This is a genomic window from Pseudomonas sp. ICMP 460 (assembly GCF_002723595.1).
Classification (GTDB): domain Bacteria; phylum Pseudomonadota; class Gammaproteobacteria; order Pseudomonadales; family Pseudomonadaceae; genus Aquipseudomonas; species Aquipseudomonas kitaguniensis.
Window position 1 is genome coordinate 115,344 of the sequence record NZ_LKBR01000088.1, and the last position, 57,671, is coordinate 173,014.

Below are 57,671 nucleotides of genomic sequence, written 5' to 3' on the forward strand. Positions count from 1 at the left end.
TCCCTCTTTTATTGCTCTTGGAGATGGATCTCCAGTCGCCATCGGCCATCGGCCTTCGCCCCGTCCCATTCCCCGCGCAACGGCCGAGCCGCCACCAGGTTCAGCAGCAAGCCGCCATCGGTCTTGCGGATGCGCCAGTTCACCCACTTGTCATTGACCTTGAGCTGCCCGGTGGCGGCGTTGCCCTGCGCGTCGAACAACAACGCCACGGTGCCGTCGATGTGCTCGCCGTGCAGTTTGGGCTCGCTGTTGAACCACACCACCAGGCTGTCCGTTGCGGTCTCTACCTGCTGCAACTCGACCGGGTCCGCGGTGGTCAGGCGCCCGATCATCAAGCCGACCATCAGGCCTACAATCGCCAACGAGCCCAACACCCTCGGCAATAGCTTCGGCCTTGGGTCCTCTTCGGGGGTAGAATGCAGCGCATCTTTGCCTTCGGAGCCGTGCATGTTTCACGTCATCCTTTTTCAACCAGAAATTCCGCCGAATACCGGCAACGTTATCAGGCTGTGCGCCAACAGTGGCTGCCACCTGCATTTGATCGAGCCTTTGGGCTTCGACATGGACGACAAGCGCCTGCGCCGCGCCGGGCTCGACTACCACGAGTACGCCACGCTCCAGCGCCATGCCGACTTGGCCAGTTGCCTGGAAAGCCTCGGCCAGCCACGGCTGTTCGCGTTCACCACCAAGGGCTCGCGGCCGTTTCATGATGCAAGCTTTGCCGATGGCGACGCCTTCCTGTTCGGCCCGGAAAGCCGGGGCCTGCCTGCCGAGGTGCTGGATGCACTGCCTGATGGCCATCGCCTGCGATTGCCGATGCGCGAGGGCTGCCGCAGCCTGAACTTATCCAACACCGTAGCCGTTGCCGTCTACGAAGGCTGGCGCCAACTCGGCTTCAAGTAGCGCATAAACAAAATGTGGGAGTTGCCAGGTGTGGGAGCTGCATACCTGCTCCCACACCTGGCAACTCCCACATTTTTTACCGCGCAGGCTTACTGAACGGTCGACGAACCTTCTGTTTGCATGCGCTGCAGCTCTTGAGCGTACAGGGCATCAAAGTTCACCGGCGCCAGCATCAAGGCCGGGAACGAGCCACGGGTGACCAGGCTGTCCAGGGTCTCACGGGCATACGGGAACAGAATGTTCGGGCAGAACGCGCCCAGGGTGTGGCTCATGGACTGCTCGTCCAGGCCCTGGATCAAGAAGATACCGGCCTGTTGCACTTCAGCGATGAAGGCCACTTCTTCGCCGTTTTTAACAGTAACCGACAAGGTCAGCACTACTTCGTGGAAGTCACCTTCCAGCGCTTTTTGACGAGTGTTCAGGTCCAGCGCAACGCTTGGGGTCCACTCCTGGCGGAAGATCGCCGGGCTTTTCGGCGCTTCAAACGACAGGTCACGCACGTAGATACGCTGCAGCGAGAATTGTGGGCCTTGCGCTTCTGCTGCTTCGGTGTTCTGTTGGTCAGTCATCGCAGATCCTTCTTGATCTTGGGGTCTTTTAGGGTTTAGGCGAGCAGCGCATCGAGTTTACCGGCACGCTCCAGGGCGAACAGGTCATCGCAGCCACCGATATGCTTGGCGCCGATCCAGATTTGCGGCACAGACGTGCGCCCGGCTTTCTGGGCCATTTCGGCGCGCACCTGGGGTTTGCCGTCGACCTTGATTTCTTCGAAGGCAACGCCCTTTTTCTCAAGCAAGGCCTTGGCCCGCATGCAGTAAGGGCACCAATCGCTGGAATACACGACAACCTGGCTCATATCACTTCACCAGCGGCAGATTATCGGCCTTCCAGCTGCCGATACCGCCGGACAGTTTGGCGGCGGTGAAACCGCTCTTGAGCATCTCGCGGGCGTGGGTGCCAGCGTGCTGGCCTTGGGCGTCGACCAGAATAATGGTCTTGTCTTTGTATTTTTCAAGCTCGGCCAAGCGCGCGATCAGCTTGTCCTGAGGAATGTTCAGGGCGCCGACGATATGGCCAGCGGCAAAATCCTTAACCGGGCGAATATCTACTACAACGGCCTCATCCTTGTTGACCAGTGCGGTCAGCTCCGACGTGCTCAGGCTGCGGCCACCGCGGCTCATTTCATGAGCGATCAGCAGCGCCAGCAGGATGACAAAGGCACCCGCGAGCAGGTAGTGGGCAGTGGCAAATGCAATCAGGTGATCAACCATCAAGGAGGTTCCAGGGCGTTAAAATGGCGGTAAGTATACACAGCCGTCAGGGGCGGCCAACCCCCGTAAAGCGGTGACGTCGTCGGAACTTCGCTTTAAACTGCTACTCACTTTTAAATTGCCTTCCTTTATTACCGCCGCGAGAGGATCTATGACTACCACGCCTAAACCTTTGGTCCTGATAATTCTCGATGGCTTCGGACACAGTGAAAGCCACCACGACAACGCCGTGTACTCGGCCAGCAAGCCTGTACTCGACCGCCTGGCCGCCACCGTACCCAACGGTTTGATCTCGGGCTCGGGCATGGACGTAGGCTTGCCGGACGGCCAGATGGGCAACTCGGAAGTCGGCCACATGAACCTGGGCGCCGGACGAGTGGTCTATCAAGACTTCACCCGAGTGACCAAATCGATCCGCGATGGCGAGTTCTTCGAGAACCCGACCCTCTGCGCAGCGGTAGATAAAGCAGCAGCGGCCGGCAAGGCCGTGCACATCATGGGCCTGTTGTCGGATGGCGGCGTACACAGCCACCAGGACCACTTGGTGGCCATGGCCGAACTGGCCTACAAACGCGGCGCCGAGAAAATTTACCTGCACGCCTTCCTCGACGGTCGCGACACACCGCCGAAAAGCGCGCAATCGTCCATCGAACTGCTCGACACCACTTTTGCGGCCTTGGGCAAGGGCCGCATCGCCAGCCTGGTCGGCCGCTATTTCGCGATGGACCGTGACAACCGTTGGGACCGTGTGGCCCAGGCCTACAACCTGATCGTCGACGGCCAGGCCGAATTCAACGCCGCCACCGCCCAGGAAGGCCTGCAAGCCGCCTACGCGCGCGGCGAGAGCGATGAATTCGTCAAAGCCACCAGCATCGGCGAACCGGTCAAAGTCGAAGACGGCGACGCCGTGGTGTTCATGAACTTTCGCGCCGACCGCGCCCGCGAACTCAGCCATGTGTTCGTGGACGCCGGCTTCAAGGACTTCGAGCGCGCCCGCCAGCCAAAGGTCGAGTTCGTGATGCTGACCCAATACGCCGCCAACATCCCGGCCCCGTCTGCCTTTGCGCCGGGCAGCCTGGAAAACGTGCTGGGCGATTACCTGGCAAAAAACGGCAAGACCCAACTGCGTATCGCCGAAACCGAGAAATACGCCCACGTGACCTTCTTCTTCTCCGGCGGGCGTGAAGAACCGTTCCCAGGCGAAGAACGCATCCTGATCCCGTCGCCAAAAGTTGCCACCTACGACCTGCAGCCGGAAATGAGCGCGCCTGAGGTGACCGACAAGATCGTTGACGCCATCGAGCACCAGCGTTTCGACGTGATCGTGGTCAACTACGCCAACGGCGACATGGTCGGCCACAGTGGCAACCTCGACGCGGCGGTCAAAGCCGTGGAATGCCTGGACCTGTGCGTCGGCCGCATCGTCAACGCACTGGAAAAAGTCGGCGGCGAAGCACTGATCACCGCCGACCACGGCAACTGCGAGCAGATGTCCGACGAATCCACCGGCCAGGCCCACACCGCCCACACCACCGAGCCGGTGCCGTTCATCTACGTCGGCAAGCGCGACCTGAAAGTGCGTGAAGGCGGCGTACTGGCAGACGTGGCGCCGACCATGCTGAAACTGTTGGGGCTGGAAAAACCAGCCGAGATGACCGGCACTTCGATTTTGGTCTGATCCAAAACACGCCGCAAACCCTGTGGGAGGGGGCTTGCTCCCGATGGCGGAATGTCAGTCGACACCTGTTTAACTGACTCATCGCCATCGGGAGCAAGCCCCCTACCACATTTGATCTCCAGCGTTTGGCAGATATTTCTGCCCTCTCCCCGCCACTCGGCACCTATCTTGCCCACAAGCCCGAATTTGGCGTTTTTTTTGCGGCGCTTGGCGGGCATACTAGGCCGTCCCTTTCTTTAGTGTCGCCCGCCTCTATGCTTCGCGCCTTGATTACCCTAGCTTTAGTCTGCCTGCTCCAACCGGCGTTTGCCGATGAGCGCGCACAAACCCAACAACAGTTGGACGCTACGCGTCAGGACATTACCGAGCTGAAAAAACTGCTCGGCAAGCTCCAGGAAGAAAAATCCGGCGTGCAGAAAGACCTGCGCGGCACGGAAACCGAAATGGGCAAGCTGGAGAAGCAGGTCCAGGAGCTGCAAAAAGAATTAAAGAAGAGCGAGTCGGAACTGGAGCGACTCGACGCTGAGAAAAAAAAACTCCAGAGCGCACGCGTTGAACAGCAACGCCTGATTGCGATTCAGGCCCGCGCCGCATACCAGAGCGGCCGCCAGGAATACCTCAAGCTGTTGCTCAACCAGCAGAACCCGGAAAAATTTGCGCGCACCCTCACTTACTACGACTACCTGAGCAAAGCGCGCCTGGCGCAACTAAAAGGGTTCAACGAAACCTTGCGCCAGTTGGCGAATGTCGAGCAGGAAATTGCCGACCAGCAGTCGCAATTGATGGACCAGAAAACCGCCCTCGACACCCAGCGCGACCAGTTGGACAAAGTGCGCAAAGAGCGCCAATTGGCACTGGCTAAGCTTAATGACGACGTGAAAGCGCGCGACGCCAAGCTGCAAGCCCGAGAGCAGGACCAGGCAGACTTGGGCAAAGTACTTAAAACCATCGAAGAAACCCTGGCCCGCCAGGCGCGTGAGGCCGAAGAAGCGCGGCAAAAAGCGCTGATCGCCCAGCAGGAAGCCGAAAAAAAGCGCCAGCGTGAGGCCGAAATGGCAGCCACGACGGACGCCCCCGCGCCGCGTAAACCGGCGCACACGGCTGCAGGCCCGCTGGTTTCCAGCGCTGGCGAGTCGTTCGGTGGGCCTTTTGCTTCAGCGCGCGGAAAACTTCCATGGCCCGTTGATGGTCGACTGCTGGCACGCTTTGGTGAAACCCGTGGCGATGACACGCGTGCCAAGTGGGACGGCGTGATGATCAGCGCGTCCGCCGGCAGCCAGGTGCACGCCGTTCACGGTGGGCGTGTGGTGTTCGCCGATTGGCTGCGCGGCGCCGGTTTATTGGTGATTCTTGACCACGGTAATGGCTATTTGAGCCTTTACGGCCACAATCAGACTTTACTCAAGTCGGCAGGTGATGTTGTAAAAGCGGGTGAATCCATCTCCACTGTCGGTAACAGTGGCGGCCAGGACACCCCGGCGCTGTACTTCGCTATTCGTCAGCAGGGTCGCCCGAGCGATCCCGCACAATGGTGCCGTTCCCAAGGATAGGGTCGCATCTACATTAGGAGTTCGTTCGACATGCTGCATTTGTCCCGCCTCACTTCGCTGGCCCTGACGATCGCCCTGGTGATCGGCGCGCCGCTGGCTTTCGCCGACCAGGCCGCACCGGCTGCACCTGCCGCCACGGCTGCGACCACCAAGGCGCCGCTGCCGCTGGACGAGTTGCGCACCTTCGCCGAGGTCATGGACCGGATCAAGGCGGCTTATGTCGAACCTGTAGACGACAAGACGCTGCTGGAGAATGCCATCAAGGGCATGCTCAGTAACCTAGACCCGCACTCTGCTTACCTTGGCCCGGAAGATTTTGCCGAGCTGCAAGAAAGCACCAGCGGTGAATTCGGCGGCCTGGGCATCGAAGTCGGCTCCGAAGACGGCCAGATCAAAGTGGTCTCGCCAATCGACGACACGCCAGCCTCCAAGGCCGGCATTCAGGCCGGCGACTTGATCGTAAAGATCAACGGCCAGCCAACCCGCGGCCAGAGCATGACCGAAGCTGTCGACAAGATGCGCGGCAAACTCGGCCAGAAAATCACCCTGACCCTGGTGCGCGACGGCGGCAACCCGTTTGATGTGACCCTGGCCCGCGCGACCATCACGGTCAAGAGCGTGAAGAGCCAACTGCTGGAGTCGGGCTACGGGTACATCCGTATCACCCAGTTCCAGGTCAAAACCGGTGACGAGGTGGCCAAGGCCCTGGCCAAGCTGCGCAAGGACAACGGCAAGAAGCTCAACGGTATCGTGCTCGACCTGCGTAACAACCCGGGCGGCGTGTTGCAGGCTGCAGTCGAGGTGGTCGACCACTTCATCAGCAAAGGCCTGATCGTCTACACCAAGGGCCGTATCGCCAACTCCGAGTTGCGCTTCTCGGCCACCGGCAATGACCTCAGCGAAAACGTACCGCTGGCGGTGTTGATCAACGGCGGCAGCGCCTCGGCGTCAGAAATCGTCGCCGGTGCCCTGCAAGACCAAAAACGCGGCGTATTGATGGGCACCACCAGCTTCGGCAAGGGTTCGGTGCAAACCGTGTTGCCGCTGAACAACGAGCGCGCGCTGAAGATCACCACGGCGCTGTACTACACGCCGAACGGTCGCTCGATCCAGGCTCAGGGCATCGTCCCTGACATTGAAGTACGCAAAGCCAAGATCACCAACGAAATCGACAGCGAGTACTACAAGGAAGCCGACCTGCAAGGTCACTTGGGCAATGGCAACGGCGGCGCCGACCAGCCAACCGGCAGTGGCACCAAAGCCAAGCCGATGCCGCAGGATGATGACTACCAACTGGCCCAGGCGCTCAGCCTGCTTAAAGGCCTGAGCATCACGCGAAGCCGTTGATATGCGGGTTGCCCTGATCCTCGCTGTGCTGTGCAGCTTCGTCGGAGTCGCCCACGCGACCCCGGCGAGCGAGCCGCACAAAGCCTACCTGACACTGATCATCGATGACCTGGGGCAAAACCTGCCCCGGGATCGTCGCGTGCTGGCTTTGCCTGGCCCGGTCACCACGGCGATCATGCCCGACACGCCCCACGCCGCCGAATTCGCCCGCGAGGCGCATAAGGCCGGCAAGATCGTGATCTTGCACATGCCCATGGACCCCGCCACCGGCCCGTTCGCCTGGCACCCAGACCTGCCTATCGAAGAACTCGGCAAACGCCTGGACGCCGCGTTTAACGCCGTGCCCTACGCCGCCGGCATCAACAACCACATGGGCAGCCGCATGACCGCGCAACCAGCGGCCATGGCCTGGTTGATGGGCGAGTTGCAACGGCGTAACAAATTCTTCGTCGACAGCCGTACCAGCGCACAAACCGTAGCCGCCGCCGAGGCGCAGAAGCTTGGCTTGGCGCATGTCTCGCGGGATGTATTCCTTGATGACGAGCGCACCGAAGCGGCGATTACCACGCAGCTGCAAACGGCGATCAAGCTGGCGCACAAACAGGGCTCGGCGGTAATGATCGGCCACCCTTACCCACAAACCCTGGCGGTGCTGGAGCGCGAGTTACCCAAGCTCAAGGCTCAAGGCATTGACTGGATTGATATCAAGTTGATGATCAGCGTGCGCAGCAACCAAGCCATGGCCGCGCATGGCAAAAACGGTATTTACCGCTAAATCAACACAACGAAGACCAATCACCTCATCGCAAACCTGTGGGAGCGGGCTTGCTCGCGATAGCATCAACCCGGTACGCCTGATGGTCCGAGCCGCCTGCATCGCGAGCAAGCCCGCACTGTGGGAGCGGGCTTGCTCGCGATAGCATCAACCCGGTACGCCTGATGGTCCGAGCCGCCTGCATCGCGAGCAAGCCCGCTCCCACAACAGCGCTTTTGATCCAACCCTTCGCGGCGGCTGACAACTAAAGATAGCGCGCCATGATCTCGTCGATCACGCCGTCTTTGCGCAACCTGGCGGACCCACAACAGCGCTTTTGATCCAACCCTTCGCGGCGGCTGACAACTAAAGATAGCGCGCCATGATCTCGTCGATCACGCCGTCTTTGCGCAACCTGGCGGCGCTGGAGCGCAAGAACGGTATTTACCGCTAAATCAACACACGAAGACCAATCACCTCATCGCAAACCGAACGCGGTCAACTGTGGGAGCGGGCTTGCTCGCGATAGCATCAACCCGGTACGCCTGATGGTCCGAGCCGCCTGCATCGCGAGCAAGCCCGCACCCACAACAGCGCTTTTGATCCAACCCTTCGCGGCGGCTGACAACTAAAGATAGCGCGCCATGATCTCGTCGATCACGCCGTCTTTGCGCAACCTGGCGGTACTGGAGCGCAAGAACGGTATTTACCGCTAAATCAACACAACGAAGACCAATCACCCATCGCAAACCGAACGCGGTCAACTGTGGGAGCGGGCTTGCTCGCGATAGCATCAACCCGGTACGCCTGATGTTCCGAGCCGCCCGCATCGCGAGCAAGCCCGCTCCCACAACAGCGCTTTTGATCCAACCCTTCGCGGCGGCTGACAACTAAAGATAGCGTGCCATGATCTCGTTGATCACGCCGTCTTTGCGCAGCTGGTCCAGCGCGGCCTGAAGCTTGGCCACTTGCTCATCCGGCACATCCTTGTTCAGCGCCAGGTACAACTCGGTACTGTTGAAGCGCAGCACGGTCTTCAGCCCGGTGACGCCAACCTGACGCGCCAGGTAACGCCCGGCAGGATCGCCGGTGGCCCATAGATCAATCTGGCCATCCATCAGCTTTTGCGCGTTGTCCTGGTCGCGTAACACCACCAGCGGGTTGAGGCCTTGTTTCTCGAGGGTCTCGGCGATGGCGTCGCCCTTGTAGGCGCCGATCTTGTAGCGGCGCGCTTGTTCAAGGTCGCTCAACTGGATCGTGCTGTCAGCCTTGGCCAACAGCACCCAATCATCCGGGCCGATGGGGCCGACCCACTTGAACAGCGCTTCACGGTCCGGCAGCCGGGCCATCACGAACACACCGTAACCGGGCTTTTGAAGGGCGAGTTTGTAGATTCGCTCCCAAGGAAAACGCAGGGTGAGGTTGTAGGAAATGCCTGCACGCTTGAAGGTCTCGCGCACGATGTCCACGGCGATGCCTTCGATGTTCTCGTCCTTGGCGAAGTTCTTGCCGTTTTTCGCCATGTTGTAGGGCGGGAAGTTCTCCGTCAGCAACACCAGTGAAGCGTCGGACGGTTCTTCGGCATGCGCCGAACCTGCGAAAAGAATGGAAGCACTGGCGAACGCGAGCAGCAGGTGTTTGAACATGAAAGTTACCGGAGTCCATGGCAAGCGCAGAGAGTGCCGCGCGCCTGCCATGGTGTCCAGCAGCGTTTAGCGAACGACGATACCGCGCGCCGCCATGTAGGCCTTGGCTTCTGGGACGGTGTATTCGCCAAAGTGGAAAATACTCGCCGCCAGCACCGCGCTGGCGTGGCCTTCGATCACACCGTCGGCCAAATGCTGCAGGTTGCCGACACCGCCGGACGCGATCACCGGAATGCCCAGCGCGTCGCTGATGGCGCGGGTTACGCCCAGGTCGAAACCGTTTTTCATGCCGTCCTGGTCCATGCTGGTCAGCAGAATTTCACCGGCGCCCAGGGCTTCCATCTTCATCGCCCACTCCACCGCGTCCAAGCCGGTCGGCTTGCGCCCGCCGTGAGTGAAAATCTCCCAGCGCGGTGTTTCGCCGGGGCCGGAGACTTTTTTCGCGTCGATGGCCACCACGATGCATTGCGAACCGAAGTGCTGCGCGGCCTCGCCGACAAACTCCGGGTTGAACACGGCCGCGGTGTTGATCGAAACCTTGTCCGCGCCCGCGTTAAGCAGGTTGCGGATGTCTTGCACGGTGCGCACGCCACCGCCCACGGTCAGCGGGATAAATACCTGGCTGGCCATACGTTCGACGGTATGCAACGTGGTATCGCGGCCGTCGACGCTGGCAGTGATGTCGAGAAAGGTAATCTCGTCGGCACCTTGCTCATCGTAGCGCCGGGCGATTTCCACCGGGTCGCCGGCGTCGCGGATGTTCTCGAACTTGACGCCCTTGACCACGCGACCGTTGTCGACGTCCAGGCAAGGGATGATGCGTTTGGCTAACGCCATGGACTTAATCTCCGATTAATAGCGGCAAGCGGCAATCGGCAAGCTACAAGCCGCAAGCCGCAAGCCGCAAGCCGCAAGTAGAAGCAAATCCGCATTTACTTGCAGCTTGCAGCTTGCCGCTTGCAGCTGCTACCTGCCGTAACTGTCGCAGTAAGCCTGGGCTTCGGCGACGTCCAGGGTGCCTTCGTAAATCGCGCGGCCGGTAATGGCGCCGATGATGCCGGGCGCCTTGGCGTCCAGCAGCGATTTGATGTCGCCCAGATTGTGGATACCGCCGGACGCGATCACCGGAATCCTGGTGGCCGCCGCCAAAGCCGCGGTGAAGGGTACGTTGCAGCCCTGCATCATGCCGTCTTTGGCGATGTCGGTATAAACGATGGCAGACACGCCGTCGGCTTCGAACTGCTTGGCCAGGTCGATCACCTGAAGGGTGCTGATTTCAGCCCAGCCGTCAGTCGCGACGAAACCGTCTTTAGCGTCCAGGCCGACGATGACTTTGCCCGGGAAGGCGCGGCAGGCTTCGGCGACGAACGCCGGGTCTTTGACCGCCTTGGTGCCGATGATCACATAGCTCACGCCGGCTTTGACGTAGTGTTCGATGGTTTCCAGCGAGCGAATGCCGCCGCCGATCTGGATCGGCAGGTTCGGGTAGCGCTTGGCGATCGCGGTGACCACTTCGCCATTGACTGGCTGGCCTTCAAAGGCGCCGTTCAAGTCCACCAGATGCAGACGACGGCAGCCCCCTTCCACCCATTTGGCAGCCATGCTCACCGGGTCATCGGAGAACACGGTGGAGTCTTCCATGCGGCCTTGGCGCAGACGTACGCAGGCGCCGTCCTTGAGATCGATAGCGGGGATAATTAGCATGCTTTTCCTTCGTCAAAGAGCTGCAAGCTGCGAGCTATAAGCTGCAAGCAAGCACGCGTATTAAGTCTTGCAGCTTGAGGCTTTCAGCTGCTTTTTTCTAAAGCCCACAGGTCGCTTTCGAGGCTTTCGAACCTTTCTTTAAGGAGCGTCTGCGTGTCGAAAATCGCCCTGTTGTAATAGTGCGGCGCAATTTCGGTGGTGAACAGCTCAAGCAGCTCAGCGACTTCGAACGAGCCCAGCGTGAGCTCGAAACGGTCCTCCATGAAGCGCTTGATCTTGAGCGTCGCCTCACGTTCCTGTTCGGGCGTGAGGCTCAAGATCGGCGGCTTCGGCGGCTTGGCCATTTACCAGCGGCCATCCCACGCGGCGAAGTTCTGCAGCAATTGCAGGCCATGGGTATGGCTCTTCTCCGGGTGAAACTGCACGGCAAAGCGCGAACCATCGGCCAGCGCAGCGGCGAAGTCGACGCCGTAATGCCCGCCACCCACTACGTGGCGCGGATTACCGGCGGCGATGTAATAGCTGTGCACAAAGTAGAAGCGCGCAAGGTCCGGCACGTTGTGCCACAACGGGTGGTCCACGCTCTGGCGCACCTCGTTCCAGCCCATGTGCGGGACTTTGAGGTGTTCACCGTCTTCATGCAGGCCCTTGCCGAAGAACTTCACCTGGCCAGGGAACACGCCGATGCAATCAACGCCGCCGTTCTCTTCACTGCTGTCGAGCAAGGCTTGCATGCCCACGCAGATGCCGAGAAACGGGCGGTCCTGGCTGACTTCACGCACCAGGCTGTCAAAGCCCAGACGGCGGATCTCGGCCATGCAATCGCGAATCGCGCCGACGCCCGGAAACACCACCCGGTCGGCTTCGCGAATCACCTTGGCATCGCTGGTGATCAGCACCTTGCCGGCGCCTACGTGCTCAAGGGCCTTGGCCACCGAGTGCAGGTTACCCATGCCGTAATCGATAACCGCGACCGTCTGCATTACAGAACGCCCTTGGTCGACGGCATTTGCCCGGCCATGCGGTCATCCAGCTCCACGGCCATACGCAGCGCGCGGCCGAAGGCCTTGAACACGGTTTCGATCTGGTGGTGAGTGTTGGTGCCGCGCAGGTTGTCGATATGCAGGCTGACGAGTGCGTGGTTGACGAAGCCCTGGAAGAATTCCTGGAACAGGTCTACGTCAAAGCCGCCCACGGTGGCGCGGGTGTAGGGCACGTGCATCTGCAGGCCTGGGCGGCCAGAGAAGTCGATGACTACGCGCGACAGCGCTTCGTCCAGCGGGACATAGGCATGGCCGTAGCGACGGATGCCTTTTTTGTCGCCGATGGCTTTGGCAAATGCCTGGCCGAGGGTAATGCCTACGTCTTCCACCGTGTGGTGGTCGTCGATATGCAGGTCGCCCTTGCTGACGATATCCAGGTCGATCAGCCCGTGACGGGCGATCTGGTCCAGCATGTGCTCAAGAAAAGGAACACCGATATCAAATCGGGCCTTTCCGGTGCCATCCAGGTTAATCGAGGCTTTGATCTGGGTTTCCAGAGTGTCGCGCTCGACGGACGCCTTACGTTCGGCCATCACCAGCTCCGCAAAATCATTGGGCGAAAAAGGCAGCCATTATAGGGGCGCGGGCGCTAAACAGAAACATCGAAGGGGATAAGACTGATGGAGTGTCGGCGATAGACATGTCAGTACAAGCGCAGGGCCAGCTTTATGTGGGAGCGGGCTTGCTCGCGAAGGCGGTGTGTCAGCCAATACATGGGCTGACTGATCCACCGCATTCGCGAGCAAGCCCGCTCCCACACAAGCCCGCTCCCACACTGGGTTTTGCAGTATTAGTGGAACAGCACTGCGGTTTTCTGCAGGGTCACCCACACACCCCACGCCAACGGAATACCCACCACCAGCCAGGCCGCAATCGCCAGCGGCTTGCTGCCGGGCGCTGCTTTCCACTCCAGCACAGTGCTGGCGTCGGCGCCTTTGTCATGGCCCAGCGCCTGTTCGGCAGCCAGCTCGGCATCGGTCATGAAGTACTTGTCGGCCACCGGGCGCACCAGCAGGTTGCAGATGAAGCCCAGCACCAGCAGGCCCGCGAGGATGTACAAGGTGATGTCGTAGGCCGCAGCGCGGTCAACGCCGATGCTCAACTGATACTCACGCAGGTAGTTCACCAGCACCGGGCCCAGCACGCCCGCCGCCGCCCATGCGGTCAGCAGACGACCATGGATCGCGCCGACCATCTGAGTGCCGAACAGGTCAGCCAGGTAAGCCGGAACGGTTGCAAAGCCGCCGCCGTACATCGACAGGATCACGCAGAACGCCGCCACAAACAGCGCCACGTTACCCAAGTGCCCCAGGTTCGGGATCAGCGCATACAGGGCGAAGCCCAACGCGAAGAACACGAAGTAGGTGTTTTTACGGCCCAGGTAGTCGGAAAACGACGCCCAGAAGAACCGGCCACCGATGTTGAACAGGCTCAACAAACCGGTGAAACCTGCTGCGATGGCCGCGATAGAGGCCAATTGCCCGGCATCCAGTTGGCCAAACGGCACATCAACACCCAGCAGCTTGCCGCCAAACACTTCCTGCAGCAGCGGCGAAGCCATGCCGAGGATGCCGATACCCGCAGACACGTTCAGGCACAGCACCAGCCAGACCAGGCGGAATTGCGGGGTTTTCCAAGCCACGTTCACGTGCACATGGCGGTGAGTGATCATCGCGTTACTGGCTTTTTTCGCCGGTGCGGTCCAGCCCTCAGGCTTCCAACCGGTCGGCGGCACGCGGTACGACAGCGCACCACCGATCATGAACACGAAATAGATCGCGGCCATCACGGCAAAGCTCTGCCACACGCCCACGCTGGTTGGCGAAGCAAAATGCCCCATCAGCGCTGCAGCCAAGGGAGCACCGACCATTGCGCCGCCACCAAAGCCCATGATCGCCATGCCGGTAGCCATGCCGCGCTTGTCCGGGAACCACTTGATCAGGGTCGATACCGGCGAAATGTAGCCCAGGCCAAGGCCGATACCGCCAATAACCCCGGAGCCGATCCACATCAGCCAGATCTGGTGGGTATAAATACCCAGCGCCGAGATCAACAGGCCGCCGCACCAGCACAAGGCCGATACAACACCCGCCTTACGCGGCCCGGCATGTTCCAGCCAACCGCCCCAGATCGCTGCCGAGCAGCCCAGGAAGATGAAGAACAAGGTGTAGATCCAGCCCAGCATGGAAATGGGCCAGTCGCACTGGGAAGAAAAAACTTGCGAGATAAAACTCATGTCCGGCGCACAGGCAACCGGTTTGGTAATGCCCAATGCTTTGGACAGTGGTAACCAAAACACCGAGAAGCCGTAGGCCATGCCGATGCAAAGGTGAATGGCCAGGGCGGCCGGTGGAACCAGCCAGCGGTTGAACCCTGGCTTGGCGATAATGCGCTCCTTGGACAGGAACGCAGGCTGCGCGGCGGTAACGCTGGCCGCAGTGCTGGTGCTCATTGGTGTTTCCCCCAGTTATTAGTATGTGTCCGTCAGGCACTCTCTCCCTCGGCCTTGCACGCAAAGCGTTGGCCGTTGTTTTGAGTAAAGCTCCATTTAAGCGCGACGATGTGTCGCATACGACAGACGAACATGCGCAGATTAGCACCAGTGGATGACAGAAAAACCAAACTGACATCACCTTTTTCAAGAAACTTGATTTGTTTGACGTCAAGATCCCGTTTTGCTGGTGCTGGATACAATGTAACGATGCATGAACTGACGCACGCCGTCGGGCGTTATACTCTGCGGCTAAATTTTGAAATCGACATACAAGGACTCGCCCATGAAAGCGTTCGGCAAAATCCTGGGTCTGGTACTTCTCGGGCTGTTGCTGATCATTGTGGCCTTGGGCTTTGCCCTGACCCACCTCTTCGATCCCAACGACTACAAAGACGAGATTCGCCAGATAGCCCGAGACAAGGCCCACATCGAGCTGACGCTCAATGGCGACATCGGCTGGAGCCTGTTCCCTTGGCTTGGCCTTGAATTGCACGAAGCCACGGTCGCCACCATGACCAACCCGAGCCAGCCGTTCGCCGATTTGCAAATGCTCGGCCTGTCGGTGCGCGTGCTGCCGCTGCTGCGCCGCGAAGTGCAGATGAGCGACGTGCGTGTCGAAGGCCTCAACTTGCGCCTTAACCGAGACATGCAAGGCCATGGCAACTGGGAGGATATCGGCAAGAACGTCACTGAAACGCCTGCCGGCTCCCCCGCCGCCGCTGCCGTGGAGCAGCCTGCCGAACCCGAGCCGGAAAAACCGCCGAAGCCGATCCGCCTGGACATCGACAGCCTGACCATCAACAACGCCCGCGTTGAATACAACGATGAGCAGACCGGCAAGCAGTACAGCGCCGAAAGCATCCAGTTGAGCGCCGGTGCCGTGCACGAAGGCGCGAGCATTCCGCTGAAACTCACCGCCTTTCTTGGCAGCAACCAGCCGCTGATGCGCGTCAAAACCGAGCTCAACGGCAACTTGCGCATTCAGCGTGCCCTCAAGCGCTACCAGTTCGAAGACATCAAGCTCAGCGGCGAAGCCACCGGCGAGCCGTTGCAAGGCAAGACCGTAACCTTCGCGACGCAAGGCCAACTGTTAGTGGATTTGGCGGCGAACATCGCCGAATTGACGAATATCAAGCTGTCGGCCAACCAACTGCGCGCCTTGGGCGAGCTGAAGCTAAACGACCTGAACAAAACCGCGCAACTGAGCGGCGCCGTGTCGATTGCCCAGTTTGACCTGGCCAAGTTTCTCGACAGCGTCGGCCACCCGCTACCGCCTATGGCCGTGGGCAGCTTGAGCAAAGCCGAGCTGGTCAGCCGCCTCAAGGGCACGCCGACCAGCGTAGCGCTGGAAGACCTGAACCTGAAACTCGATGGCAGCACCTTCGCAGGTCGCATCGCCGTCGACGATTTCGCCAAGCAATCGCTGCGCGTTCAGCTCAAGGGCGACACGTTCAACGCCGACAACTACTTGCCGGCCAAGTCCGAGTCCGCCAAAGGTGTAGCGGCCGCACGTCAGGCCGAAGTGCAGAACAGCGAAGCCGGCGCCATGGCCGCTGGTGGCACCACGCCGTTGCCCGAAGCGCCGACCAAGGCTGCCTGGAGCACCGACAAGCTGCTGCCGCTGACACGCCTGCGCACGCTGGACGTGGATGCCGACCTGGCCTTCGGCCAACTGACCCTGAGCAAGCTGCCGATTCACAACGCCATGCTCAAAGCGTCCGGCATCGATGGCCAACTCAAGCTCGACAGCCTCAGTGGCGGCCTCTACAACGGCACCTTCCAGGCTAACGGCACACTCGATGTGCGCCAGGACATTCCGCTGCTGGCGCTGCAAACCCGCATCAAGCAAGTGCCGGTAGAACGCATCCTGCAAGCCCAAGGGCAAACCCCGCCGGTGAGAGGCCAAGTCACCCTGGACAGCAACCTCAACGGCCGTGGTAACAGCCAAAAGGCGCTGATCGACAGCCTCAACGGTACCGCCAGTTTTGTGATCAATAACGGCGCGTTGCTCAACGCCAACATTGAGCAACAACTGTGCACCGGCATCGCCCTGCTCAACCGCAAAACCTTGAGCAACACGCCACAAGGCAAAGACACGCCGTTCCAGGAGCTGCGCGGCAACCTGACCTTCGTGAACGGCGTGGCGAGCAACCCTGACCTGAAAGTGCGTATTCCGGGGCTGACCGTCAACGGTAACGGCGATGTGGACCTGCGCGTGCTGGGCATGGATTACCGCGTTGGCATCATAGTCGAAGGTGACCAGCGCGACGTGCCGGACCCGGCCTGCCAGGTCGGCAGCAACTTCCAGGGCATCGAAGTGCCGCTGCGCTGCCGTGGCCCGCTGGAACTGGGCGCCAAGGCGTGCCGCCTGGACAAGGACGGCTTGAGCCAGGTCGCAATCAAAGCGGCCGGTAACAAGCTCGGCGAAAAACTTGAAGAGAAACTCGACAAGGTTAATCCACAATTGAAAGACGCTCTGAAGGGCCTGTTCAAGCGATGAGAAACGAGCAGTTTTCACAGGCGGTGCTGGACTGGTACGACCGCCACGGCCGCCATGACCTGCCCTGGCAACAGGGCATCACGCCTTACCGGGTGTGGGTGTCGGAGATCATGTTGCAACAGACCCAGGTCAGCACCGTGCTCAATTACTTCGACCGTTTCATGGCCTCCCTGCCAACGGTCGAAGCGCTGGCCGCCGCGCCGGAAGATGAAGTGCTGCACTTGTGGACCGGCCTGGGTTACTACACCCGCGCGCGCAACCTGCAAAAGACCGCGAAAATTGTCGTCGCCGAGTACGGCGGCGAGTTTCCCAAAGACGTCGAAAAACTGACCGAACTGCCCGGCATCGGCCTGTCCACCGCCGGTGCAATCGCCAGCCTGAGCATGGGCCTGCGCGCGCCGATCCTGGACGGCAACGTCAAACGCGTACTGGCGCGCTTTACTGCGCAAGAAGGCTACCCAGGCGAACCCAAGGTCGCCAAGCAGCTGTGGGCCACCGCAGAGCGCTTCACGCCCCACGACCGCGTCAACGCCTATACCCAAGCGATGATGGACATGGGCGCCACGCTCTGCACCCGCAGCAAACCCAGTTGCCTGCTGTGCCCGCTGGAAAAAGGCTGCGAAGCCCACATGCTCGGCCTGGAGACGCGTTACCCGATCCCCAAGCCGCGCAAGATCATCCCGCAAAAACGTACGTTAATGCCGCTGCTGGCGAACGCCGAGGGCGCGATTCTGCTGTACCGCCGCCCCTCCACGGGCTTGTGGGGCGGTTTGTGGAGCCTGCCGGAACTCGACGACCTCGACGACCTGGAACACCTGGCCCACCAGCACGCACTCGAACTGGGCAAGCCACACGCCCTGCCGGGGCTGATCCACACCTTCAGCCACTTCCAACTGGCCATCGAGCCCTGGCTGGTGCACGTCGAGGAATCCGCCCATCACGTGGCCGAGGCCGACTGGCTCTGGTATAACCTCGCCACCCCGCCGCGCCTGGGCCTTGCCGCCCCCGTTAAAAAACTGCTGAAACGCGCAGCCGAAGTATTGAACGCAGGAGTTCCGTCATGACCCGCACCATCATCTGCCGCAAGTACCACGAAGAATTGCCCGCCCTGGAACGCGCACCGTTCCCCGGCGCCAAGGGCCAGGACATTTTCGATAACGTCTCCGCCAAAGCCTGGGCCGACTGGCAAAAACACCAGACCCTGCTGATCAACGAAAAGCGCCTGAACATGATGAACGCCGAAGACCGCAAATACCTGCAAGGCGAGATGGACAAGTTCTTTTCCGGCGAAGATTACGCCAAGGCCGACGGCTACGTGCCGCCTGCTGAATAATTGATCAAATTCCGGGGTTGGCCCGTAAGCGACGGTAATAATTAAATATTTTTTGAAAACTTGCTTGACGACCCCCTGAAAAACCAGTTTAATGCGCCCCGTTGCCCAGATAGCTCAGTCGGTAGAGCAGGGGATTGAAAATCCCCGTGTCGGCGGTTCGATTCCGTCTCTGGGCACCACTCATTAGTTTCAGGTGGTGCAAACGTCATCTGAAACACACAAAAAACCCGCCTTGTGCGGGTTTTTTGCTTTCTGCATTTCGCGACCTTTGCCTTCGTGACAGATCGCCTCGTGACCACGTCACGAGGCGCCTGGCTGCGGCTAGTTAAATCTTGAAACGCGCAACCATGCTCTGCAAATCACTGCCCAAGCGGGCCAGCTCGACAGTCGATGCGGCGCTTTGCTCGGTTGCGCAGGCAGACTGCTCAGCAATGTCACGCACGCTGAGCACGCTGCGATTGACTTCATCGGTCACGGCGCTCTGTTGCTCTGCAGCGGCGGAAATCTGCTGGCTCATCTGTTCAATTGTGCCGATGGACTGATTGATTTCAACCAATGCCTGCTCGGCCTGACGAGCCAACACCACGGTGCCCTCGGTGCGTTGCAGGCTGGCATCCATCAGCACTGATGCTGCGCCTGTGCCCTGTTGCAGGGTCTGGATCAGCGCTTCGATTTCAGTCGTGGAGTTCTGGGTACGCTGGGCCAGCGAGCGCACTTCATCGGCCACTACGGCAAAACCGCGACCTTGCTCACCGGCGCGTGCGGCCTCAATGGCGGCGTTAAGCGCCAGCAAATTGGTCTGCTCTGCGACGGCCTTGATCACGTCAATCACGCTGCCTATCTTGTTGCTGTCTTCGGTCAGGCGCTGCATGGCGGCGCCCAACTGCGTCACTTCACCGGCCAACTGGCTAATCTCCCGCGTGGCGTGCTGCACCACACTGCTGCCATGCGCCGCACGTTCGCTGGCCTGGTTGGCAGCCTGTGAAGCGTCTTCGGTGTTACGCGCGACTTCCTGTACGGTCGAGGCCATTTGGTTCATGGCGGTGGCGACCTGGTCGACTTCGCTTTTTTGCAGGGTGACGCCCGCACTGGTCTGCTCGCTGACAGCCGACAACTGCTCGGCCGCTGTAGCGATCTGCGTGACACCGTTGCTGATGCCGCCGATCAGGCCGCGCAGGGAAACAGTCATATGCTGCATGGTGTTCTGCAGCAATCCCAGTTCGTCCTGACGGGTCGTGAGGGTGTCCTGGGTCAGGTCACCGTCAGCAATTCGGCGCGCGGCAATCACCGTATCGTTCAATGGACGGGTTATCTGGCGGGTGATAACGAACGCAGCAAAAATACCGATCAGCAAGACCACCAACGCGACACTCAACAACTGAACCACAGCGGTGTTCTGTTCTTTTTTGGCGCTGACCATCTGCTGCGCCGCCAAATCATCGGCTATGACAGCGGTTGCAACGGATTGCTGTTGCAGTTCGCCGCGAACCTGATCGGCCTGCTGCAGCATTTCCGAGATCGACGTCATCAGCACCTTGTACTGTTTGAGCGCGTTCAGCGCGGTGTCTACCGCGGCGTTCGCCTGGCTTGGCAATTCGCTGCGAGCCGCAGCCACCTCAGCGATCAGCGCGTCGGCCGAGGCATAGGTCGCTTGACGGTTATCGGTTGACGGCACACTCAGATAGCGGCGAAACACCAACCGGAAGTTGGTCATGCCGTTACGCAAGTCGCCAGCGATCTTGACCTGCTTGATGCCGGCTTCATCCGGAGCACGCACGGTGTCGTCAATGGTCTTTTGCAGCAGGTTTTCGAACGTGGCACTGACCTCGTCCGAGACCTTGATCAAGGGCTTCAAGGCCTCATCGATTTTCTGATTGATGCCGACCAATTGATCGAACGTCTGCTTAAGGCCGCCAACCTGCTCCTTGATGTCACGCAGCTTGGCCAGGTTGCTCGACACGGAGAACACCCCAATGCCCTCATCGACACTGCGGCCCAGCGTATCCAGCGCACCGCTGTAAGCTTGCACGCCGGCAGCACTCGGCCCGGTGGCGTAAGCCTGGGCGACGATGCGGGCATTCAGCACATTCGCCTTGATCTCAGAGACCTTGCCACTCTTGCCAAGGCGCTCGATCAGCAGGTTGGTGCTGGAGTAACCGATGGCGGTGACGGTCAGCACACCCAGCAAAATAGCGGCGAAGCCCAGCCCGAGCTTCTTGCTGACGTTCAAATTATCCAACCACTTTGCGCTCATTACGTGTGTGCCTTTGATTTTTCGGGATGCCCGTGAATCGGCGCTGAATCGATTAACTTGATAGTTAGTGCGATAAAAATCAGCGCGCAAGTTAATGGTAAAAAACCACAAAAATCCCGTATTACCGGGGCTTCAGCCCTCATTAGTGGTTATTTGGCTTTGCTGCGCTTCTGTTTTTCCCGATGACCGGCGCCCCAAGGCTCGATGTCGAGACACTGAGGCAACGGCTTACTTGAGTAGAAACACCATCAACGGATTGTCGTTCAGCCGCCCTTCGAAACGTGGCGCCTGCTGCTCCATCGGCGTGCCCTTCAGCAACGCAGTCTCCTTGCGCGACACAATCACCCAGGACGGCCGTGGCAACGTGCCTAGCTTCTCAAGCTCATTACGCCCAACAAACAGCGGCTGTTCATCGTGGTCCAGGTTCATCATGTAGCGCACCGCCCAGGTGTCGCGGCCGAGGTCGACGAATACCAGTGGCCCCGGCTGCGAGTCACGCAGCGCCTCCACTTGGCTGACAAACTTGCGCGTGTCGAATTGCAGGTCTTTGGCGGGCTCGATCACCGTCACCAGCAACAGCCATTGCGCCGCCAATGCGATCAGGCTCAGCCATACCAGGCGCAGCGTATTGCGCCAGGCGATCAACGCCGCGACTTGCAACACCAGAAGCGCGCCGATCAGCAACGGCAATGAAACCTGGGGCCAGTAGCCTTGTTTCTGCCAGGTGTGCCGGCAGATAAACAGCACCACTACGCACAATGCCGGTAGCGCTGCGACAAGCCATTCGTAACATCTGCGCACGCCGACAAGCCAGTTTTGCGCCTGGAGCAGCCCATAGGCGGCGACAGCAGCAAACATCGGCACCATGGGCAGAATGTAATAAGCGCGTTTGAAGTGCGGCACCGACAGGCCGAGCAAAATCATCAGCCCACAGGCGCCGAGCCGAGCCAGCAGTTGCACGTCGTCATCGACCCAGCGCTGCGACCAGCGATGGCGCAGCGCAACCATCGTCGCCAGCGCCAACGGCACCACGGGGAAGTAACGGTACAAACTCAGCTGGAAGTAGAAGTAAAACGGCTCGCCGGACTCATCGAGGCGCCCGCCGACCTGCATCTTGAACACTTCATCGGCAAACGCATCGCCGCCGCTGATTCGCGCCAACTTCATCAAGACCCACCAGCATGCCGCGAGCAACACCAATCCCGCGAAACCATGGATCAATACCTGCTTGACCCGCTCACCTGGCCGGCCCAGCGCCCAATACACGCACACCACGCCGCACACCTCGATCAGCCCCAATGGCCCACGAATCGCGAAGGCCAGCACCCACAGCGGCAACACGGCAAGCTGCCTGACCCGTGAACCGAGGCGCTCGCCGCTGTGCAGCAGGTAGAAGCTGCCTATGCACAGCAACGCGACCATCTGGTCGAGGCACACCGAGCGCGACTTTTCGAGCAATTGAGTCGTCAGCAGCGTGAGCAGTACCGTCAGCAACGCCCAAGGGCGACTCGACGGCGCCAGCAGGCGGTAGATCAGCGCGACCACACCCGCCGAAGCGAGTGCGGTCGGCAGTACGTTGGCCAGGTGGTTGGGCGCGTCAAACAGCCTGGCGAACACAAAACTTGCAAACGTCGCAGTGCCGGGATAGTCCGGGTACGGCTGGCCGTAGGTGGTTGGAAAAAGACTTTCGCCATGGCGAAACATTTCCTGCATGAACAGCGCCCAGCGCCCGTCAAACCCTTGGGGTTGCTCATCCCAGATACCCAAGGTGAACAGCAGTAAAGCGATCAGGAAAATGCCCAGCGACTCCAGGCGAAAACGGCTGCGGTGATCCATCGAATGTCCTTCAGGTAGGCGGGGCCGGCTCCATGGTGCCGACTGCATGCCTGAATAACGCCTGAACAAACCCGAATATTTATGCGCCTACCGGCCAGTGCGCCACACCAGCGCCGGGATCAGCCGGATATAGAGCAGTTCGCCCACCAGCTCCAGCAGGGTTTGCAGAACCACCGCAGTCGCGGCCAGCCCGCGCACGTCTTCGGGCAAGGCCAGCGCCAGCGGCAGCACCACCAGCGAATTACGCGTCGACGCGCTGAACGTGACCGCCCGCGCCGTGCCTGCGGGCAACGCGAACAGCCGCGCAGCCAACGCGCCAACCAGCGGCGCGAGTAACAGGAAGCCTGCGTACACCGGAATGACCGGTAACAACAGCCCGACGTCGCGCAGCACTGAGGTGAGCTGCGAGCCGATCACCACAAACAGCACCAACGCCATTGCCGGCACCGGCAACCAGGCCCAGGCATTGTTCCAAAGCTTGACCACGCTTGAGCGCCGCGCCAGGGCCGTCGTCAGTACCGCCAGCAGCAGCGGCAGCACAATCAACAGCAGGAACGCCTCGACAAACGGCCCCACCGCCACCACCACCGCGGATTGCGCGCCCAGCATAAAACTCAGGTACACCGGCAACAGCGCCAGTTGCAGCAACAGCAGCACCGGCGTGGCTGCCAGCATCAGCCGCGAATCGCCCTTACCGATATGGGTAAACACCACCACGTAGTCGATACACGGCGTCAGCAACACCAATAACGCGCCGACCAGCAAGGCCGGGCGCTCCACCAGGCCACGGGTGAGCGCCCACACCAGCAAGGGCACCAGAATGAAATTGGCCAGCAGCAATGCGCAGATGAAGCGCTTGTTGCCGAGGCCCTGGCGCAGGTCCAGAAACGGAATCTGCAGGAACATCGCGTACATCAACAGCGCAATCGCAGGCGTCACCAGTACGCCGAGGCCTTGGGCCGATAAAGGTGCGAACACACCGAACGCGGCCGCCAGCAGGACGGCGGCGAAGTAGATCGCGATCTGGTTGTGTTCGAGGGTGTCGCGGGTCATGGGCCGAGCCTGACTGATCAAAAGAGCGTAAGCCTATGCACCCAGCGCGATAAGGTCGAGCATCGTGGCAATTGCTGCGCCCTTGGCGCAATAAATTTGTTAGTTTCGACTGCCTATAAAAGCGCACGGCCCACACCACAAGCGCTGGAAACGAGCCGACCTATGAAACTGCCCACTCGACCTGCCTCAGAAGCGTTCCGCGAACCTGCCGCCGACGGCTACCTCATTGGCGGCTTTACTTGGCGCCATATCCGAACCGACCCCGCACGCCCGGTGGTGATCATCAACGCCGCCACGTCCGTGCGCTGCCGCCACTACTCACGTTTCGCCGACTACCTGTTTGCCAACGGCTTCGACGTGATCACCTACGATTATCGCGGCATCGGCGAATCACGCAGCGGCTCGCTACGGGGCTTTACCGCCTCGTGGTCGATGTGGGGCGCGCTGGATTTCGAGGCGATGTTGCAACGCGCACAGCGCGAATTTGCCGGGCAGCCGATTGATGTGGTCGGCCACAGTTTTGGCGGCTGCGCAGCGGGGCTGGCCGCGTCAGGCGCGGTGATTCGGCGAATAGTCACGGTGGGCGCGCAGTTTGCCTATTGGCGCGATTACCAGGCAAAAGGCCGCTGGCGGATGTTTGCCAAGTGGCATGTGGCGATGCCGCTGCTGACGGCGCTGTGCGGCTACTTCCCCGGCAAGCGCTTGGGTTGGCTGGAGGATACGCCGGCGGGCGTGGTGCGCGACTGGTGCACGCGTGCGCCCAGGTATGAAAAGCGCCCCAGCGCAAGCGATTTGGGGGATTTGCCGTTTGGCAGGGTAAAGGCGCCGATGCTGGCCATCAGCATCAGCGATGATCCGTTCGGCACGGTGGCGGCGATTGAGCGGTTACTGCGCTATTTCGACGGCAGCGAGCGCACTCATCTGCGCATTGCACCGGAGGATATCGGTGAAAAAGCTGTCGGGCATTTCGCATTTTTTCGCAGTGAATATCAGGATCGGTTGTGGCCTGTCGCGCTGGCGTGGCTGCTGCACGGCAAGTTGGCGCAAGGCACGCCCGGCAAGTGCGTGACGTAACACGGCTGGAATCCCTTGGGATTTCTACAAAGCTGCGCTTCAATAGACATTCCAGATTCTGAACCAAGGACGTGAGCCCATGGCCTCGCCGAACAAACAGCAAAAACGTGCCCAGCGCGCAAAGACCAAGGCCAAGCAAAACCGTACCCAGCGCAGCGTCGCGGCCAAGCCGGATGCGTTTGCCGGTGACGACAGCCGCATTGACCTAGAGTCGGTGGATTTGACCGAGCTGTTTGTGGAAATGCGCGCCTCCGGCGAGATCAGCCAGGTCGCATTGTGCGGGGTATTTTTGGCGCACCCGCTGCTGGCATTGGTGCTGGAGCAGGAAGGTGAAGAAGAAGCCACCGATTTTATCTTCGCAGCGCTGATCGAGTATCGCCAGTGGGCCACGGATACCGATGATGAAGCGGCCGCACTCGCCTGGATCGAGTCGCCCGAGTTCCAGGCAGATTACGTAAAAGCCTCGCAGGCACTCGCCAACTTGCAAGACTAAAACTCACTGTGGAAAGGGGCTGCTCCCGACGACCAACTGTGGGAGGGGCTTGCTCCCGATGACAGTGTGTCAGTCGCCAAATGTGCCGACTGACCCGCTGCCATCGGGAGCAAGCCCCCTCCCACAGTTGGACAGCAGCGCATTCAGCAGCGCGCTCCTTCAGGTTGATCGCAGGCATCGGGGCCTTCCCCTACAGCCCGAAGCACTCGCCAACTACCAAGGCTGGCGCCAAAACCAATGTGGGAGGGGGCTTGCTCCCGATGACGGTGCATCAGTCGCCAAATGTGCCGACTGACCCGCTGCCATCGGGAGCAAGCCCCCTCCCACAGTTGGACAGCAGCGCATTCAGCAGCGCGCTCCTTCAGGTTGATCGCAGGCATCGGGGCCTTCCCCTACAGCCCGAAGCACTCGCCAACTACCAAGACTGGCGCCAAAACCAATGTGGGAGGGGGCTTGCTCCCGATGACGGTGTGTCAGCCGACAAATGTGCCGACTGACCCATTGCCATCGGGAGCAAGCCCCCTCCCACAGTTGGATAGCAGCGCACTAAGCGGCGCGTTCCTTCAGGTTGATCGCAGGCATCGGGGCCTTCGCCTCCAGCCCGAAGCACTCGCCAACTGGCACGACTCGCGCCAAAACCAATGTGGGAGGGGGCTTGCTCCCGATGACGGTGTGTCAGTCGCCAAATGTGCTGACTGACCCATTGCCATCGGGAGCAAGCCCCCTCCCACAGGTGAATATCAATTCAGGACGGTAGCGCCCGCCCTTTGCGCCTTGCGGCGGCTCGACACAAACAGCCCTGCCGCCACCACCAGCAAGCTCAGCACGCCGGTCGCGATGATCTCGACGCGGTGCGCTTCCTGGAACAGCATGATGGTCAGCGTACCGACGATGAACACCATCACCGCGTAGGTCAGGCCGGGAAACAACCACATCTTGAACACGATCTTCTCGCCCGCCGCCGCACGCTTCTGGCGCATGCGCAGTTGCGACACCGCAATCACCAGGTACACCAACAAGGCGATGGCGCCAGAGCTGGCCAGCAGGAATTCGAACACGGCCGCCGGTGCCACGTAGTTGGCGAATACCGCAAGGAACGCTGCACCGGTAGACAACAGCACCGCCCAGTAAGGCGTGCCGCTCTTGTTGGTGCGCTTGGCCACAGCCGGTGCGTCACCGCGACGGCCCAGCGAAAACAGCATGCGCGACGCGGTGTACAGCGCCGAGTTGAGGCAACTGGTCACGGCAACCAACACCACCAGATCAACAATCAGCTTGGCATTCGGAATGCCCATGCGTTCCAGCACGGTCTGGTAGGAACCTACCGCAGCCAACGTCGGATCGTTCCATGGCACCAGCGACACCACGATGAAGATCGACAGCAGGTAGAACAAACCAATCCGCCAGATTACCGAGTTGGTCGCCTTGGTGATTTGCTGGCCCGGGTTCTTCGATTCAGCCGCCGCGATGGTAACGATCTCGGTGCCCATGAAGGAGAACATGGTGGTCAGGATCGCCGCCAACACCGCGCCCATGCCGTTGGGCATGAAGCCTTGAGTGTCGAACAGGTGCGAAACGCCGCTGACCTGGCTGGTCGGCAGGAAGCCAAAAATCGCCGCCAGGCCAAGAATGACGAACGCCACAATCGCCACGACTTTGATCAGCGCAAACCAGAACTCGAATTCACCGTAGTTCTTCACGCTGAACAGGTTGGTCGCGGTCAGCAGCAAGGTGATGATCAGGGTAAATGCCCAGATCGCCACGTCGGGGAACCAGGCATGAAGGATGGTCGCGGCGGCGTTGGCTTCCAACGGAATCACCAGCACCCAGAACCACCAGTACAACCAGCCGATGGTAAAACCGGCCCAATGACCGATCGCGCGGTCGGCGTAGGTGGAAAACGAACCGGTGTCCGGCGACGCCACCGCCATTTCGGCGAGCATGCGCATCACCAATACCACCAGCGTACCCGCCGCGGCGTAAGCCAGCAGTACTGCAGGGCCGGCGGCAGCAATCGCGTGGCCTGAGCCGACAAACAAACCGGCACCAATCACGCCGGCAATCGACAACATGGTGACGTGACGCGGTTTGAGCCCCTGTTCGAGGTCATTGGAGCTTTGCGTACTACTCATTGACACACCTTTACGAGGAATTGCGAAAACGGTCCGCCCGACCTGCGAGGTTTCTCGTGTAGAGAAACCAACAGGGGCGTTCTTTATTTTTTACGCAAGATTTGCGCCAAAATGTTACAGAGCCTTGATCGGCGCGGCCTGCAAGGCGAACCCACAATTGTTGCAAGTCATTGAGAACAATGGCATTCCGCTATGGCGTTACCGTGCGACCCACTTCCATAACGATTGGGCGCACCAAAAACACACACAAAAAGTGCGCCGCGCCCCATAAAGGCGCCGATGTGTGCCGTTTGCCCGGTTAACCCTTCCAACGTCCGGCCAAAGCTGGCACCATCGCGCCCTTTTTTACGCGAAACCTGCGGATTTCCGGGTTCAATCGGCTGCCGGGTTGTTGATAGCGCGACACGCTGCTGCGCTGATGCGACACCCTGCCGCACACCACCGGTTACCATCCGCAGCGCTGTTGGCTGCCATCCGAACGCTATGCTAGCTTGGCGCCTCGCCAGGAAGGCGGCCCAGCAGCAGAAACGCAATGAACACAATGAGGACCGCACATGGCCGAGGCCGCGCCCGCGCTTGAAATCCGCAACTTGCATAAACGCTATGGTGAGCTTGAGGTACTTAAAGGTATCTCGCTGACCGCCCGCGACGGCGACGTGATCTCGATCCTGGGTTCTTCCGGTTCCGGCAAGTCCACATTCCTGCGCTGCATCAACCTGCTCGAAAACCCGCACCAGGGGCAGATTCTGGTCGCCGGCGAAGAGCTCAAGCTCAAGGCTGCAAAAAACGGCGAGCTGATGGCCGCCGATGGCAAGCAGATCAACCGCCTGCGCAGCGAAATCGGTTTTGTGTTTCAAAACTTTAACCTGTGGCCGCACATGAGCATCCTCGACAACATCATCGAGGCGCCCCGCCGTGTGCTTGGCCAAAGCAAGGCTGAGGCGATAGAAGTGGCCGAAGCCCTGCTGGCCAAGGTCGGCATCAGCGACAAGCGCCACGCCTACCCCGCGCAATTGTCCGGCGGCCAGCAACAGCGCGCGGCCATTGCACGCACCCTGGCGATGCAGCCCAAGGTCATCCTGTTCGACGAGCCGACATCGGCGCTTGACCCCGAAATGGTTCAGGAAGTACTTAGTGTGATCCGCGCACTGGCCGAAGAGGGCCGCACCATGCTGCTGGTCACCCATGAAATGGGGTTTGCCCGTCAAGTCTCCAGTGAAGTGGTGTTCTTGCATCAGGGCCTGGTCGAAGAGCAAGGATCGCCACAGCAGGTGTTTGACAACCCGCTTTCGGCGCGCTGCAAACAATTCATGTCCAGCAACCGCTAACGGAGCAACCTTGCATGCAGAACTATAAAAAATTCCTTCTGGCCGCGACCGTTTCGATGGCATTCAGCGCCACGGCCATGGCAGAAACCTTGAAAATGGGGATCGAAGCGGCCTACCCGCCCTTCAACAACAAAGACGCCAGCGGCAACGTGGTCGGCTTCGACAAAGACATCGGCGACGCCCTGTGCGCCAAGATGAAAGTCGAGAAGTGCGAAGTGTATGTGTCCGACTGGGACGGCATCATCCCGGCCCTGAATGCCAAGAAGTTCGACTTCCTGGTGTCTTCGCTGTCGATCACCGACGAGCGCAAGCAGGCTGTCGACTTCACCGACCCGTACTACTCCAACAAGCTGCAATTCATTGCGCCCAAAGCCACCGCAGACTTCAAGACCGACGCGGCTTACCTGAAGGGCAAGATCATCGGTGCACAACGCGCGACCCTCTCCGGTACTTACCTGGAAGACAAGCTGCCAGACACCGAAGCCAAGCTTTACGACACCCAGGAAAACGCCTACCTCGACCTGACCTCGGGCCGCCTGGACGGCATCCTCGCCGACAAATACGTGCAGTACGAGTGGCTCAAGAGCAAAGACGGTTCGGCCTATGAATTCAAAGGCGACCCGGTGGTTGAAAGCGACAAGATCGGCATCGCCGTACGCAAAGGCGACCCACTGCGCGAGCGCCTGAACAAAGCCCTGGCAGAGATCAAGGCAGACGGCACCTACAAAAAAATCAACGACAAGTACTTCCCGTTCAGCATCGAATGATCTGAACCACCTGCCCTGCGCGCTCGCTTGAGCGCGCAGGCTTTAGCACTGCCTGCCGCGATATGAAAACACCATGAATTTCGATCTCTACGGATTCGGCCCGGCGCTCGCTGCCGGCGCGCTGATGACCGTCAAACTGGCGCTCACGGCACTTTGCCTGGGGCTGGTGCTGGGCCTCGCCGGCGCCTTGGCCAAGACGTCTGCCTATAAACCACTGCAATGGCTTGGCGGCGCGTACTCGACCATCGTTCGCGGCGTGCCGGAACTGTTGTGGGTGCTGCTGATTTATTTTGGCACGATCAATCTGATGCGCAGCGTGGGAGAGCTGTTCGGTATTGCCGACCTTTCGCTCAGCGCCTTTGCGGCTGGCGTGATCGCCTTGGGCCTGTGTTTTGGTGCCTACGCCACCGAGGTGTTACGTGGCGCAATCATTTCCATCCCCAAGGGCCACCGCGAAGCCGGCGTGGCGCTGGGCTTGTCGAAGTTTCGTATTTTCAGCCGCTTGATCATGCCGCAGATGTGGCGCATCGCCCTTCCGGGGCTGGGCAACCTGTTCCTGATTCTGATGAAAGATACCGCGCTGGTCACGGTCATCGGCCTTGAAGAAATCATGCGCCATGCGCAGATCGCGGTCACCGTCAGCAAACAGCCCTTCACCTTCTACTTGGTCGCCTCGTTCATTTACCTGGGCCTGACGTCACTGTCGATGGTGGCGATGCACTTCCTGGAAAAACGCGCCGCTCGCGGCTTCGTGAGGACGACGTAATGGAATGGGAAGTCATCTATAAGTGGCTGCCGAAGTTTATTCAGGGCGCCACGCTGACCCTGGAACTGGTGAGCATTGCCGTGATTCTGGGGCTGATCCTCGCGATACCGCTGGGCATCGCGCGCTCGTCCAAGCGCTGGTATGTGCGCTCGTTGCCGTACGCCTACATCTTCTTCTTTCGCGGCACACCGCTGCTGGTGCAACTGTTTTTGGTTTACTACGGCCTGGCGCAATTCGATGCCGTGCGCGCAAGCTTCATGTGGACTTACCTGCGCGATCCGTTCTGGTGCGCCACCGCCACCATGACACTGCACACGGCGGCCTACATCGCCGAGATTCTGCGCGGCGCGATCCAGGCGATTCCACCGGGTGAAATCGAAGCGGCCCGCGCGCTGGGCATGTCCAAGCCCAAAACGCTGTTCTATATCATCCTGCCGCGCGCGGCGCGCATCGGCCTGCCGGCTTATAGCAACGAAGTCATTTTGATGCTCAAGGCCAGCTCCCTCGCCAGCACCGTGACCCTGCTGGAACTGACCGGCATGGCACGAACCATCATTGCGCGCAATTACCTGACCGTAGAGATGTTCTTCACCGCGGGCGTGTTCTACCTGGTGATCTCCTACCTGTTGGTACGCGGCTTCAAACTGCTGGAACGCTGGCTGCGCGTCGATGCTTGCCAAGGACGCTGAAGCACGCTTTGCCGCGCTGAATGCGTTTCTGATCGAGCACCAAGGGCTGTGGCGACCACGGCCCTTTACGCACCGGCAATTACCCTGGGAAACCCAACACCCCGAGCTTGCCCAGTGGCTGCGCCAGCGCTCGCTGGCCGATGCCGAAGCCAGCCACAACCAACCACATGACGTGCCTGCGCCCGCGCCTTTTGCACAACTGGCCGCAATGGCGCAGCAGCTCTGTGCTGTGGATAAGTTACCGGCACACGCGCTTGAAACCGCTCGCCCTCGGCTGAACGTCGATGTACCCGGCCGCAAGTGGCAACAAATCGAAGCCTTCGGCGCAGCGCTGCAGTTTGCGCAAACGCCGGCGCATTGGCTGGACTGGTGCGCCGGCAAAGGCCACCTCGGCCGCCGCTTGCTACAACCCGGCCAACAACTGACCTGCCTGGAATACGACCCGGCGCTGATCGCCGCCGGCAAAGCCTTGAGCGACCACCACGGCTTGCCCGCCACCCATCGCCTGCAAGATGTGATGGCAGACGTAACCATCAGCCCCGACCACACACCCGTCGCCCTGCATGCCTGCGGCGACTTGCACGTGCGACTGCTGCAAGTGGCCAGCGCGGCCGGCTGCAAGCGACTCGCGCTGGCGCCCTGCTGCTACAACCGCATCAACGCCAATCACTATCAAGCGCTGTCCGCTGCCGGGCGCGCCTCGCGCCTGCACCTGTCGATTGATGACTTGGGCCTGCCGCTGAGCGAAACCGTCACCGCCGGCAACCGTGTCCGTCAGCAACGCGACACCTCCATGGCCCGGCGCCTTGGCTTTGATCAACTACAAAGGCAACTGCGCGGCTGCGACGAGTACCTGCCCACGCCTTCCCTGCCCGCCAGTTGGCTGGCCAAACCCTTCGCCGACTACTGCCGCGAACTGGCAAGCCTCAAAGGTTTATCCACAGGCGAACAGGATTGGCCAGCGCTGGAAGCCCACGGCTGGCAGCGCCTGGCCGAAGTGCGCAACCTGGAGTTGGTGCGCGGCCTGTTTCGGCGCGCATTGGAGATGTGGCTGGTACTTGATCGGGCGCTGTTTCTTGCGGAACAGGGCTACAGCGTCCAGCTGGGCACCTTCTGCGAACCCACGCTGACGCCGCGCAACCTGATGGTGCTGGCCGAGCGCGATTAAGGGGCAAATTGCCTCGGCGTGCCCTGTGGATAAGTCTGTTGATGAATTCTTTACAGAACCTGTAGCCATCAACAATACAAGCCAAAAGCCACGTTGGTTATTTTTTGCTCACCCCAATAAAACGCACGCAAAACAGGCAGTTGCAGCGTGTTGAGAGCGATTCCAAAAAATGGCGATTTCGTGACAGCGGCAACCAACCAATTGTGCATAAGCATCTGGCGTCAGCGTATAAACGGCGCTTTACGCGGTTTTTTTGCTGCCTTCAACAACTGGCAAATCTGGTTGAAACCCTCACTCGCCAGCCGCATCGCCAAGCATTCCTGCGGGTCGACAGAAAACGCGAACGCCTCGTTGATAACCCTCTCGCGACGCACCTTAAGCGGCGCTTTGCCCAGGCGCTGCTTTAACGCCTCAAGCATTTCCAGGCTGAACGCGTTGCCCTCATCCACCTGATTCACCACCACATGCACAGCCGGTACGCGCTCGCCCTTAAGGTGCGGGGCGAGCAACACATCCAGATGATCAAGCGTGCCAAGGCATGCCGCGTCGGGCTGCACAACCACCAGCACCACGTCGGCGACACTCAACGCTTGATGGAAATACACGTTATTACCCGCGGGCGTATCGATAATCACCGTCTGCCGCTCGCTCAACCCCATCGACGCAAGGCGCTGCGCCAGCCACGTCGGCTCGCGCTTGAGCCAGCGTTCGAGGTTCTCCTGCTGCTGCAGGTCAATATCGCCGAAGGTCAACACCTGGCAACCGGCAAAGCCGAGCTGCTGCAACGGGCTCCACGGCCCATGCTCCAGGCTGGTACGGCCAATACCGGGCAACCCCGCATTGACGCCGAAGTAATGATGCAAAGCGTTTTGCGGGTCCAGGTCCAGCGCCACCACCGATTCACCATCGCGCTGCAAGCCGCTGCTCAACGCCGTGACCAACGTACTGCGACCCACACCGCCATTCATCGACACCAACGCCACCACATTTGGGCGCAGCGCACTGGTATCAGTCACTTGGGAAGGCGTGGGAGCGTCGGTAGGCACCGTGCCGAAAAAGTGCATGCGCGCATTGATGCCTTGAGCATCACGGGTGACGTTTTTACCGAACAACGCCAGAAGTTCTTCGCTAAGGCTCATAACCAACTCCACACGACGCAGCTTAAAGACGTGAAAGGTCGGCAAGCAGCACTCACCGCAGGTCTTCTTGTGGGCGTCACAGTTGACGCATCATGTGGGAACACTGGCCAAGTGTCATTATTTTGATTTTTTTGCGGGTTTAATTTTAGACAAACGGTAAATAGTCAATTTAATGGCTTGTGATTGATTGACGCCTCTGCGCCATCAATGCACGGCACAGAGCATTTACCTGCTGGCAGCCGACGCTATTGAGCGAAGGGTCGAGCGGGTCTCGCCCATACGCCTGCGCCTCACTGAAAGCCCGGTCGCAATGCACCTCACCCAACACCGCATCGCCCAAGTGCAACCTGAACACACCCGCCATGTCCTGGCTGAACGCACAACCGCCATCCACCTGGTTAATCACGTAAAACCGTTGCGCTGGCGACTCGCCCGCACAGTACGGCGCGAGCACCTCGTCCATCTTCGCCAAACGACGAAAAGACGCCGCATCCGGCCGAACCACCACCAGCACCGTATCCGCTACAGACATCGCCTGGCGCAGATACACCGTGTTGCCCGCAGGCACATCAATAAACACCGTGTGCTGGCCAGTCAGGCCAAGCCCGGCCAGGCGCTTGCCGAGAAACTCAACATCCTGCCCCAACCAGCGATTCAGGCTGTGTTGCTGCGCAAGGTCGGTCTCGCCAAAGGCGATCACACGACACCCCGCGAAACCGCGCTGAGGTAATGCCTGCCAGCTTTGATTGAGTAAGCTCGTGGCGCCGATACCCGGCAGATCAAACCCCGGACACAAGTGATGACGCAACGCGTTTTGCGGGTCCAGGTCCAAGGCAAAAGCGGGGTGCCCTTGACGCTGCAAGCCACTCGCAAGGGCGGCCGCCAACGTACTGCGCCCGACGCCGCCCGTGGCGGAAACCAGCACCACGACAGTGGGTGACTGCGTGTTCGAATACACCTCGCCGCGCGGGCCTTCGACCCGCTCGGGCGGGTGGAAGTGATTCGCCTCGCCTTGGCTGAGTTTGTGCAGCAAACCCTGCAAGGGTTGCGCAGTGAATTCGTCGCTCGCACACGGCAGGCTTGAAGAGTGCGCACCCAGCGCGGCGCTTAGTTTTGCAATATGTTCTGCACGCGCCACTGAATGCCTCTCCCTGACGGACTGCGGTGTTAATGAGGCGTGCATTGTGTGATATCACGCGGGCAGTGTCAGTAATTTGGTCTTTTTCAGTGAGATATTTTCTGATGAGTGGTTTGACGCCATTTTTATGGCTTTTTGTTTTAGGTACTTCTGTTAAATCAATGCGCTAGAGCGGCGGCGGGTGTTTTTTGATCAATGCTTTCTGAATCACGCCAATCGAGAGGTGATTTTCGAGATTCAGTGACAATCGCGGGGGTGGTGATTGAGCTGGTTTGACGGGGCCTTACACGTGCAGATGCGCGGCTATAAAGGGGAGTTGAGGGGAGGAAAAAGCGGGGATCGCGAAAAAACCTTCACTTTCGCAAAAATAGTCAGAATTCAGGGGTTTACAGATGCTTTGCAATCGCTATAATCGTCGCCCTAACACGCCGGTATAGCTCAGTTGGTAGAGCAACTGACTTGTAATCAGTAGGTCCCGGGTTCGACTCCTGGTGCCGGCACCATACAAGGTTCCAGAGAAAGCTTTCAAAATCTCTGGAACCCCCGAAAAACCCGCCTCCTGGCGGGTTTTTTCGTTTTGGGGTTCTGTCGGGTTACGTCAAAATCTGGTGGATTCCAGCCGTTTTAGGGGTAAGGTAATTCGATAAAGGGGGAGTACCCTTATGTCTCGCACCACTGCTCCACTCTCCGATTCGGCTTGCCGCTCAGCCAAGTCCACCGGCCGAGCCTACAAGCTTTTCGACGGCGACGGCCTCTACCTTCTAGTCCAACCCAATGGCCGTAAAGGCTGGCGTCTCAGGTATGTAAAACCTGATGGCCGCGAAGGACTAACCTCGTTCGGCAGTTACCTCGTGACTGGCCTCGCCGATGCGCGTAACAAGCGCCTGGAGGTCAAGCGGATGCTGGCGAAAGGCATCGACCCCATAGAGACCAAACACCAAGCCAAGACGCAGGCCGCAATCAAAGGCCGAACCTTTGAAAACGCCGCACTGGACTGGCACAAAGCGATGTCAGCCAAATGGGCTCCGGGCCATGCCAGAACCGTCCTAAGCCGCCTCAAAACCCATGTCTTCCTGCGGATCGGCGCGCGCTCTATTGTCGATCTGGACACCATGACCTGATGCAACCTCTGGAAGCGATCCAGAAGCGCGGCACGATTGACGTCGCTTTAAGGGTACAAAACTACCTGCAAAGCATCATGCGCGAGGCGAAGCGTTCACGGCAGATCAGCGCAAACCCTGCCTACGACCTCGAAGGCTTGATCAAAGCCCCGAGAGTGATTCATCGCCCCGCTCTACCCTTATCGCGTCTGCCTGAATTGCAGGAACGTATCGACACCTACAAAGGCCGCGCACTTACCCGGCTGACGGTCATGCTCTCGCTGCATGTGTTCGTACGCTCCAGCGAACTGCGCTTCGCCCGCTGGAGCGAGTTCGACCTCAAGCGCGGCACCTGGGAGATACCGGACACTCGACCTGCGCTGGACGGCGTTCCCTTTTCAACAAGGGGTACGAAGATGGCCGGGGACATCCACCTTGTCCCCTTATCGCCGCAAGCCGTAGCCCTACTTGAACAGATCCACGCCCTCACCGGCAAATTCGACTTGGTGTTTGCAGGCGATGGCAAGCCCTGGAAACCCATGTCTGAAAACACGGTGAACAGCGCACTCAGAAAGATGGGCTACGACACCAAAACCGAAATCTGCGGCCATGGCTTTCGCTCAATGGCCTGTAGCGCGCTGATTGAATCAGGACTGTGGTCCGAGACCGCCATTGAAAGGCAGATGAGCCACAAGGAGCGGAATAACGTCCGAGCTGCTTACATCCAAAAGGCAGAGTTCATCGAGGAGCGCAGGCTGAACATGAACTGGTGGAGCCGGTATCTGGAGGCCAACCGGCAGGAGCATGTCACTCCACACGAGTTTGCAAACCAGACCGGGACGAACGTCACGCGGCTCAAGGCGAAAAGCCGCTTGAGGGAGTAGGCCGTTAGCCTACTCCTCGTCCTGCCCACCAACGTACGCTTTGTACGCCTGCCTTTCATGAGTCGGCTTGGACGGAAATGCCAACTGAATCTGCCTACTTTTCACCATTCCATTCAGGTACTGCTGACGGAGGGCATCTGGACTACGCTTTACCAAATTAGCCAACACGTTGAGCGTCAGATAGTGCTCCTTGCATAGGGTGATAATCACCTGTTGCATACGATCCTTTTGCATGCGCTCTCGATTGCGCGGCTCCTCAGCCAGTATTTCGAGCTTTTCTCGAAACCCTGCATCAAGCCTGTCCAAAGCATCGATCAGCGGCGCGTCAATATGATCGCTCAACAAGCAGCCATCATCGTTTCGCTGCATATCCAGCTCGACCTTATGTTCGGAGCTACCTGCGTTATGTTCGGAGCTAGCCCCGTTATGTTCGGAGCTGCCGGCGTAATGTTCGGAGCTCTGTAGCGGACCTGCGAACACTTGCTCCGGCGTAGGCAGTTGCTCACCCGGCAGGTGATAAATCATGCCCCGTGAGCGCCCGTCGGGCACAAGGAATCCCTCGCGTACCAACCGCGCAAGCAGTTGGCTCAAGTCATGAGCATGAGTATCACAAATCTCAAGGAGACGATTATGGCTTACCACCCGCTCAATCGCGGCCGTGGCCAAAATCAACCTGGCAGTATGTTCCAAGCTCTCGAAACGAACCCCAAATCGCTCTCGTAACTGCTCCACCACCCCTTCAGGAAGCAAGTCCAACATGCGAAGCTCAAGAAGGGTTTGCTCGGGCTCGGGCTTTTCATAAAGGGCTGGCGGTCGCCAATGCTGGCTGCGCCACCCACTGTAGATTTTTGGAACCCCAGAACCACCACGCTCGCCAAGACCGATAAGAAGAAACATTTGGTGCATTAGCCTGTTCCGGCAATCGCTGGTACCACCTTGCAACACCTGCTCAAGGGGTAAACGTAAGCCGCCTGGATTGCGAAAGCCAAACAAGTCAGGACGCTTCACGACTAACACAGAAACCCGCCCGGTATAGTCCGCATGGACCAAGGTATTAACCAAAGCCTCGCGCAGAGCTTCATGTACCGGTGTGTCATCCTGGCGCTGATCACCTTTGAGAGCGAACGGTACCTTTAGGTCCTCAACCAACTTGCGATAAACCCGCCGGTAGAAATCAAACAGATTTCCTGACCAGGTTCCATCAGGGACGAGTCTATCCACCCAACGTAGTTCTGTTTTGGCGTACGGCCGCTCCTGATAGTCCACAAAGTAATGCGGCACACTCTCTTGGATCGAAAGCCAGCGTCCGAACATCAGTAAACCTGCCAGAGTCAGCCCTTCGACTCCGTTCGCGCGGTCCTTACGCCAACCTCCTATCTGTCGAAGAAACTCAATCCCTTGGTGCTCCAGCGCTGGATGGCCTGGTTTTATGTCGCTTAGCATCTGGCGGTAGATACGCAGACTGTCCGGATCAATGTCCGCGAAGTCGTAATTCGGCAAAATCCGCTCGTCCCGACAGTCCTCCACTTGCTCTGCGAACATGCGGCGAACATCTTCCTCAGAGCAACGCCGATCACCCTCATGTAATCGACGATAAGTGTTACCTAGCGGCTGACCATTGAGAAATACCGGCTTCTGCTTACGCGAAGCCGCCGGGATTTTCACTTCAAGTACCTGCTTGCCCTCCAACTCTCTGACGACCACCTCCCGGTCAGTCAGCAGATTGACACTGACCTTGGCCGGATTGTTGAGGGTATTGAACAGGTCAGTACGTACTTTCTCGATATTTGATAGGCCTGCAACGCTGAACTGCCCATCCTTCTCGCGCACGCCAAGGAGTACTACCCCACCCTGAGTGTTAGCAAAAGCGGAGTAGGTTAACCAGAAATCCTTAGGCAACTCTCCCTTCCCATCCTGCCCCTGAGCGAGCTTGCATTCGAGCTCGACAGATTCAACCAGCGAGGGCAGGTCTTCAAGGGTGTGGGGATTGAGTGACATCAAAGACTTCCTAAATGATCAGCCGGCTTCACGTAGCTGCAAAAGGTCGAAGAAAAGACATACGTGCGGGGATTGTACTCAGTCTTCCATAGTCGCACGCAACTCGACGGGCGGAGACTGATCATGAACTGGTGGAGCCGATTCCCAGTCACCCACCAGCAGGAGGATGTCACTCCTCACGACTCTGCACGAATGTCACACGGCCAAAAGCCAATCGCGGCGCAGCAAAGTAAGCGTACGTTCTCGAAATCTCGATGATCCGCTTGTCCACGCGGGTCCATCCAAGCGGAACTGCAGAGCCGCCCTGCTTGGATGGACCTCACTTAAAAAATCTAAAGCCCATCCAACTGTCTGTGGAAAACCACGGATTTCCACCGGTGGATAATTTCATCCACAGCAGCAGTACTCCCGAAAATTCGAGCCTTGACCCAAATTATCCATAGGCGTAGAAAAGATCGGGCAAAGCGCTGTCTTTGACAGCAACCCAGGTAGCCACAACCTTTAAGGTGTTGGCGCTGATTGAAAACTGACCCACCCTGCCGATTGAAAATTGACCCAGGACGGATTGCTGATTTCTGTCCCAGCAATTGTGGATAAGCTTAGCAGCAGTGTTCCGATTAAAGACGCATCAAGCCCCACCGCATGCAGCAGGGCATTTATGATGCGGATCAAAATGGCTCATCGTCCTCGATATCATTTCCGTCCTTTCGCTTTCGTTCGCGTGTTTTGATCTTTGTCTGGGCAGCCAATGTGCTGTGTTGCAGGCGGTAAGACTCGTTGCCTGTTTCAACGATATGGCAGTGGTGTGTCAGCCGATCCAGCAGCGCCGTAGTCATTTTGGCGTCGCCAAACACACTCGACCATTCCGAGAAGCTCAGGTTGGTGGTGATAACCACGCTGGTGTGTTCGTACAGTTTGGACAGCAGGTGAAATAACAGGGCACCGCCGCTTTGACTGAAGGGCAAATACCCCAGCTCATCGAGTATCACCAGGTCTGTTCGTAGCAGTCCCAGGGCGATTCGGCCTGCCTTACCATCGTACTTTTCACGCTCCAGCAGATTGACCAGATCCACCGTGGAGAAAAAGCGCACGCGTTTGTTGTGGGCCGTAATTCCGGATACAGCCAAGGCACTGGCCAGGTGTGTTTTCCCGGTTCCAGGGCCGCCGATGAACACGACATTCTGCGCGGGTTCAGTGAACGCCAAGCTGGATAGATCGCTGACCAGCCGGGTATCAGCGCTGGAAGCGCTGAAGTCAAAGCCAGCTAAGTCACGGTGCATGGGGAGTTTTGCCATGTTCATCTGATGATTCACCGAGCGCACCGCGCGATCTGCATGTTCCTGCTGAAGCAGATGTTCCAGCAGCCATTTCGATGAAGCCGTCGACGCTGTTCCTTGAGATACCAGTTCTTCCCAAGCACTGGCCATGCCGTGCAGGCGCAGTTCTTTGAGTTCAGTCATCAGGTCACGCATTGCGATTCTCCTCATCGGTCGTACGGAGCCGGTCGTAGCGCGCCGTATTGGCAACAGGCGCGACCTTGAGTTGCAGGCTTGTTTCTACACAGGGAGGTGGTGCGGTGGAGGTCAGGCGGGCAAGGACATTGAGGATGTGATCGGCGCTCAGACTTCCCGATTCAAGTACCAGCTCCACCGCCACCAGCACAGGTTCGAGACCCGCAATTGGCACAGCAGCCAGTACCTGCATCATGATTCGATCACCGTTGGTGTGACGCCTCAGCCCTCGTTTGAGAAGCCGTAACGGTTTTGGCAGATCAGCAAATGGCGCGCCATTGCGCAGTGCACCAGGCTTGCGTTCGATGAGTGGGATGTAGTGCTGCCAGTCAAAAATGACCTGATCTCGATCAAAGAGGCGCTCATGGCTGGCGATCACCGTTTCGTCGGCAATGACCACGATCCGCGAAGGGTACAAACGGCTGCTGACCCACTGACCAACACGCTCGCAAGGCACCGAATAACGATTGCGCGCCACGCTGATCAGGCAGGTGCTAGAGACACGGACGGTGCGTTCCACGTAGCCATCAAAGGCCGTCGGCATCGGCATCATTTCAGCCTGCTCCAGCTCCAGGACTTCTGCCACCGTCAAACCGTTGTACTGCGGATGTACAAGTTCGGCCCAGAGCGTACGACAGCGTTGGCCGAGCCAGACGTTCAGCTCCTCGAAGGTATGGAACATGCAGTTTTGAGCATCGAGCCAGATTCGTCTCCGGCTGTCCTGCACGTTCTTTTCGACGATGCCTTTCTCCCAGCCAGAGGCCACGTTGCAGAAGTCCGGATCGAACAGATAGTGCGCGCACATCACGGAAAACCGGGCGTTGACCGTGCGGCCTTTGCCTTTGTTGACCTTGTCGACAGCCGTTTTCATGTTGTCGTAGATGCCGCGACGTGGCACGCCACCCAACGCTCCAAACGAACGGGTATGGGCATCAAACAGCGTCTCGTGGCCTTGGCTGGGGTACGCAACCAACCAGAATGCGCGACTGGCGCACAGCTTCATGTGGGAGACCTGGATACGTCGAAACAGGCCACCGATCAGCAGACTCTCTTCGCTCCAGTCAAATTGAAACGCCTCGCCGAGCGCAAAAGTCAGCGGTACAAAAGCGCGTAAAGACTTGCCTTGCTCACCTCGCCAAGAGCGTACAAACGCCGTGAGCTGGCTGTAGCCGCCGTCGTAACCCTCGGCCTTGATCTGCTCGAAAAGCGCTTTGGCGCTCCTGCGGTTGTGTTTTGGCCGGAACGAATCGGCCTTGAGCGCCTGTTCCAGCGTCTCGTGGAAAGGGCTGAGTTTGTTGAAGGTTGCGCACCGTTGGTACGCCGGTTGAGTGGCTTCGGGCGCTCTGACCCATTTTCGGATGGTGTTTCTAGAAAGCCCGGTACGCTTGGCTATCTGATGCAGCGAGAGCTTGTCGCGGAAGTACATCCGCCGGATTTTTCCCAACATTTCCATGCTGATCACCCTGTGTTCTCCTGCTCGAAAAGTGAGTAGAAGCAGTTGAACACCTGGGTCAGTTTTCAGTCGGCAGAACAGCCTCTACTGGGTCAGTTTTCGGTCAGCGGCAACATCTTTATACTCACAAATAGTCGGGCCAGCAATAAATGCGACTATGGCAGGAAGAAATCACTGGTGCGTTAAAGATGGTGAGCAAGCTGTTACATGTGACTGCCCCGAATGTGGGGAGGACGCTTTTTTAATTCAGCATAACGAATGCGCCGCTTGCTTTCACGAGCTTGAATATACCAACTGCGAATGGTGCGAAGAAAAGTTGGGCTTGGACGATCAGTATCTGGAGGGCTCCTGTGGCTACTGTCAAAACAGATACGACAAGATGATGGCTGAGTAATTACGAAGGCTCCTGCCAGCTCTCATGCCTTCTGCTGATGGCATGAGAAGCAGGAAAGCGAAAATGCAGACTCAACAGCCAAGAATACGGGAGTTACACCACTTCCGGGCCGCGATCAGATTTCTGTTACCAACATCAATTAGTCATCTTGAAAGTCGTCGTATGTGCCTAGCTCCAAACCTAACTTTAATTGGGCTACTAATGCTTCGATGCTTTGGCGTGAGTATGGGCCGCTCGCAATCAGCCTAATAGTTGTGGACCGGGAAACGCGAATATTTGCTATCTCCTCCCCACCTACGCTAGCCAAATGACTAACGGGCCTATCTGCTGCTACGATAACTGACGATTTCGGAAGAGAAGAACTTTGCGCACTTTCAGCAAAATCGTAAACCTCGTCCTCTAGGGGAGTGTCTCCTTCGTCATTAGAGCCAGCAATTTCGCTTGAAGAGGAACGACTATCCAGTTTAGAGAAGCTTACAGCAGCGTTATAGATTTTTATGAGATCCAAAGCAGCACTTGGAATGAATGCCTTCTCTACCCTTAGGTAATGAGCCACTGTATCAGTGGACGGTAAATCCAGCCCGTAACGGTCCCAAAGATCCCTCAGAATTGGCGGACTCAAGGCAGCCCTCTTGATAGCCTCGTCACGCTCAGGAGATACCATCCTGTCATCCTGAACGATCGACAATCCAAGCGCGCTTAACCGAACCTTTCGGTCCGGTCCAGCGCCTTTATCATCCATTAACCCGTATGCCTTCAAGGCAGAAATCGTAACCAACCCTCCACTGCTTTTAGGGCCATAGTTCCAGTGACCTACTGTGGTGGCCACCACTGCCTCATGCTTATTCTCTGCACGATAGAACGTCTTCGCCCGTGCAAGCGCGGTTTCCAACGTGATTCCTGGATAGGACGGGCTTCGTTGCTGCTTAGCCATGGCGAGGCTCCAATACGGTTTCTGAGTTGTTCAAACTACCGCACCGCGAAGACTAGATCAAGACTCGGCATTCTCCAACCCTCAGAACCAAAGAAAATAATGTTGACAGACCTAGTCTCGCTTTATAGACTCCAGACCAGACCCATGTGAACCCAATTTTCAGACGTAAAAAAACCTCCGGGGGACCGGATTCTGATTGAGACGGGGGAGATGGAGAACCGGCCAAGCGCCAACTTGACCGGGTTACAAAAGACGACTGAATGGGCTCCAGGCGTCTCTCGCATTGCTTTTGGGAAAGCTCGGCAATGGTAGTGGTGTTTGGCTCCTGTTGCAAGGCTGCGAGTTATGTGTTCGAGCCCCTTGGGGGGATTAAGACATGTCGAACAAAGACCCGTCGGACCAAGACGAAGGCTGCGAGGTCATCTATCGGATGACCATCCGCACCAAGTCTGGAAAGGTGATTCGTCGAGCCAATGGCCAGCCGTTTCGCATAGTTATCCGTCGTAAGTCGTAATGAATCAAATGCCTTGGCATCAACGCGGTGCCAAGGCATTTGTGATGCGGAATTTCAGAGGCGTAACATTTAGGATTATTAAACGCGTAGTTCAGTAGCTTCAATTCAGCCAGCTAAGCTTCCGAGTTCGATTCCACAGAATTCCATAACTAGCTGATTTATTTATAGTTACTAGTTAGGGTACGCCAAATTTCCACCGAATTTCAGACTCTCAGAAAACCTAATCCCGCCGATCACTACCATTCGTCTGGTGCCGCACCGCATCTAATAGCCCCTACGGACCTCTGTAGTTTTAGAAGATAGATAGCTTTCAAAATTTTGGCATGCCGTCCTAGCGAAAATACCTCTAATTAAAACCCACCATTCCACTTTCCCGATTGCTCCCCACGCCCCACCACGCTACCCTCCCCCCGTCGCTGCCAATTCAGCGACCGGGCCTGAGAACCCGGCAAGATGCAGGCGCACCAAGCGCCACCAAAACCCGATTTGCAGGCGTTTTTTTTCGCCCACCATTTCGTGCAATGGCGGCTGTGCGTGGGAGACCTTCGGGTCTGCCGGGTTCCTGTATCTCCGGTTTCTCAGCCTGCGCACAGCTGCCACCCATTCGCCTGAGAACGAACGTGGTAGCTCTCACTCGATATGGGAGTTCCATCAATGACCGCTCCAATTCCATCTGCGTTAACCACCCTCGGCGTCACCCCTTTCTCCTTTCACTCCGACCAGCCTCTATTTCGCGTCAACAGCGGCGTGCCCCTGCTCGAAGCCTTGCACCACGTTTCCGACTTGCTCCACGTCGCCAAGCTGCTCGCAGAGGATGCGGCGATGACCAAGCAGACGGACCGTTACGCCTGGGCATCGCATTATTTGCAGGAGATGAGCAAGGCGGTGATTGATGATGTGGTGAAGGTGTTGGAGGCGCCTTGTGCTGCTGAATAGTCAGTAAGGCGTCGCTATCTGGCTTGATTCCGGCCATAAAAAAACCCCGAAAATTCGGGGTTTTTTATCGCCTGGCATCAGGCGCTTCGCCGGATCAATTAGAAAACGTTGATCGGGTAGTCGGCGAACAGGCGTACTTCGTTGCCGCCTACGTTGTAGTTGCTGGCGTTGTTGGAGACGCGCAGCCAGGAGGCGCGGGCGCGCAGGCTGAGGTCTTTGGCTGGGCCGCTTTGTACGACGTATTTGAACTGGTTGAAGATTTCACGCTCGGTGCCACTGCCGCGGTTGGTGCCGTCGTCAATGTTGGTGCCGCGCACGTAGGCGATGTTGTAGGTCAGGCCAGGTACGCCGAAGGTGCTGAAGTCGAGGCCGTAGCCGGCTTGCCAGGAGCGTTCGTCTTTGCCGTTGAAGTCAGACCAGTAGGAGTTGGCCAGCAGGATGGTGTTGCCGCCATCGCCGATGCCGCTGCCGCTGGTGTTGTTGCGGTAGCCGCCGTAGAGGTAGCCGGTGTCGCCGGTGCTGCGTTGGTGCGCGACGGTGAAGCTGTGCGGGCCGACGGCCCAGGTAGCGCCGAGGCTCCAGATTTTGTTGTCGCGGGCGTCAGAGTCGCCTTGGGTGAGCTGGGCGAAGTCTTTGTCGAGCTTGGTTTTGTAGCCGTTGAAGTCGAAGGTCAACGATTGTTTTTCTGGCAGGGCCAGCACGTAGTTGACGTTAACGTATTGCTTCTTCAGCACGTCTTGCATGTCGGATGCGTACAGCGCGGCCGACAGGCTCTCGGTGAATTTGTAGCTGCCGCCGACGTAGTCGATGTTTTTCAACAGGCCGCTGTCGGTGCCTTCGGCGCCTTTTTGGGCTTGTTTGGTGAAGTGACCGGCATCCAGTTGCAGGCCGGCGATCTCTTTGGAAACGATCGAGGTGCCGGTGTAGGTTTCGGACAGCAGGCGCGAGTTGTCGTATTGCAGCACCGGCACGGCCGGGAACTGGTCACCGTACTTGAGCACCGTGTTGGAGACGCGGAACTTCACGGCCGCGCCGCCTTTGGCCAGGTCGTGGGCTGCTTCGCCGCTGTCGCCTTGCTTGAAGAAGTTGATACCGCCAGCGCCGCTGCGGCCTTTACCACCGTCCAGGCGGATGGCGTATTGGCCGATCACGTCCACGCCCACACCAACGGTGCCTTGGGTGAAACCGGATTCGAATTTGCCGATGAAGCCTTGGCCCCATTCAGCTTTGTCTTGCTGGCCGTTTTTGTAGTCACGGCTGATGTAGGCGTTACGTGCAGCGATGTTCAGGTGGCTGTCTTCTACAAAACCCTTGGATTGCTCCTGGTCGTTTGCCATTGCCTGAGTGGCGCTCAAAATCCCCAGAGCGATCAAACCCATCCGTTGCTTCAACATTTCTTATATTCCTTATTACTGGTTGAGTACGCGCTTTGACACCAGGCTCCGTGTTGCTTTTCTGATGTCTACTTTTTCCGAAAAAAAGAAGGCCCGCGGACGACTGAACTGCCGCGGGCCTTTTTTTATTGGATGAGTTATGGCGGTTAGCCACAGGCGTTGGGCGCAATCCTATGCGCGGGTTGAACTATGTGTCAATTTCGTGAATCGTCTGTATTTAGGCGAAAAAAGTCTAAGGAGAGCCGTTCAGGGCGTGCGCGAGTGTTCATAAAGATGTTCAAAACACATCGCGTTACACTTTTTATGAGCCAAATTTTTGGGAATAGATAACGCGCGCAAATGCAAAGCATTACCATTCGCGCGCATTTTCTTTACTCACTTTTTGGATACATTCTTTGATGCCTGCCTCTCGCCTGACGCCCATCACTTTTGGGCTCTCTGTTCTGCTGTCTGCTGGTTTTGTGAGTGCTACCACGCTGTTGCCCGAGACGTCGATCAGCGCCGAAGCTGACGAAGACGACCCGCGCGTCAAAGAGACCAACACCGCCACGCGCACAACCACTGCGGTGAGGTATGTGCCCCAAGCCATCGATTCAGTCAAAACCGAAAACCTGCGCTCCTACGGCACCAACGATTTGGGCCAGGCGTTAAGCGGCATTCCCAACGTGAGCAGCGGTGCCGACACGCGTTTTGACAGCCTGCGTATTCGCGGTTTTGACGCGAGCAATGACTTCTATCTGGACGGTATTCGCGACGACAGCCAGTACGTGCGCGACCTGCATAACATCGAGCGCATCGAAGTGCTCAAAGGCCCGGCCGCCGTGCTTTACGGGCGAGGCGGCCAGGGCGGTATCGTCAACCGCGTGAGCAAACTGCCGCAAGCCGGGCGCAGCTCCAGCATCGAAGCGCAAGGCGGCAGCAATGATTTGCGCAGCCTGTATGCCGACCTCAGCACCGACCCGAGCGATAACATCAGCCTGCGCTTGAACATGGGCAACCAGGACAACAACAGTTTTCGCGATGGCGTGAGTGGCAGCCGCCAATTGTTTGCGCCGTCGATGAGCTGGCAACTGACGCCCGAACTCAATTGGTTGGTGCAATACGAATACAGCCGTTACAACCGCACGCCAGACCGCGGTATCCCGGGGGTTAACGGTCGCCCGGCGGACGTGAGCCGCAGCAGCACCTACTTTGACAGCCGCGATTACATCGACGACAAGTCCCAGTCGCTGCGCTCCAAACTCGCCTATGAGCTCAACGACAACTGGCAACTGCGCCACACACTTGGCGTGTTCAAGCTCGACAGCGATTTCGACAACACCTACCAAACCGGCTACGACGCCAGAACTAACCAAGTCACGCGCCAGCGCTGGCAGCAAGACCTGACCACCCGCAACGTCTTCAACAACCTTGAGCTGGAAGGCGGCTTTGATACTTTCGGCCTGGAACATCGCCTGCTCAGCGGGCTTGAGCTGGGCAGCCAGCGCCGCGATCCGAAGCTGTACACGGCCACTGCCGTGAACCGCGGTGGGCAAGCGGTACCGAGCCTGAACCTCAATCAACCCAACCGCCACTTAAGCCATACCGGGCGGATGAGTGCGTCGAGTAACAACCACACCGAAGTCGAAAGCCGCGCGCTGTATGTGCAGGACCAACTGCGCCTGAATGATCAATGGCAAGTGTTGGCCGGCTTGCGCTACGACGATTTCGAAGTGGACACCACCAACAAGCTGCTCAACACCGAGCAGGCGGTTAAGAGCCACAGCACCAGCCCGCGCGTGGGACTGGTGTGGACGCCGTTTGAAAATCACTCGTTCTATGCGTCGTGGAGCAAGACCTTTTCGCCGGCGGGCGGCGGCTTGATCGGCATCACCCCGAATGCGGCGGGCAGCGTCAATGACTTGAGCCCCGAGCTGACCAAGCAAAAGGAAATCGGGGTAAAAAGCGACTGGCTCGACGACCGCCTCAGCACCACGCTGGCGGTGTACGAATTGGAACTGTACAACCGCCGCACCAGTGACCCGCTGGACCGCACCATCACCCTGCTCAGCGGCTTGCAACGCTCACGTGGCGTGGAGCTGACGGCCACCGGCAAGCTGGCGGGTAACTGGTCGGTACGCGGTGGCATTGGCCTGCAAGATGCCACGGTCGAAAAGGACAACAACGGCTTTGAAGGCAAGCGCATCAGCGATGTGGCCAAACGTAATGCCAGCCTGTTTGTCACCTGGAAACCGGAAATGGGCTGGTACGCGGAAACCGGTTTGACCCTGGTGGGCGACCGTTATGCCGACAACCTGAACACCGTGGTGCTGCCCGGTTACGGCCGTTGGGACGCGCTGGCCGGGTTCCGTCAAAAGGCATGGGATGTGCGGGCGGCGCTGAATAACATCGCCGATAAAAACTACTACGCCTCGGCGACCAGTGCGGCGCAAATTCAACCGGGGGAACCGCGCAGTTTGGTGGTGACGGGCACTTACAGCTTCTGAATTTTGCCGCGATAACTTGGCCAGCGTGCTGGGCGGGGCGTGTGTGCAGACTGGGCTTTTTGTGCAGACCAGACTTGTGTGCAGATCGGGCTTTGTGTGCAGACCAGACTTGTGTGCAGATCGGGGCCTGTGTGGCGAGCGGGCTTGCTCGCGTTGGAGTGCGCAGCGCTCCCAGGATTTTGGGGCCGCTACGCAGCCCAACGCGAGCAAGCCCGCTCGCCACACAAGCCCGCTCGCCACACAAGCCCGCTTTCCACACATGCCCGCTTTCCACATAGAGCCAGCTCGCCACATAGAGCCTGCTTTCCACACAAAGCCCAGCTTGCCACAACGGCACTAATACTCGGGCTGCGGGTTAGTTTTTCATCAGCTCGCACAACACGCTGACTTCATCCTCACTGAACAACCCCGCGGGGTAACGTTCACTGAACACGCTGCGCAGGTCCGGCGCCCTGACCCTTTTGGAGCCGTTAGCTTTCAACCAGAGCGCCAGCGCGTGGATCTCATCACCGTTAAGCCGCGCCGGGTGGAACGGGCGCGTGTAGATCGGGTTGGTATCGGCATTCATGTGCGCGCTCTCTCCTGCTGCGTGAGCGGCTAACTTACTCAAGGTTTGTGACAGAACTACGCAGCCGTCGCCTTGGGTCACCGTGGTAAACCCGATACAAGCAGTGTGCCAATGTGGCGTATTTATCGGCAGTCACCCACAAAAAAGCCCGCAACCTGGCTGGGCTGCGGGCTCGCTGTGAGCGCTACACCTACGTAGCGCTCAGGTATCACTCAAGCGCTGTTACAACTGCACTCAGTTTTTGTGCGGAGCCGGTTGTTGTTGGGTCAGGCAGTGGATATTGCCGCCGCCCAGTAACAGTTCGCGCCCTGGCACCATTACCACTTCGTGCTGCGGGAACAGGTTCTGCAGAATCTGCTGGGCCTGGCTGTCCAGCGGGTCGTCGAAGCTTGGCGCGATGATGCCGCCGTTGACGATCAGGAAGTTAACGTAGGAACCGGCCAGGCGCACGCCAGGGTTACGTTCCTGGCTGCCGTCGACGAGGTCGACACCGGCGCACTCTTCCTCGGTGGCGTACAGCGGCCCCGGAATCGGCATTTTATGCACTGTTAATGCGCGGCCCTGGGCGTCGGTGCTGTTTTGCAGCACGTCCATGGCGGCGTGGCAGCGCGCGTAGTTCGGGTCTTGCGGGTCGTCGGTCCAGGCCAGCAACACTTCGCCGGGGCGCACGTAGCAGCAGAAGTTATCCACATGGCCGTCGGTTTCATCGTTGAACAGGCCGTCCGGCAACCAGATGATTTTATCCACCGCCAGGTTGGCGCTGAGCACCGCTTCGATGGCCGCGCGATCCAGGTGCGGGTTGCGATTGCGGTTCAACAGGCATTCTTCGGTGGTGATCAGCGTGCCTTCGCCGTCGACGTGAATCGAGCCGCCTTCGAGCACAAAGCCTTCGGTGCGATAACGCGGCGCGCGCTCAAGCTCGAGGATCTTGCCGCCCACTTGCGAGTCGCGGTTCCACGGCGCATACAGGCCGCCGTCAAAACCGCCCCAGGCATTGAAATCCCAGTTCACGCCGCGCACTTCGCCGCTGTTGTTGATCACGAAGGTGGGGCCGGTGTCGCGGACCCAGGCATCGTCGCTGGCCATTTCCACCACGCGAATATTGGGCACGTCGAGGCGCGCGCGGGCGTTTTCGTACTGACCGGCAGAAACGCAAACCGTCACCGGCTCAAAGCGCGCAATGGCCTTGGCCACCGCCACGTGGGCGGCCTGCACCGGCTTGCCGCCCAGGCGCCAGTTGTCCGGGCGCTCGGGCCAGATCATCCAGGTTTGGGTTTGGGGCGCCCATTCGGCGGGCATGTAGAAGCCATCGGCGCGAGGTGTGCTGTGCAGGGTGGTCATGGCGATCAAGGCTCCGAATGGGGTGAAGGCCGACTTTATAACGGATAAAAATCGGCTTTAAAAGCAATAAAAAGAGATGACTCTTAAAATTCACAATAGAAAGCCGATAATAATCGACTATCTGTGACGGGTTATTCAACACCTCCGACAACAAGCAGACGAAGAAGTCCACAGTGCGTCGGCAAATCACCCTCGGCAACCCAGTCGCATCGGCATATTTTCAGAACAAACCGGCCATCAGTGCTGTCAGTCAGTGACGCTGCTCACGCAATTGCGTCGGTTGCTGGATGCTCATCTGTGGGCCAGGCAAACCGGCACTATTGTGACGACTTCTGCGTGTTCAGGCGTCTATATCGCCATTGTCAGGGGCCGTTAATCAAGCCCTCACTCTCTGCGCACTTGCATCGGCCCGATTCACAACTCAAGCTATGCTTAATTCGCCCTGTGTCCGTCTAAGGAAAAGGCTCTCGACATGCGCATTCTCATCACCGGCGGTGCCGGATTCATCGGCTCTGCCCTGATCCGTCATCTGATTCAACACACCGAGCACGAAGTGCTCAACCTGGACAAACTCACCTACGCGGGCAACCTTGAGTCGCTGGCGAGCATCGCGTCTAACAGCCGCTATGAGTTCGTGCAGGCCGATATTATCGACCAGGCCACCGTCAGCGCTGTGCTGGCGCGCTTTGAGCCCCAGGCGATCATGCACCTGGCCGCCGAGTCGCATGTCGACCGTTCCATTGACGGCCCGTCGGATTTTATCCAAACCAACATCGTCGGCACCTACAGCCTGCTGGAGGCCACCCGCGCCTACTGGCAAACGCTGGCTGAGCCTGCCAGGAGCGCGTTCCGCTTCCATCACATCTCTACCGATGAGGTGTACGGCGACCTGCACGGCGTGGACGACCTGTTCACCGAAACTACGCCTTACGCGCCAAGCTCGCCGTATTCGGCCAGCAAAGCGGCGTCCGACCACTTGGTCCGCGCCTGGCAGCGCACGTATGGCCTGCCGGTGCTGTTGACCAACTGCTCGAACAACTACGGGCCGTTCCACTTCCCGGAAAAGCTGATCCCGCTGGTCATCCTCAACGCCCTCGCAGGCAAGCAGTTGCCGGTTTATGGCGATGGTTTGCAGGTGCGTGACTGGCTGTTCGTCGAAGACCACGCGCGCGCACTGCTGAAGGTGGTGACCGAAGGCGTGGTCGGCGAGACCTACAACATCGGTGGCCACAACGAACAAAAGAACATCGACGTCGTGCGCGGCATTTGCGGCCTGCTGGAAGAACTGGCGCCGCAACGCCCGGCTGGCGTGGAAAAATTTACCGACTTGATCACCTTCGTCAAAGACCGTCCGGGCCACGACCAACGCTACGCGATCGATGCCAGCAAGATCGAACGCGAACTGGGTTGGGTCCCGCAGGAAACCTTTGAAACCGGCCTGCGCAAAACCGTGCAGTGGTACCTCGATAACCTGGAATGGTGCCGCAGGGTCCAGAACGGCAGTTATCAGGGCGAACGATTGGGCAACACAGACAGCAAGGATTTGATTGCATGATGAAGGGAATAGTATTGGCCGGCGGTTCCGGCACCCGTTTGCACCCCATCACCCTGGGTGTGTCCAAGCAGTTGCTGCCGGTGTACGACAAGCCAATGATTTACTACCCGATCTCGGTGCTGATGCTGGCGGGGATCAAAGACATTCTGGTGATTTCCACCCCGGTGGATTTGCCGCAGTACCGCAACCTGCTGGGCGACGGCAGCCAGTTTGGCGTGCGTTTCAGCTACGCCGAGCAGCCGTCTCCGGATGGCCTGGCGCAAGCGTTTATCATCGGTGAAGAATTCATCGGCAATGACCCGGTGTGCCTGATCCTCGGCGATAACATCTTCCACGGCCAGCATTTCGGCGATCAACTGCGCAGCGCAGCGCAACGCCCGTCCGGCGCCACCGTATTCGGCTACTGGGTCAAAGACCCGGAGCGTTTCGGCGTGATCGACTTCGACAAAGAAGGCCGCGCCCTGTCGATCGAAGAGAAACCGACGTCGCCTAAATCCAGCTACGCCGTGACCGGTCTGTACTTCTACGACAACGACGTGATCAGCATCGCCAAGGCGGTCAAACCTTCGCCACGCGGCGAGTTGGAGATCACCGACGTCAACAACGCCTACCTTGCGCGCGGCGACCTGCATGTGGAGCGTTTCGGCCGTGGCTTTGCCTGGCTCGACACCGGCACGCATGACAGCCTGCTCGAAGCCTCGACCTACGTGCAGACCATCGAACACCGTCAGGGTTTGAAAGTGGCTTGCCTGGAAGAGATCGCCTACGAGAACGGCTGGATCGACCGTGATTACCTGCTGGAACGCGCCAAGTATTTCGGCAAGACCGGCTATGGTCAGTACTTGTACTCGCTGGCCGGAGACAACAAGTGAATGTAGTTGAAACCACATTGCCCGGTGTGCTGATCCTCGAACCTAAAGTGTTCGGTGACGAGCGCGGCTTTTTCTACGAGAGCTTCAACGCTCGCGCCTTTGAAGAAGCCACCGGGCTTAAGCGTGATTTCGTGCAGGACAACCACTCACGCTCGCAAAAGGGCGTGCTGCGGGGGCTGCATTATCAGCTCGAACACACGCAGGGCAAACTGGTGCGCGTGAGCGCCGGTGAAGTGCTGGACGTGGCCGTAGACATCCGCCGCAGCTCGCCGAACTTCGGCCAGTGGGTGGGTGTGCGTCTGTCAGCGCAGAATCATCGCCAACTGTGGGTGCCGGAAGGTTTTGCCCATGGTTTTGTGGTGTTGAGCGACTACGCCGAGTTCCTCTACAAGACCACCGATTACTACCAGCCGAGCGCCGAACGCAGCATTCTGTGGAATGACCCGACGTTGGCCATCGACTGGGAACTCACCGAAGCACCGCAGTTGTCCGCCAAGGACCAAGTCGGTAAACCTTTGCTGGAAGCCGACCTGTTCCCATGAAAATCCTCATCACCGGCCAACATGGCCAAGTCTCGCAAGAGTTGCAACAGCGGCTCCAGGGCCTCGGCGAACTCGTGGTGCTGGGCCGCGACCAGCTTGACCTGGCCAACGTCGAGCAAATTCGCCAACAGGTGCGCGCGCATCGCCCAGGCTTGATCATCAATGCCGCGGCCCACACCGCGGTCGACCAAGCCGAAAGCGAGCCGGACGCCGCGTTTGCGATCAACGCGATTGCCCCTGGCGTGTTGGCCGAAGAAGCCAAGGCGCTGGGCATCCCGCTGATCCACTACTCCACCGACTACGTGTTCGACGGCAGCAAACCTGCGCCCTACACCGAAGCCGATGTGACGAACCCGCTGGGCGTGTACGGCCAGAGCAAGCTGGCGGGCGAACAGGCGATTGCGGCGGTGGGCGGCGACTACCTGATATTGCGCACCAGTTGGGTTTACTCCAACCACGGCAAGAACTTCCTGCTGACCATGCAGCGCCTGCTGCAAGAGAAGCCGCACATGCGCATCGTCGCCGATCAAATCGGCGCGCCGACGTGGGCTGGCACCATCGCCGACAGCACCCGCGCGCTGATCGAACGCTGGCAGGCAGGCCAGGCCGGTGAATGGGGTGTGTACCACCTGACCGCGCAAGGCGAAACCTCCTGGTTCGGGTTTGCCGAGGCGATTGGTCAACACCTTCGCAGCCAAGGCAAAGCCTGCGCCGAGCTGGAAGCGATCCCTTCCAGCGCGTACCCGACGCCAGCTCAGCGCCCGCTGAACTCTCGCCTGGACTGCAACCGCCTGCAACAGCACTGGCAGGTCGGCCAACCGCAGTGGCAAGACGCATTGCGCGAGTGTCTTGCACAGCCGCACTAGGCATAATGCGCCTGTCCCCACAGGCGCACGATTCCCATGACTCCACCCCTTCCGCGACGACCCCGCTGGCGCAGCCTCGCATTGCTGGCGCTGTGCCTGGCTCCGCTGTTATGGCCGCTGGAGCATTTGGCCGAGCGCTATTACCGCAGCGAACTGGCCGGGCAAAACCGCCAAACCCTCGACCTGTACGTCGCCAACCTGCTCGGCACCCTGCACCGCTATGAGGTGCTGCCGCAAATTCTCGGCGACTTGCCGGCCCTGCGCACCGCGCTGGACGCACCGCACGTCAGCACCAACCTGACCAACGCCAATGTGCTGCTCAAGGACGTCGCCGCCCAGGCCGGTGTGGAAGTGATGTACCTGATGGACACCACCGGCAAGACGCTCGCCGCCTCCAACTGGGACAAACAAGACACGTTTGTCGGGCGCAATTTCTCGTTTCGCCCGTATTTCAGCGAAGCCATGGCCGGACGATTGGGGCGGTTTTTCGGGCTGGGCACCACGTCAGCCAAGCGCGGCTACTTCTTCGCCGCCGCTGTGCGCGATGGGGACAAAATTATCGGCGCGCTGGTGGTCAAGGTAGACCTGGACCACACCGAAAGCCTGTGGGGCAAAACGCCCGAACAATTGCTGGTGACCGATCACAACGGCGTAGTCATCCTGACCTCGCGCCCGCAATGGCGATTTCGCGCTACGCGGCCGCTGACCCCGGAAGAACGCCAGGCGATCATCGCGATCCAGCCCTACCCGACTCGCGACCCGCAGCCGCTGGCACTCAGCACCACGGCGTGGCTGCGCCAGTCCTCGGCGATTGCCGAGACCGGCTGGAACGTGGAAATTCTCGCGCCCAAATCGTTGATCAACCGCCCGGTGCGCACGGTGGTCGCGGTGGGTGGCGCTACGCTCTTGGTGTTGATGCTGTTGCTCGGTTTGATGATGCAACGTCGGCGCCATTACCTGGAGCGCATTGCCTTCGAAGCCAAGGCGCGCCGCGAGCTGGAGATGCGCGTGGTCGAGCGCACCAGCGACCTGGAAGGCCTCAACCGCCGCTTGAAACAGGAAGTGCTGGAGCGCGAACACGCCCAGCAAGAGCTGGTGCGCGCCCAGGACGACCTGGTGCAAGCCGGCAAGCTGTCTGCGCTGGGGACCATGTCGGCGAGCATCAGCCACGAACTCAATCAACCCCTCGCGGCGATTCGCAGCTACGCGGAAAACGCCGAGATTCTGCTCGACCATGAGCGCACCAACGATGCACGCGGCAACCTCAAGCTGATCAGCGAACTGACCGGGCGCATGGCCTCGATCATCGCGCACCTGCGCGCGTTCGCCCGGCGCGACCGCCATGCCCCGGAAAGCGTGGCCCTGCAACCGGCGCTGGACGACGCGCTGGCGTTGCTGGCCAAGCGGCGGCGGTCGATGGAAGTCGAGCTGATCCGCGACTTGCCCGAGGCGACCTTGTGGGTGCAAGCCGGCGAAACCCGGCTGCGCCAGGTGCTGGGCAACCTGCTGGCGAACGCCCTTGATGCGCTCACCGAAAAAGGCCCGCCGCGCAAACTCTGGCTGAGTGCGCAAACCACCGAGCAGGGCGTCAACCTGACCATTCGCGACAACGGCCCGGGCTTTTGCATGGAAGCCCTGGGCCGCGCCAGCGAGCCGTTTTACACCACCAAGACACGCACGCAAGGCTTGGGTTTGGGCCTGGCGATCTGTGACACCCTGATGCGTGCCTTTGGCGGCGAACTGTTGTTCGCTAACCACAAGGAAGGCGGCGCGCTCTTAACCTTGAAATTACGTGCCGGCTCGCCGGGCGTCAGTCTGCAACCGTCCGAGGACCGCAGCGTATGAGTATCGATAACCAGATTCAGGTGGTGTTGATCGACGACGATCCACACCTGCGTCAGGCCCTGTGCCAGACCCTGGACCTGGCCGGGCTGAAAGTCCTGACGCTGGGCGAAGCCAACGGCCTCACCGCGCGCTTGTCACGCGACTGGCCAGGCGTGGTGGTCAGCGACATCCGCATGCCCGGCATGGACGGCCTGGAGCTGCTGGCCGAACTGCACAGCCAGGACCCGGAGCTGCCGGTGCTGCTGATCACCGGCCACGGTGACGTGCCGCTGGCGGTGCAAGCCATGCGCGCCGGTGCCTACGACTTTCTGGAGAAACCTTTCGCCAGCGACGCGCTGCTCGACAGCGTGCGCCGCGCGCTGGCCCTGCGCCGCCTGGTGCTGGATAACCGCAGCCTGCGCCTGGCCCTCAGCGACCGCCAGCAATTGAGCACGCGCCTGGTGGGCCACTCACCGCAAATGCTGCGCCTGCGCGAGCAGATCGGCGCACTGGCCGCGACGCGTGCCGACGTGCTCATACTCGGCGAAACCGGTGCCGGTAAAGAAGTCGTGGCGCGCGCACTGCACGACCTGTCGAGCCGACGCAACGGGCCGTTTGTGGCGATCAACGCCGGCGCGCTGGCAGAGTCGGTGGTCGAGAGCGAGCTGTTCGGCCATGAGCCCGGCGCGTTTACCGGCGCGCAGAAACGCCGTATCGGCAAGTTCGAATTTGCCAACGGTGGCACGCTGTTCCTCGATGAAATCGAAAGCATGAGCCTGGATGTGCAGGTCAAGTTACTGCGCCTGTTGCAAGAGCGCGTGGTTGAGCGTTTAGGCGGCAATCAGTTGATCCCGCTGGACATCCGCATCATCGCCGCCACCAAGGAAGACCTGCGCCAGTCCGCCGACCAGGGCCGCTTCCGCGCCGACTTGTATTACCGGCTCAATGTGGCGCCGCTGCGCATTCCGCCACTGCGCGAGCGCGGCGAAGATGCGTTGATGCTGTTCCAACACTTCGCCGACGAAGCCAGCAGCCGCCACGGCCTGCCGCTGCACGCGTTGCAACCGGGCCAGCGTGCGCTGTTGTTGCGCCATAACTGGCCGGGCAATGTACGCGAACTGCAAAATGCGGCGGAGCGCTTTGCCCTGGGCCTGGAGCTTGCCCTTGATGCCACGGCGGACAACCCTGCCGCCGGCGTGCTGACCTCCACCCCAGGCGGCTTGAGCGAACAGGTTGAGCAGTTTGAAAAAAGCCTGATCGCCGCCGAGCTCACTCGCCCGCACAGCTCGGTGCGCAGCCTTGCCGAAGCACTCGGCGTGCCGCGTAAAACCCTGCACGACAAACTGCGCAAACACGGCCTTAACTTCGCCGACAGCGGCAACCACAGCGCAGACGACGAATGAAATGACCCCGCCCAACCGCCAAGAGGCCACCATGAGCCGCGACAGCCGTTACCTGGAATCTATCCTCCACCATGACATTCCGCTCACGCGGGAAATGGGCCTGAAGGTGCTCGACTGGCAACACGGCCAATTGCAGCTGCACCTGCCGTTACAGGCGAATATCAACCACAAGAGCACCATGTTCGGCGGCAGCCTGTATTGCGGCGCGGTGCTGGCCGGTTGGGGCTGGCTGCGCCTGCAGTTGCGCGAAGACGGTATTGAAGACGGGCACATCGTGATTCAGGAAGGGCACATCAGTTACCCGTTGCCGGTAACGCGCGATGCGACGGTGGTGTGCCAGGCGCCGGAGCAGAAGCTGTGGAAGCGCTTTGTGGCGACCTATAAGCGTTATGGCAGGGCGCGCTTGGCGCTGCAGACGTGGATTGTGAATGAGGGCGCTGAGGAGCACGCAGTGGCGTTTACCGGCCAATACGTGCTGCACCGCTAGCGGCACTGCAAAAATACCTGTGGAGAGCAGGCCTTTGTGGCGAGCCCGCTTGCCACAGCAGCCCTATCATCCCTCAGCTCTGGCCAGGGTCAGCAGGCGCTCGCGCCATTCGGCATTGGCGGGCAGCGCCAGAAAGAACGGGTTCAGCAACGACGCGCGCGCCGGGTAGCTGAACGGCTCACCGCTCAATTCCAGCACTTCGCCGCCCGCGCCTTCCAGCACGCCCTGTGCTGCGGCAGTATCCCATTGCGAGGTCGGCGCCAGGCGCGGGTAGCAATCGGCGCTGCCTTCGGCCAACAGGCAGAACTTCAGCGAGCTGCCGATATTCGCCAGCTTCAGCTCACCCAAACCCTGGCTCAAACCGTCGAGCAAGCGTTCCTGCTCAGGGCTGGTGTGACGACGGCTGGCAACCACGGTAAACGCCTCACCGGCCGCAGGGGTTTGGCGCACCTGAATCTGCTTGGGCGCTTCGCTAACATCTGAACGCCACGCCCCCAAGCCCGCGCCACCGAAGTAGCAGCGACCGCTGGTGGGCATCGAGACCACGCC

At 59.3% G+C, this 57,671-nt stretch carries 49 protein-coding genes, 2 tRNA genes and 2 pseudogenes (1 of these 53 only partly in view); 27 read left to right on the forward strand and 26 right to left on the reverse strand.

The features are described from left to right. Positions 1-8: 8 nt before the first annotated feature. On the reverse strand, positions 9-449 hold the full coding sequence (locus AO240_RS27755) for a hypothetical protein (protein WP_099240959.1): 441 nt from the start codon (positions 447-449) through the stop codon (positions 9-11). On the opposite strand from AO240_RS27755, the gene AO240_RS27760 reads away from it, so the two are divergent. Then, on the forward strand, positions 448-903 hold the full coding sequence (locus tag AO240_RS27760; RefSeq protein WP_099240961.1) for a tRNA (cytidine(34)-2'-O)-methyltransferase: 456 nt from the start codon (positions 448-450) through the stop codon (positions 901-903). The genes AO240_RS27755 and AO240_RS27760 overlap by 2 nt on opposite strands. 89 nt (positions 904-992) lie before the next feature. Here AO240_RS27760 and secB read toward each other — a convergent pair whose 3' ends face one another. Genes secB through AO240_RS27775 form a run of 3 tightly spaced genes read right to left on the reverse strand, consistent with a single transcriptional unit; the run spans position 993 to position 2,174 of the window. Continuing rightward, entirely contained in the window at positions 993-1,472 is a 480-nt protein-coding gene (secB, locus tag AO240_RS27765) for a protein-export chaperone SecB (RefSeq protein WP_058413146.1), read from the reverse strand. A 35-nt stretch (positions 1,473-1,507) separates the two neighbouring features. After that, positions 1,508-1,759: a glutaredoxin 3 gene (gene grxC, locus AO240_RS27770; protein ID WP_017734847.1), complete on the reverse strand. Its 252-nt coding sequence runs from the start codon at positions 1,757-1,759 to the stop codon at positions 1,508-1,510. 1 nt (position 1,760) lies between these two features. Then, a complete protein-coding gene (locus tag AO240_RS27775) occupies positions 1,761-2,174 on the reverse strand; it encodes a rhodanese-like domain-containing protein (RefSeq protein WP_099240963.1) in 414 nt (137 codons plus the stop codon). A gap of 151 nt (positions 2,175-2,325) precedes the next feature. On the opposite strand from AO240_RS27775, the gene gpmI reads away from it, so the two are divergent. From gpmI to AO240_RS27795, 4 genes are all read left to right on the forward strand, one after another. Further along, positions 2,326-3,852, forward strand: coding sequence for a 2,3-bisphosphoglycerate-independent phosphoglycerate mutase (gene gpmI / locus AO240_RS27780; protein ID WP_099240965.1), 1,527 nt, complete (start codon positions 2,326-2,328; stop codon positions 3,850-3,852). Positions 3,853-4,106: 254 nt separating this feature from the next. After that, positions 4,107-5,402 carry a murein hydrolase activator EnvC gene (locus AO240_RS27785; RefSeq protein ID WP_058413143.1) on the forward strand — a complete coding sequence of 432 codons (1,296 nt, stop codon included), beginning with the start codon at positions 4,107-4,109 and terminating at the stop codon, positions 5,400-5,402. Positions 5,403-5,432: 30 nt separating this feature from the next. After that, positions 5,433-6,749: a S41 family peptidase gene (locus AO240_RS27790; RefSeq protein ID WP_099240967.1), complete on the forward strand. Its 1,317-nt coding sequence runs from the start codon at positions 5,433-5,435 to the stop codon at positions 6,747-6,749. A 1-nt stretch (position 6,750) separates the two neighbouring features. Continuing rightward, on the forward strand, positions 6,751-7,524 hold the full coding sequence (locus AO240_RS27795; protein ID WP_099240969.1) for a divergent polysaccharide deacetylase family protein: 774 nt from the start codon (positions 6,751-6,753) through the stop codon (positions 7,522-7,524). 869 nt (positions 7,525-8,393) lie between these two features. Here the strand turns inward: AO240_RS27795 and AO240_RS27805 are convergent. From AO240_RS27805 to AO240_RS27835, 7 genes are all read right to left on the reverse strand, one after another. Next, positions 8,394-9,149, reverse strand: coding sequence for an ABC transporter substrate-binding protein (locus tag AO240_RS27805; protein ID WP_099240973.1), 756 nt, complete (start codon positions 9,147-9,149; stop codon positions 8,394-8,396). A gap of 66 nt (positions 9,150-9,215) precedes the next feature. Then, positions 9,216-9,986: an imidazole glycerol phosphate synthase subunit HisF gene (hisF, locus tag AO240_RS27810; protein ID WP_017138643.1), complete on the reverse strand. Its 771-nt coding sequence runs from the start codon at positions 9,984-9,986 to the stop codon at positions 9,216-9,218. Between the two features lie 129 nt (positions 9,987-10,115). Next, entirely contained in the window at positions 10,116-10,853 is a 738-nt protein-coding gene (gene hisA / locus AO240_RS27815; protein WP_099240975.1) for a 1-(5-phosphoribosyl)-5-[(5-phosphoribosylamino)methylideneamino]imidazole-4-carboxamide isomerase, read from the reverse strand. Between the two features lie 83 nt (positions 10,854-10,936). Further along, positions 10,937-11,197 carry a DUF2164 domain-containing protein gene (locus tag AO240_RS27820; RefSeq protein ID WP_099240977.1) on the reverse strand — a complete coding sequence of 87 codons (261 nt, stop codon included), beginning with the start codon at positions 11,195-11,197 and terminating at the stop codon, positions 10,937-10,939. Then, complete coding sequence (gene hisH / locus AO240_RS27825; RefSeq protein ID WP_058413137.1) at positions 11,198-11,836, reverse strand: imidazole glycerol phosphate synthase subunit HisH; 639 nt, start codon at positions 11,834-11,836, stop codon at positions 11,198-11,200. It abuts the gene before it with no gap. Continuing rightward, positions 11,836-12,429 (reverse strand): imidazoleglycerol-phosphate dehydratase HisB, encoded by a 594-nt coding sequence (gene hisB, locus AO240_RS27830; protein ID WP_003218037.1) that lies wholly within the window; start codon positions 12,427-12,429, stop codon positions 11,836-11,838. The genes hisH and hisB overlap by 1 nt, the downstream gene beginning before the upstream one ends. 257 nt (positions 12,430-12,686) lie before the next feature. Further along, positions 12,687-14,348, reverse strand: coding sequence for an OFA family MFS transporter (locus AO240_RS27835; RefSeq protein WP_058413136.1), 1,662 nt, complete (start codon positions 14,346-14,348; stop codon positions 12,687-12,689). Between the two features lie 325 nt (positions 14,349-14,673). Between AO240_RS27835 and AO240_RS27840 the strand changes: the two genes are divergently transcribed. From AO240_RS27840 to AO240_RS27855, 4 genes are all read left to right on the forward strand, one after another. Beyond that, the gene (locus tag AO240_RS27840) at positions 14,674-16,890 is read left to right on the forward strand and encodes an AsmA family protein (protein WP_099240979.1); all 2,217 of its coding nucleotides are present in this window, start codon (positions 14,674-14,676) and stop codon (positions 16,888-16,890) included. After that, positions 16,887-17,954 (forward strand): A/G-specific adenine glycosylase, encoded by a 1,068-nt coding sequence (gene mutY, locus AO240_RS27845; protein ID WP_099240981.1) that lies wholly within the window; start codon positions 16,887-16,889, stop codon positions 17,952-17,954. The genes AO240_RS27840 and mutY overlap by 4 nt, the downstream gene beginning before the upstream one ends. Beyond that, positions 17,951-18,223: an oxidative damage protection protein gene (locus tag AO240_RS27850; RefSeq protein ID WP_010169058.1), complete on the forward strand. Its 273-nt coding sequence runs from the start codon at positions 17,951-17,953 to the stop codon at positions 18,221-18,223. Before mutY ends, AO240_RS27850 begins: the two co-directional genes overlap by 4 nt. A 103-nt stretch (positions 18,224-18,326) precedes the next feature. Then, positions 18,327-18,402, forward strand: a tRNA-Phe gene (locus AO240_RS27855). Positions 18,403-18,548: 146 nt separating this feature from the next. Here AO240_RS27855 and AO240_RS29480 read toward each other — a convergent pair. The 4 genes and pseudogenes from AO240_RS29480 to AO240_RS27870 form a co-directional block, all read right to left on the reverse strand. Next, a complete protein-coding gene (locus tag AO240_RS29480; protein ID WP_371918685.1) occupies positions 18,549-19,421 on the reverse strand; it encodes a methyl-accepting chemotaxis protein in 873 nt (290 codons plus the stop codon). 33 nt (positions 19,422-19,454) lie between these two features. Beyond that, positions 19,455-20,477: pseudogene (locus tag AO240_RS29485) on the reverse strand (methyl-accepting chemotaxis protein); the annotation flags it as partial. 228 nt (positions 20,478-20,705) lie between these two features. Then, complete coding sequence (locus tag AO240_RS27865) at positions 20,706-22,313, reverse strand: glycosyltransferase family 39 protein (protein WP_099240983.1); 1,608 nt, start codon at positions 22,311-22,313, stop codon at positions 20,706-20,708. Positions 22,314-22,400: 87 nt separating this feature from the next. Continuing rightward, positions 22,401-23,366: an arsenic resistance protein gene (locus AO240_RS27870; protein ID WP_099240985.1), complete on the reverse strand. Its 966-nt coding sequence runs from the start codon at positions 23,364-23,366 to the stop codon at positions 22,401-22,403. A 162-nt stretch (positions 23,367-23,528) separates the two neighbouring features. Here AO240_RS27870 and AO240_RS27875 point away from each other — a divergent pair, with 162 nt between their 5' ends. Then, on the forward strand, positions 23,529-24,440 hold the full coding sequence (locus AO240_RS27875) for an alpha/beta fold hydrolase (protein ID WP_099240987.1): 912 nt from the start codon (positions 23,529-23,531) through the stop codon (positions 24,438-24,440). Between the two features lie 79 nt (positions 24,441-24,519). Next, positions 24,520-24,933 carry a hypothetical protein gene (locus AO240_RS27880; RefSeq protein ID WP_099240989.1) on the forward strand — a complete coding sequence of 138 codons (414 nt, stop codon included), beginning with the start codon at positions 24,520-24,522 and terminating at the stop codon, positions 24,931-24,933. A gap of 740 nt (positions 24,934-25,673) precedes the next feature. Here AO240_RS27880 and gabP read toward each other — a convergent pair. After that, the gene (gene gabP / locus AO240_RS27890; RefSeq protein ID WP_099240993.1) at positions 25,674-27,065 is read right to left on the reverse strand and encodes a GABA permease; all 1,392 of its coding nucleotides are present in this window, start codon (positions 27,063-27,065) and stop codon (positions 25,674-25,676) included. A gap of 554 nt (positions 27,066-27,619) precedes the next feature. On the opposite strand from gabP, the gene AO240_RS27895 reads away from it, so the two are divergent. The 5 genes from AO240_RS27895 to AO240_RS27915 all read left to right on the forward strand — a co-directional run bounded on the left by AO240_RS27895 (position 27,620) and on the right by AO240_RS27915 (position 31,783). After that, positions 27,620-28,393, forward strand: a complete 774-nt coding sequence (locus AO240_RS27895) for an ABC transporter ATP-binding protein (protein ID WP_058413126.1) — start codon at positions 27,620-27,622, stop codon at positions 28,391-28,393. 14 nt (positions 28,394-28,407) lie between these two features. After that, positions 28,408-29,160 (forward strand): ABC transporter substrate-binding protein, encoded by a 753-nt coding sequence (locus AO240_RS27900; protein ID WP_058413125.1) that lies wholly within the window; start codon positions 28,408-28,410, stop codon positions 29,158-29,160. Positions 29,161-29,233: 73 nt separating this feature from the next. Further along, positions 29,234-29,926 carry an ABC transporter permease gene (locus AO240_RS27905; RefSeq protein WP_099240995.1) on the forward strand — a complete coding sequence of 231 codons (693 nt, stop codon included), beginning with the start codon at positions 29,234-29,236 and terminating at the stop codon, positions 29,924-29,926. Next, a complete protein-coding gene (locus tag AO240_RS27910; protein WP_058413123.1) occupies positions 29,926-30,615 on the forward strand; it encodes an ABC transporter permease in 690 nt (229 codons plus the stop codon). The genes AO240_RS27905 and AO240_RS27910 overlap by 1 nt, the downstream gene beginning before the upstream one ends. Further along, positions 30,596-31,783: a methyltransferase gene (locus tag AO240_RS27915; RefSeq protein ID WP_099240997.1), complete on the forward strand. Its 1,188-nt coding sequence runs from the start codon at positions 30,596-30,598 to the stop codon at positions 31,781-31,783. The genes AO240_RS27910 and AO240_RS27915 overlap by 20 nt, the downstream gene beginning before the upstream one ends. Positions 31,784-32,004: 221 nt before the next feature. Here the strand turns inward: AO240_RS27915 and bcsQ (AO240_RS27920) are convergent, their stop codons facing one another. Both bcsQ (AO240_RS27920) and bcsQ (AO240_RS27925) read right to left on the reverse strand, forming a co-directional pair. Further along, complete coding sequence (bcsQ, locus tag AO240_RS27920) at positions 32,005-32,922, reverse strand: cellulose biosynthesis protein BcsQ (RefSeq protein ID WP_099240999.1); 918 nt, start codon at positions 32,920-32,922, stop codon at positions 32,005-32,007. 169 nt (positions 32,923-33,091) lie between these two features. Next, complete coding sequence (gene bcsQ, locus AO240_RS27925) at positions 33,092-34,060, reverse strand: cellulose biosynthesis protein BcsQ (protein WP_256586064.1); 969 nt, start codon at positions 34,058-34,060, stop codon at positions 33,092-33,094. Between the two features lie 427 nt (positions 34,061-34,487). Between bcsQ (AO240_RS27925) and AO240_RS27930 the strand changes: the two genes are divergently transcribed. Together AO240_RS27930 and AO240_RS27935 are read left to right on the forward strand one after the other, a co-directional pair. Continuing rightward, positions 34,488-34,563, forward strand: a tRNA-Thr gene (locus tag AO240_RS27930). Between the two features lie 159 nt (positions 34,564-34,722). Further along, positions 34,723-36,044: pseudogene (locus AO240_RS27935) on the forward strand (tyrosine-type recombinase/integrase). Positions 36,045-36,053: 9 nt separating this feature from the next. Here AO240_RS27935 and AO240_RS27940 read toward each other — a convergent pair. The 4 genes from AO240_RS27940 to AO240_RS27955 form a co-directional block, all read right to left on the reverse strand. Continuing rightward, positions 36,054-38,042, reverse strand: coding sequence for an RNA-binding domain-containing protein (locus tag AO240_RS27940; protein ID WP_099241003.1), 1,989 nt, complete (start codon positions 38,040-38,042; stop codon positions 36,054-36,056). A gap of 668 nt (positions 38,043-38,710) precedes the next feature. After that, positions 38,711-39,514 carry an IS21-like element ISPsy20 family helper ATPase IstB gene (gene istB / locus AO240_RS27945; protein WP_099241005.1) on the reverse strand — a complete coding sequence of 268 codons (804 nt, stop codon included), beginning with the start codon at positions 39,512-39,514 and terminating at the stop codon, positions 38,711-38,713. Next, positions 39,507-41,006, reverse strand: a complete 1,500-nt coding sequence (gene istA / locus AO240_RS27950) for an IS21 family transposase (protein WP_143505477.1) — start codon at positions 41,004-41,006, stop codon at positions 39,507-39,509. The genes istB and istA overlap by 8 nt, the downstream gene beginning before the upstream one ends. A gap of 533 nt (positions 41,007-41,539) precedes the next feature. Next, positions 41,540-42,334, reverse strand: a complete 795-nt coding sequence (locus AO240_RS27955) for a hypothetical protein (protein WP_099241007.1) — start codon at positions 42,332-42,334, stop codon at positions 41,540-41,542. Between the two features lie 1,168 nt (positions 42,335-43,502). Here AO240_RS27955 and AO240_RS27960 point away from each other — a divergent pair. After that, the gene (locus AO240_RS27960) at positions 43,503-43,784 is read left to right on the forward strand and encodes a DUF3077 domain-containing protein (RefSeq protein ID WP_099241009.1); all 282 of its coding nucleotides are present in this window, start codon (positions 43,503-43,505) and stop codon (positions 43,782-43,784) included. A gap of 98 nt (positions 43,785-43,882) precedes the next feature. On the opposite strand, the gene AO240_RS27965 is transcribed toward AO240_RS27960, so the two are convergent. Then, the gene (locus AO240_RS27965; RefSeq protein WP_099241011.1) at positions 43,883-45,178 is read right to left on the reverse strand and encodes an OprD family porin; all 1,296 of its coding nucleotides are present in this window, start codon (positions 45,176-45,178) and stop codon (positions 43,883-43,885) included. Between the two features lie 398 nt (positions 45,179-45,576). Here AO240_RS27965 and AO240_RS27970 point away from each other — a divergent pair, with 398 nt between their 5' ends. Further along, positions 45,577-47,664 carry a TonB-dependent siderophore receptor gene (locus AO240_RS27970; RefSeq protein WP_099241013.1) on the forward strand — a complete coding sequence of 696 codons (2,088 nt, stop codon included), beginning with the start codon at positions 45,577-45,579 and terminating at the stop codon, positions 47,662-47,664. A gap of 355 nt (positions 47,665-48,019) precedes the next feature. Here the strand turns inward: AO240_RS27970 and AO240_RS27975 are convergent, their stop codons facing one another. Both AO240_RS27975 and aguA read right to left on the reverse strand, forming a co-directional pair. Further along, positions 48,020-48,232, reverse strand: coding sequence for a hypothetical protein (locus tag AO240_RS27975; RefSeq protein ID WP_099241015.1), 213 nt, complete (start codon positions 48,230-48,232; stop codon positions 48,020-48,022). Positions 48,233-48,466: 234 nt separating this feature from the next. Beyond that, positions 48,467-49,573, reverse strand: coding sequence for an agmatine deiminase (gene aguA / locus AO240_RS27980; RefSeq protein WP_099241017.1), 1,107 nt, complete (start codon positions 49,571-49,573; stop codon positions 48,467-48,469). 472 nt (positions 49,574-50,045) lie between these two features. On the opposite strand from aguA, the gene rfbB reads away from it, so the two are divergent. The 7 genes from rfbB to AO240_RS28015 are packed head-to-tail and all read left to right on the forward strand — an operon-like array spanning position 50,046 to position 57,122. After that, positions 50,046-51,128 (forward strand): dTDP-glucose 4,6-dehydratase, encoded by a 1,083-nt coding sequence (gene rfbB, locus AO240_RS27985; RefSeq protein ID WP_099241019.1) that lies wholly within the window; start codon positions 50,046-50,048, stop codon positions 51,126-51,128. After that, positions 51,125-52,000 carry a glucose-1-phosphate thymidylyltransferase RfbA gene (rfbA, locus tag AO240_RS27990; RefSeq protein WP_099241021.1) on the forward strand — a complete coding sequence of 292 codons (876 nt, stop codon included), beginning with the start codon at positions 51,125-51,127 and terminating at the stop codon, positions 51,998-52,000. Before rfbB ends, rfbA begins: the two co-directional genes overlap by 4 nt. Continuing rightward, on the forward strand, positions 51,997-52,542 hold the full coding sequence (gene rfbC, locus AO240_RS27995; protein ID WP_058413107.1) for a dTDP-4-dehydrorhamnose 3,5-epimerase: 546 nt from the start codon (positions 51,997-51,999) through the stop codon (positions 52,540-52,542). The genes rfbA and rfbC overlap by 4 nt, the downstream gene beginning before the upstream one ends. Continuing rightward, positions 52,539-53,408 (forward strand): dTDP-4-dehydrorhamnose reductase, encoded by an 870-nt coding sequence (rfbD, locus tag AO240_RS28000; protein ID WP_099241023.1) that lies wholly within the window; start codon positions 52,539-52,541, stop codon positions 53,406-53,408. Before rfbC ends, rfbD begins: the two co-directional genes overlap by 4 nt. A 36-nt stretch (positions 53,409-53,444) precedes the next feature. Then, the gene (locus AO240_RS28005) at positions 53,445-55,253 is read left to right on the forward strand and encodes an ATP-binding protein (protein WP_099241025.1); all 1,809 of its coding nucleotides are present in this window, start codon (positions 53,445-53,447) and stop codon (positions 55,251-55,253) included. Then, positions 55,250-56,635 (forward strand): sigma-54 dependent transcriptional regulator, encoded by a 1,386-nt coding sequence (locus AO240_RS28010; protein WP_099241027.1) that lies wholly within the window; start codon positions 55,250-55,252, stop codon positions 56,633-56,635. The genes AO240_RS28005 and AO240_RS28010 overlap by 4 nt, the downstream gene beginning before the upstream one ends. Before the next feature lie 31 nt (positions 56,636-56,666). Next, a complete protein-coding gene (locus tag AO240_RS28015; protein WP_099241086.1) occupies positions 56,667-57,122 on the forward strand; it encodes a YiiD C-terminal domain-containing protein in 456 nt (151 codons plus the stop codon). A 66-nt stretch (positions 57,123-57,188) separates the two neighbouring features. On the opposite strand, the gene cysQ is transcribed toward AO240_RS28015, so the two are convergent. Next, positions 57,189-57,671 carry the 3' portion of a 3'(2'),5'-bisphosphate nucleotidase CysQ gene (gene cysQ, locus AO240_RS28020; RefSeq protein WP_099241029.1) on the reverse strand. Its footprint extends 360 nt past the window's final position, so 483 of the gene's 843 nt are visible here — the last part of the coding sequence; its start codon lies off the right edge, out of view — the gene reads right to left on this strand; it ends in the stop codon at positions 57,189-57,191.

Coding starts and splice junctions, on each gene's coding strand:
- AO240_RS27760 (WP_099240961.1), top strand. CDS start 448: ATGTTTCACGTCATCCTTTTTCAACCAGAAATTCCGCCGAATACCGGC.
- AO240_RS27755 (WP_099240959.1), bottom strand. CDS start 449: ATGCACGGCTCCGAAGGCAAAGATGCGCTGCATTCTACCCCCGAAGAG.
- secB (WP_058413146.1), bottom strand. CDS start 1,472: ATGACTGACCAACAGAACACCGAAGCAGCAGAAGCGCAAGGCCCACAA.
- grxC (WP_017734847.1), bottom strand. CDS start 1,759: ATGAGCCAGGTTGTCGTGTATTCCAGCGATTGGTGCCCTTACTGCATG.
- AO240_RS27775 (WP_099240963.1), bottom strand. CDS start 2,174: ATGGTTGATCACCTGATTGCATTTGCCACTGCCCACTACCTGCTCGCG.
- gpmI (WP_099240965.1), top strand. CDS start 2,326: ATGACTACCACGCCTAAACCTTTGGTCCTGATAATTCTCGATGGCTTC.
- AO240_RS27785 (WP_058413143.1), top strand. CDS start 4,107: ATGCTTCGCGCCTTGATTACCCTAGCTTTAGTCTGCCTGCTCCAACCG.
- AO240_RS27790 (WP_099240967.1), top strand. CDS start 5,433: ATGCTGCATTTGTCCCGCCTCACTTCGCTGGCCCTGACGATCGCCCTG.
- AO240_RS27795 (WP_099240969.1), top strand. CDS start 6,751: ATGCGGGTTGCCCTGATCCTCGCTGTGCTGTGCAGCTTCGTCGGAGTC.
- AO240_RS27805 (WP_099240973.1), bottom strand. CDS start 9,149: ATGTTCAAACACCTGCTGCTCGCGTTCGCCAGTGCTTCCATTCTTTTC.
- hisF (WP_017138643.1), bottom strand. CDS start 9,986: ATGGCGTTAGCCAAACGCATCATCCCTTGCCTGGACGTCGACAACGGT.
- hisA (WP_099240975.1), bottom strand. CDS start 10,853: ATGCTAATTATCCCCGCTATCGATCTCAAGGACGGCGCCTGCGTACGT.
- AO240_RS27820 (WP_099240977.1), bottom strand. CDS start 11,197: ATGGCCAAGCCGCCGAAGCCGCCGATCTTGAGCCTCACGCCCGAACAG.
- hisH (WP_058413137.1), bottom strand. CDS start 11,836: ATGCAGACGGTCGCGGTTATCGATTACGGCATGGGTAACCTGCACTCG.
- hisB (WP_003218037.1), bottom strand. CDS start 12,429: ATGGCCGAACGTAAGGCGTCCGTCGAGCGCGACACTCTGGAAACCCAG.
- AO240_RS27835 (WP_058413136.1), bottom strand. CDS start 14,348: ATGAGCACCAGCACTGCGGCCAGCGTTACCGCCGCGCAGCCTGCGTTC.
- AO240_RS27840 (WP_099240979.1), top strand. CDS start 14,674: ATGAAAGCGTTCGGCAAAATCCTGGGTCTGGTACTTCTCGGGCTGTTG.
- mutY (WP_099240981.1), top strand. CDS start 16,887: ATGAGAAACGAGCAGTTTTCACAGGCGGTGCTGGACTGGTACGACCGC.
- AO240_RS27850 (WP_010169058.1), top strand. CDS start 17,951: ATGACCCGCACCATCATCTGCCGCAAGTACCACGAAGAATTGCCCGCC.
- AO240_RS29480 (WP_371918685.1), bottom strand. CDS start 19,421: ATGCAGCATATGACTGTTTCCCTGCGCGGCCTGATCGGCGGCATCAGC.
- AO240_RS27865 (WP_099240983.1), bottom strand. CDS start 22,313: ATGGATCACCGCAGCCGTTTTCGCCTGGAGTCGCTGGGCATTTTCCTG.
- AO240_RS27870 (WP_099240985.1), bottom strand. CDS start 23,366: ATGACCCGCGACACCCTCGAACACAACCAGATCGCGATCTACTTCGCC.
- AO240_RS27875 (WP_099240987.1), top strand. CDS start 23,529: ATGAAACTGCCCACTCGACCTGCCTCAGAAGCGTTCCGCGAACCTGCC.
- AO240_RS27880 (WP_099240989.1), top strand. CDS start 24,520: ATGGCCTCGCCGAACAAACAGCAAAAACGTGCCCAGCGCGCAAAGACC.
- gabP (WP_099240993.1), bottom strand. CDS start 27,065: ATGAGTAGTACGCAAAGCTCCAATGACCTCGAACAGGGGCTCAAACCG.
- AO240_RS27895 (WP_058413126.1), top strand. CDS start 27,620: ATGGCCGAGGCCGCGCCCGCGCTTGAAATCCGCAACTTGCATAAACGC.
- AO240_RS27900 (WP_058413125.1), top strand. CDS start 28,408: ATGCAGAACTATAAAAAATTCCTTCTGGCCGCGACCGTTTCGATGGCA.
- AO240_RS27905 (WP_099240995.1), top strand. CDS start 29,234: ATGAATTTCGATCTCTACGGATTCGGCCCGGCGCTCGCTGCCGGCGCG.
- AO240_RS27910 (WP_058413123.1), top strand. CDS start 29,926: ATGGAATGGGAAGTCATCTATAAGTGGCTGCCGAAGTTTATTCAGGGC.
- AO240_RS27915 (WP_099240997.1), top strand. CDS start 30,596: ATGCTTGCCAAGGACGCTGAAGCACGCTTTGCCGCGCTGAATGCGTTT.
- bcsQ (WP_099240999.1), bottom strand. CDS start 32,922: ATGAGCCTTAGCGAAGAACTTCTGGCGTTGTTCGGTAAAAACGTCACC.
- AO240_RS27940 (WP_099241003.1), bottom strand. CDS start 38,042: ATGTCACTCAATCCCCACACCCTTGAAGACCTGCCCTCGCTGGTTGAA.
- istB (WP_099241005.1), bottom strand. CDS start 39,514: ATGCGTGACCTGATGACTGAACTCAAAGAACTGCGCCTGCACGGCATG.
- istA (WP_143505477.1), bottom strand. CDS start 41,006: ATGGAAATGTTGGGAAAAATCCGGCGGATGTACTTCCGCGACAAGCTC.
- AO240_RS27955 (WP_099241007.1), bottom strand. CDS start 42,334: ATGGCTAAGCAGCAACGAAGCCCGTCCTATCCAGGAATCACGTTGGAA.
- AO240_RS27960 (WP_099241009.1), top strand. CDS start 43,503: ATGACCGCTCCAATTCCATCTGCGTTAACCACCCTCGGCGTCACCCCT.
- AO240_RS27965 (WP_099241011.1), bottom strand. CDS start 45,178: ATGTTGAAGCAACGGATGGGTTTGATCGCTCTGGGGATTTTGAGCGCC.
- AO240_RS27970 (WP_099241013.1), top strand. CDS start 45,577: ATGCCTGCCTCTCGCCTGACGCCCATCACTTTTGGGCTCTCTGTTCTG.
- AO240_RS27975 (WP_099241015.1), bottom strand. CDS start 48,232: ATGAATGCCGATACCAACCCGATCTACACGCGCCCGTTCCACCCGGCG.
- aguA (WP_099241017.1), bottom strand. CDS start 49,573: ATGACCACCCTGCACAGCACACCTCGCGCCGATGGCTTCTACATGCCC.
- rfbB (WP_099241019.1), top strand. CDS start 50,046: ATGCGCATTCTCATCACCGGCGGTGCCGGATTCATCGGCTCTGCCCTG.
- rfbA (WP_099241021.1), top strand. CDS start 51,125: ATGATGAAGGGAATAGTATTGGCCGGCGGTTCCGGCACCCGTTTGCAC.
- rfbD (WP_099241023.1), top strand. CDS start 52,539: ATGAAAATCCTCATCACCGGCCAACATGGCCAAGTCTCGCAAGAGTTG.
- AO240_RS28005 (WP_099241025.1), top strand. CDS start 53,445: ATGACTCCACCCCTTCCGCGACGACCCCGCTGGCGCAGCCTCGCATTG.
- AO240_RS28010 (WP_099241027.1), top strand. CDS start 55,250: ATGAGTATCGATAACCAGATTCAGGTGGTGTTGATCGACGACGATCCA.
- AO240_RS28015 (WP_099241086.1), top strand. CDS start 56,667: ATGAGCCGCGACAGCCGTTACCTGGAATCTATCCTCCACCATGACATT.